General features: G+C 72.6%; 49 protein-coding genes and 1 pseudogene (2 of these 50 only partly in view). 33 read left to right on the top strand and 17 right to left on the bottom strand.

Features of this window, described 5'->3' with window-relative positions:
• The 7 genes from ABTY62_RS20760 to ABTY62_RS20730 form a co-directional block, all read left to right on the top strand.
• On the top strand, positions 1–1084 hold the 3' portion of the coding sequence (locus tag ABTY62_RS20760) for a serine/threonine-protein kinase (RefSeq protein ID WP_352130891.1). Its footprint begins 821 nt before the window's first position; only the last 1084 of its 1905 coding nucleotides appear in the window; its start codon lies off the left edge, out of view; it ends in the stop codon at positions 1082–1084.
• 79 nt (positions 1085–1163) lie between these two features.
• A complete protein-coding gene (locus ABTY62_RS20755) occupies positions 1164–1946 on the top strand; it encodes an FHA domain-containing protein (protein ID WP_352130890.1) in 783 nt (260 codons plus the stop codon).
• A 143-nt stretch (positions 1947–2089) separates the two neighbouring features.
• Positions 2090–3502 (top strand): family 2B encapsulin nanocompartment shell protein, encoded by a 1413-nt coding sequence (locus tag ABTY62_RS20750; protein WP_352130889.1) that lies wholly within the window; start codon positions 2090–2092, stop codon positions 3500–3502.
• A gap of 36 nt (positions 3503–3538) precedes the next feature.
• Positions 3539–5770 carry a terpene synthase family protein gene (locus ABTY62_RS20745; protein WP_352130888.1) on the top strand — a complete coding sequence of 744 codons (2232 nt, stop codon included), beginning with the start codon at positions 3539–3541 and terminating at the stop codon, positions 5768–5770.
• 149 nt (positions 5771–5919) lie between these two features.
• On the top strand, positions 5920–8241 hold the full coding sequence (locus ABTY62_RS20740; RefSeq protein ID WP_352130887.1) for a glycosyl hydrolase family 95 catalytic domain-containing protein: 2322 nt from the start codon (positions 5920–5922) through the stop codon (positions 8239–8241).
• 90 nt (positions 8242–8331) lie between these two features.
• On the top strand, positions 8332–9900 hold the full coding sequence (locus tag ABTY62_RS20735) for a bifunctional phosphatase PAP2/diacylglycerol kinase family protein (protein ID WP_352130886.1): 1569 nt from the start codon (positions 8332–8334) through the stop codon (positions 9898–9900).
• A 95-nt stretch (positions 9901–9995) separates the two neighbouring features.
• A complete protein-coding gene (locus ABTY62_RS20730; protein WP_352130885.1) occupies positions 9996–11150 on the top strand; it encodes a DMT family transporter in 1155 nt (384 codons plus the stop codon).
• 299 nt (positions 11151–11449) lie between these two features.
• Here the strand turns inward: ABTY62_RS20730 and ABTY62_RS20725 are convergent, their stop codons facing one another.
• Positions 11450–12322 (bottom strand): NAD(P)-dependent oxidoreductase, encoded by an 873-nt coding sequence (locus ABTY62_RS20725; protein WP_352130884.1) that lies wholly within the window; start codon positions 12320–12322, stop codon positions 11450–11452.
• Between the two features lie 137 nt (positions 12323–12459).
• Here ABTY62_RS20725 and ABTY62_RS20720 point away from each other — a divergent pair, with 137 nt between their 5' ends.
• The gene (locus ABTY62_RS20720) at positions 12460–12819 is read left to right on the top strand and encodes a winged helix-turn-helix transcriptional regulator (protein ID WP_352130883.1); all 360 of its coding nucleotides are present in this window, start codon (positions 12460–12462) and stop codon (positions 12817–12819) included.
• A 56-nt stretch (positions 12820–12875) separates the two neighbouring features.
• On the opposite strand, the gene ABTY62_RS20715 is transcribed toward ABTY62_RS20720, so the two are convergent.
• Positions 12876–13715, bottom strand: a complete 840-nt coding sequence (locus tag ABTY62_RS20715; protein WP_352130882.1) for a family 16 glycosylhydrolase — start codon at positions 13713–13715, stop codon at positions 12876–12878.
• 222 nt (positions 13716–13937) lie between these two features.
• Here ABTY62_RS20715 and ABTY62_RS20710 point away from each other — a divergent pair, with 222 nt between their 5' ends.
• Genes ABTY62_RS20710 through ABTY62_RS20700 form a run of 3 tightly spaced genes read left to right on the top strand, consistent with a single transcriptional unit; the run spans position 13938 to position 17308 of the window.
• The gene (locus tag ABTY62_RS20710) at positions 13938–15278 is read left to right on the top strand and encodes an MFS transporter (RefSeq protein WP_311726855.1); all 1341 of its coding nucleotides are present in this window, start codon (positions 13938–13940) and stop codon (positions 15276–15278) included.
• A gap of 30 nt (positions 15279–15308) precedes the next feature.
• Positions 15309–15980, top strand: coding sequence for a response regulator transcription factor (locus tag ABTY62_RS20705; protein WP_352130881.1), 672 nt, complete (start codon positions 15309–15311; stop codon positions 15978–15980).
• On the top strand, positions 15971–17308 hold the full coding sequence (locus tag ABTY62_RS20700; protein WP_352130880.1) for a sensor histidine kinase: 1338 nt from the start codon (positions 15971–15973) through the stop codon (positions 17306–17308). The genes ABTY62_RS20705 and ABTY62_RS20700 overlap by 10 nt, the downstream gene beginning before the upstream one ends.
• Positions 17309–17312: 4 nt before the next feature.
• Here ABTY62_RS20700 and yczR read toward each other — a convergent pair whose 3' ends face one another.
• A complete protein-coding gene (gene yczR / locus ABTY62_RS20695) occupies positions 17313–18704 on the bottom strand; it encodes a MocR-like transcription factor YczR (RefSeq protein WP_352130879.1) in 1392 nt (463 codons plus the stop codon).
• 130 nt (positions 18705–18834) lie between these two features.
• Between yczR and yczE the strand changes: the two genes are divergently transcribed.
• Positions 18835–19500: a membrane protein YczE gene (gene yczE, locus ABTY62_RS20690; protein ID WP_352130878.1), complete on the top strand. Its 666-nt coding sequence runs from the start codon at positions 18835–18837 to the stop codon at positions 19498–19500.
• Here the strand turns inward: yczE and ABTY62_RS20685 are convergent.
• Both ABTY62_RS20685 and ABTY62_RS20680 read right to left on the bottom strand, forming a co-directional pair.
• Positions 19491–20441, bottom strand: a complete 951-nt coding sequence (locus tag ABTY62_RS20685; protein WP_352130877.1) for a TAXI family TRAP transporter solute-binding subunit — start codon at positions 20439–20441, stop codon at positions 19491–19493. The two genes, yczE and ABTY62_RS20685, sit on opposite strands and share 10 nt — an antisense overlap.
• 50 nt (positions 20442–20491) lie before the next feature.
• Positions 20492–20950, bottom strand: coding sequence for an ATP-binding protein (locus tag ABTY62_RS20680; RefSeq protein WP_352130876.1), 459 nt, complete (start codon positions 20948–20950; stop codon positions 20492–20494).
• A gap of 213 nt (positions 20951–21163) precedes the next feature.
• On the opposite strand from ABTY62_RS20680, the gene ABTY62_RS20675 reads away from it, so the two are divergent.
• From ABTY62_RS20675 to ABTY62_RS20655, 5 genes are read left to right on the top strand one after another with little or no spacing between them, the layout of a single operon-like run.
• Entirely contained in the window at positions 21164–22021 is an 858-nt protein-coding gene (locus ABTY62_RS20675; protein ID WP_352130875.1) for a Sco1979 family transcriptional regulator, read from the top strand.
• A gap of 32 nt (positions 22022–22053) precedes the next feature.
• On the top strand, positions 22054–22329 hold the full coding sequence (locus tag ABTY62_RS20670; RefSeq protein ID WP_385351410.1) for a DUF397 domain-containing protein: 276 nt from the start codon (positions 22054–22056) through the stop codon (positions 22327–22329).
• A complete protein-coding gene (locus tag ABTY62_RS20665) occupies positions 22326–23144 on the top strand; it encodes an SAM-dependent methyltransferase (RefSeq protein ID WP_352130874.1) in 819 nt (272 codons plus the stop codon). Before ABTY62_RS20670 ends, ABTY62_RS20665 begins: the two co-directional genes overlap by 4 nt.
• Entirely contained in the window at positions 23141–23953 is an 813-nt protein-coding gene (locus ABTY62_RS20660; protein WP_352130873.1) for an SAM-dependent methyltransferase, read from the top strand. Before ABTY62_RS20665 ends, ABTY62_RS20660 begins: the two co-directional genes overlap by 4 nt.
• Positions 23950–24744: an SAM-dependent methyltransferase gene (locus ABTY62_RS20655; protein WP_311726867.1), complete on the top strand. Its 795-nt coding sequence runs from the start codon at positions 23950–23952 to the stop codon at positions 24742–24744. Before ABTY62_RS20660 ends, ABTY62_RS20655 begins: the two co-directional genes overlap by 4 nt.
• 32 nt (positions 24745–24776) lie before the next feature.
• On the opposite strand, the gene ABTY62_RS20650 is transcribed toward ABTY62_RS20655, so the two are convergent.
• Both ABTY62_RS20650 and ABTY62_RS20645 read right to left on the bottom strand, forming a co-directional pair.
• Positions 24777–26216: a HAMP domain-containing sensor histidine kinase gene (locus ABTY62_RS20650; RefSeq protein WP_352130971.1), complete on the bottom strand. Its 1440-nt coding sequence runs from the start codon at positions 26214–26216 to the stop codon at positions 24777–24779.
• A 2-nt stretch (positions 26217–26218) separates the two neighbouring features.
• Positions 26219–26935 (bottom strand): response regulator transcription factor, encoded by a 717-nt coding sequence (locus ABTY62_RS20645; RefSeq protein WP_352130871.1) that lies wholly within the window; start codon positions 26933–26935, stop codon positions 26219–26221.
• 174 nt (positions 26936–27109) lie between these two features.
• Between ABTY62_RS20645 and ABTY62_RS20640 the strand changes: the two genes are divergently transcribed.
• From ABTY62_RS20640 to ABTY62_RS20630, 3 genes are all read left to right on the top strand, one after another.
• Positions 27110–28396 (top strand): glycosyltransferase family 4 protein, encoded by a 1287-nt coding sequence (locus ABTY62_RS20640; protein ID WP_352130870.1) that lies wholly within the window; start codon positions 27110–27112, stop codon positions 28394–28396.
• Positions 28397–28718: 322 nt separating this feature from the next.
• Positions 28719–30227, top strand: a complete 1509-nt coding sequence (locus ABTY62_RS20635; RefSeq protein WP_352130869.1) for a hypothetical protein — start codon at positions 28719–28721, stop codon at positions 30225–30227.
• Positions 30228–30333: 106 nt separating this feature from the next.
• Complete coding sequence (locus tag ABTY62_RS20630; RefSeq protein ID WP_311726871.1) at positions 30334–30627, top strand: DUF1330 domain-containing protein; 294 nt, start codon at positions 30334–30336, stop codon at positions 30625–30627.
• Between the two features lie 4 nt (positions 30628–30631).
• Here the strand turns inward: ABTY62_RS20630 and ABTY62_RS20625 are convergent, their stop codons facing one another.
• From ABTY62_RS20625 to ABTY62_RS20595, 7 genes are all read right to left on the bottom strand, one after another.
• Entirely contained in the window at positions 30632–32095 is a 1464-nt protein-coding gene (locus ABTY62_RS20625) for an SDR family NAD(P)-dependent oxidoreductase (protein WP_352130868.1), read from the bottom strand.
• A 116-nt stretch (positions 32096–32211) separates the two neighbouring features.
• Complete coding sequence (gene pqqE / locus ABTY62_RS20620; RefSeq protein WP_352130867.1) at positions 32212–33297, bottom strand: pyrroloquinoline quinone biosynthesis protein PqqE; 1086 nt, start codon at positions 33295–33297, stop codon at positions 32212–32214.
• The gene (gene pqqD / locus ABTY62_RS20615; RefSeq protein ID WP_352130970.1) at positions 33294–33596 is read right to left on the bottom strand and encodes a pyrroloquinoline quinone biosynthesis peptide chaperone PqqD; all 303 of its coding nucleotides are present in this window, start codon (positions 33594–33596) and stop codon (positions 33294–33296) included. The genes pqqE and pqqD overlap by 4 nt, the downstream gene beginning before the upstream one ends.
• Positions 33597–33628: 32 nt before the next feature.
• Positions 33629–34321, bottom strand: coding sequence for a pyrroloquinoline-quinone synthase PqqC (gene pqqC / locus ABTY62_RS20610; RefSeq protein ID WP_352130866.1), 693 nt, complete (start codon positions 34319–34321; stop codon positions 33629–33631).
• Positions 34318–35226, bottom strand: coding sequence for a pyrroloquinoline quinone biosynthesis protein PqqB (gene pqqB, locus ABTY62_RS20605; RefSeq protein WP_352130865.1), 909 nt, complete (start codon positions 35224–35226; stop codon positions 34318–34320). Before pqqB ends, pqqC begins: the two co-directional genes overlap by 4 nt.
• Positions 35227–35236: 10 nt before the next feature.
• The gene (gene pqqA, locus ABTY62_RS20600) at positions 35237–35389 is read right to left on the bottom strand and encodes a pyrroloquinoline quinone precursor peptide PqqA (protein WP_352130864.1); all 153 of its coding nucleotides are present in this window, start codon (positions 35387–35389) and stop codon (positions 35237–35239) included.
• Between the two features lie 94 nt (positions 35390–35483).
• On the bottom strand, positions 35484–37277 hold the full coding sequence (locus ABTY62_RS20595) for a discoidin domain-containing protein (protein ID WP_352130863.1): 1794 nt from the start codon (positions 37275–37277) through the stop codon (positions 35484–35486).
• Between the two features lie 440 nt (positions 37278–37717).
• Between ABTY62_RS20595 and ABTY62_RS20590 the strand changes: the two genes are divergently transcribed.
• Together ABTY62_RS20590 and ABTY62_RS20585 are read left to right on the top strand one after the other, a co-directional pair.
• Entirely contained in the window at positions 37718–38524 is an 807-nt protein-coding gene (locus ABTY62_RS20590) for a hypothetical protein (RefSeq protein WP_352130862.1), read from the top strand.
• Positions 38525–38536: 12 nt separating this feature from the next.
• Positions 38537–39616: a PQQ-dependent sugar dehydrogenase gene (locus ABTY62_RS20585; protein ID WP_352130861.1), complete on the top strand. Its 1080-nt coding sequence runs from the start codon at positions 38537–38539 to the stop codon at positions 39614–39616.
• Positions 39617–39675: 59 nt separating this feature from the next.
• Here the strand turns inward: ABTY62_RS20585 and ABTY62_RS20580 are convergent, their stop codons facing one another.
• A complete protein-coding gene (locus ABTY62_RS20580) occupies positions 39676–40818 on the bottom strand; it encodes a glycoside hydrolase family 88/105 protein (RefSeq protein ID WP_352130860.1) in 1143 nt (380 codons plus the stop codon).
• A gap of 261 nt (positions 40819–41079) precedes the next feature.
• On the opposite strand from ABTY62_RS20580, the gene ABTY62_RS20575 reads away from it, so the two are divergent.
• From ABTY62_RS20575 to ABTY62_RS20550, 6 genes are all read left to right on the top strand, one after another.
• Complete coding sequence (locus ABTY62_RS20575; RefSeq protein WP_352130859.1) at positions 41080–42462, top strand: type I glutamate--ammonia ligase; 1383 nt, start codon at positions 41080–41082, stop codon at positions 42460–42462.
• A 3-nt stretch (positions 42463–42465) separates the two neighbouring features.
• A complete protein-coding gene (locus tag ABTY62_RS20570) occupies positions 42466–43623 on the top strand; it encodes an amidohydrolase family protein (RefSeq protein ID WP_352130858.1) in 1158 nt (385 codons plus the stop codon).
• Positions 43624–43685: 62 nt separating this feature from the next.
• A complete protein-coding gene (locus ABTY62_RS20565) occupies positions 43686–44039 on the top strand; it encodes a hypothetical protein (protein ID WP_352130857.1) in 354 nt (117 codons plus the stop codon).
• A gap of 94 nt (positions 44040–44133) precedes the next feature.
• On the top strand, positions 44134–44925 hold the full coding sequence (locus ABTY62_RS20560) for an SDR family NAD(P)-dependent oxidoreductase (RefSeq protein ID WP_352130969.1): 792 nt from the start codon (positions 44134–44136) through the stop codon (positions 44923–44925).
• 184 nt (positions 44926–45109) lie between these two features.
• Positions 45110–47524 (top strand): GH92 family glycosyl hydrolase, encoded by a 2415-nt coding sequence (locus ABTY62_RS20555; RefSeq protein ID WP_502997488.1) that lies wholly within the window; start codon positions 45110–45112, stop codon positions 47522–47524.
• Between the two features lie 46 nt (positions 47525–47570).
• Positions 47571–48638 (top strand): zinc-dependent alcohol dehydrogenase family protein, encoded by a 1068-nt coding sequence (locus ABTY62_RS20550; protein WP_352130856.1) that lies wholly within the window; start codon positions 47571–47573, stop codon positions 48636–48638.
• A gap of 12 nt (positions 48639–48650) precedes the next feature.
• On the opposite strand, the gene ABTY62_RS20545 is transcribed toward ABTY62_RS20550, so the two are convergent.
• Positions 48651–50765 (bottom strand): 3-hydroxybutyrate oligomer hydrolase family protein, encoded by a 2115-nt coding sequence (locus ABTY62_RS20545; RefSeq protein ID WP_352130855.1) that lies wholly within the window; start codon positions 50763–50765, stop codon positions 48651–48653.
• A gap of 83 nt (positions 50766–50848) precedes the next feature.
• Positions 50849–52153 carry a CitMHS family transporter gene (locus ABTY62_RS20540; protein ID WP_352130854.1) on the bottom strand — a complete coding sequence of 435 codons (1305 nt, stop codon included), beginning with the start codon at positions 52151–52153 and terminating at the stop codon, positions 50849–50851.
• A gap of 144 nt (positions 52154–52297) precedes the next feature.
• Here ABTY62_RS20540 and ABTY62_RS20535 point away from each other — a divergent pair, with 144 nt between their 5' ends.
• From ABTY62_RS20535 to ABTY62_RS20515, 5 genes and pseudogenes are all read left to right on the top strand, one after another.
• Positions 52298–53233 carry a LysR family transcriptional regulator gene (locus ABTY62_RS20535; protein ID WP_352130967.1) on the top strand — a complete coding sequence of 312 codons (936 nt, stop codon included), beginning with the start codon at positions 52298–52300 and terminating at the stop codon, positions 53231–53233.
• An 86-nt stretch (positions 53234–53319) separates the two neighbouring features.
• Positions 53320–54558 carry a CaiB/BaiF CoA transferase family protein gene (locus ABTY62_RS20530; RefSeq protein ID WP_352130853.1) on the top strand — a complete coding sequence of 413 codons (1239 nt, stop codon included), beginning with the start codon at positions 53320–53322 and terminating at the stop codon, positions 54556–54558.
• Positions 54548–55468 (top strand): HpcH/HpaI aldolase/citrate lyase family protein, encoded by a 921-nt coding sequence (locus tag ABTY62_RS20525; protein WP_352130852.1) that lies wholly within the window; start codon positions 54548–54550, stop codon positions 55466–55468. The genes ABTY62_RS20530 and ABTY62_RS20525 overlap by 11 nt, the downstream gene beginning before the upstream one ends.
• 240 nt (positions 55469–55708) lie before the next feature.
• Positions 55709–56452, top strand: a pseudogene (locus ABTY62_RS20520) (SGNH/GDSL hydrolase family protein); the annotation flags it as partial.
• Positions 56453–56460: 8 nt separating this feature from the next.
• On the top strand, positions 56461–56978 hold the 5' portion of the coding sequence (locus tag ABTY62_RS20515) for a cellulase family glycosylhydrolase (RefSeq protein ID WP_352130851.1). It continues 478 nt past the right edge of the window; the window shows 518 of its 996 coding nt (coding positions 1–518); the start codon lies at positions 56461–56463; the stop codon falls past the right edge of the window.

Raw genomic sequence — 56978 nt, 5'->3', positions numbered from 1 at the left:
CCCGCCTCCCGAAGAGTCCCCTGAGGCGCATGGGCCCACCGGGTCCGATGAGGCCGGCATGGCCCGGCTGCCGTCCCTGCTGCGCCGCCGCCCCCTGCTCGCCGGGGGCACGGCCGCCGCGGTGGTGGCGCTCGCCGCGGTGGCCATGGTGCTGTGGCCGAACGACGGGGACGGCGGCGGCCGCTCGGCCCACGCCGAGGGATCGCCGACCGCCACACCGACCGCCAGGGCGACCGGCGACGACTTCGGCATCGGGGACCCCCGTACGGTGGATCCGTGCGCGCTGCTGAGCACCAGCCCGTTCGAGCGATTCGGGGACAACGCCCAACTTGACCCGCGATACGGCAATTACGACCGCTGCGACATCGTGCTGAGCTCGGACGAGAGGGAGATCGTCGATGTGACGGTGGACCTCGACACCGAGGAGCCGCCGAGCGCCGCGACGGCGAGGATGTCGGGGAGGGTCGGCGTCATCACGGATCCCGCCGAGAGCAGGGAATGCGGTCGCAGGCTCGTGCTGTCGGGTGTGCGCGACATCGTCATCAGGGTCGAGGCGAAGCTGACCGACGACGCCAAGGCGCCGCTGTGCGACATCGCCGACGCCGCCGTCGGGCACGCGGTCACCGTACTCAACCGGGGCGAGGTCCCCCGCCGCTCGCCGAAGCTCCCGGCCGACTCGCTGGCCCGTCAGGACGCCTGCGGGCTGCTCGACGCCCGGGCGCTTGAGGTCGTCCCGGGCATCGACGCCCGCGACCTGGACGTCGGTTTCGGCCGCTGGACCTGCGGCTGGCACAGCACCACCAACCGCATGGCGGTGCGGCTGGCGTTCGACCAGGGCTTCCTCTCGCCCCCGGACAACGCCCGGTTCACCGAGCTCGCCGGACGCGACGCCGTCGTGATGCCGGAGTACGAGGGCGACTCCACCTGCACCGTCGATGTGTTCTACCACCCCCACCAGCGCCACGACGACGGGCCGACCGAGCGGCTGCGCCTGGTGGTCAGCGGGGCACGGGCCCAGGACCGGCCCTGCGAGACGGCGACCGATCTCGCCCGGTCGGCCGCCGCCGCCCTCCCGGCCGTCTGACCCGTGTCCGAGCGGGAGGGGTCCCGCCGCCGGTGGGGCACAGTGGGTCCCGGCACGGCACGACCCGAGGAGGCCAGCGATGGACAGCCACCGCCCCGAGACCCTGGCGCGCGGCGCCGAACCCGCCCGGCCCGGCACGCTCCACGCGCGCTCGATCATCGGCGGCATCAGCGTTCCGCCGACGCCCGGCCGCGTCGTCCGGTTCGGGCGCGCCGGCCGGCCCGAGGTGGATCTGCCCGTCACCGAGGGCGATCTGCGGGTGAGCCGCCGGCACGGCGAGCTGACGTACCGCGAGGGCCGGTGGTGGCTGCGGAACACCGGGCAGCAGCTGGTCCGGCTGCCGCGCGGCCGGATGATGCACTCCAGCATGGACCCGATCCCCCTGGGCACCGGCTACACACCGCTGTTCGTCAGGGGCTCGGGCTACCGCGAGCACCTGGTCGAGCTGTTTGTGACGGACCACGGCGAGCGGGGCATCGGGGCGCGGCGGGAGGACGACACCCTGGCGCCCAAGCGGTGGCCGCTGGACGACGACGAGCGGCTGCTGCTGGTCGTGCTCGGCCGGCACTACCTGCTCTACGAGGAGTGCCCGCGCCCCCTGTCGTACCGGCAGGCGGCCATGGAGCTGACCTATCTGTGCGGCGAGGGCGTCTGGGGCGAGCGCCGGATCGAGCGCAAGGTGGGGGCGGTACGCCGCCGGATCGAGCGCGGCGGGGACTTCCCGTACCCGGTGCTGCGCGAGGACGACGGCGCGGGGCCGAGCGACCACAATCTGCTGCACAACCTGCTGCGCGGGCTCGTCGAGTCGACGACCCTGGTGCCGCCGGACCTCGAACTGCTGGACGGCGATCTCGACGACTGATCTCGTCGATCCTTAAACCCCGGCGTTCCCACCATCATCCGATCTGATGAGTCGGCTACGCCGTCCCCGCCTCCGTCGTTCAACGCCCCCTAGCGTGCTGGTTGTTCGCCGCCAGACCCCCCGCACGCAAAGGAGAACGGCTGATGTCGGTAGACGCGGCCAGCGAAGCGCAGCCGGATCGGCAGGAGCAGCTCAGCCTCGGCACCGCCGCCGCACGCAACCTCGCCACCACCACCAAGTCCGTTCCGCAGATGCAGGGGATCACCTCCCGCTGGCTGCTCAAGGTACTGCCCTGGGTGCAGACCGAGGGCGGGGTGTACCGGGTCAACCGGCGCCTCACCTACACGGTCGGGGACGGCCGCATCGAGTTTGTGAAGACCGGTGCGCGGGTCCAGGTCATTCCGCGTGAGCTCGGCGAGCTCGCGGTGTTGCGCGGCTTCGAGGACGTCGGCGTGCTGACGGCGCTCGCCAACCGCTTCGTGCAGCGCGACTTCGAGGCCGGCGAGGTGCTCGCGGAGGAGGGCACCGCCGCCGACCACATCTATCTGATCGCCCACGGCAAGGTCCACAAGACCGGCAGCGGTCCGTACGGCGAACCCACCCGCCTCGGGGTGCTGGGCGACGGCGACCGGTTCGGCGAGCAGTGTCTGCTCAGCGCCGACTCGACCTGGGAGTACACGGCCAAGGCCGTCACCGGGGGCACCCTGCTCGGGCTGCCGCGGCGGGAGTTCACCTCGATCCTGGAGGGCTCGCCCGCCCTTCAGGCGCATGTCACGGAGTTCGCCGCGCTCCCCCAGCAGCGGCAGAACGCGCGCGGCGAGGCCGAGATCACGGTGGCCTCCGGCCATGCGGGCGAGATCGAACTGCCCGGCACCTTCGTCGACTACGAGCTCCATCCGCGCGAGTACGAGCTCAGCGTCGCGCAGACCGTGCTGCGGGTGCACACCCGGGTGGCGGACCTCTACAACAAGCCGATGAACCAGACCGAGCAGCAGTTGCGGCTGACCATCGAGGCCCTGCGCGAGCGGCAGGAACACGAGATGATCAACAACCGCGAGTTCGGGCTGCTGCACAACGCCGACTACTCCCAGCGGATCCAGACCCACTCCGGCCCGCCGACCCCGGACGACCTCGACGAGCTGCTCACCCGCCGCCGCGGCGCCAAGTTCTTCTTCGCCCATCCGCGGACCATCGCCGCCATCGGCCGCGAGCTGAACTCCCGGGGCCTCTACCCCGACCACGTCGATCTGAACGGAAACAAGGTGCCCGCCTGGCGCGGCGTGCCCATCCTGCCCTGCAACAAGATCCCCATCACCAAGGAGCGCACCAGCTCCATCATCGTCATGCGTACCGGCGAGGACGACCAGGGCGTCATCGGGCTGCACCAGTTGGGGCTGCCCGACGAGTACGAGCCGGGGCTGTCCGTGCGGTTCATGGGCATCGACGAGAAGGCGCTGATCTCCTACCTCGTCACGGCGTACTACTCCGCGGCCGTCCTGGTGCCGGACGCGCTCGGCGTCCTGGAGAACGTCGAGATCTCCCACGGCCGGGACTAGCTCCGTCCCGTACACGACGAGAGGTGAGAGGCGCGGATGCCACAGCCCTTCGAGCTGCCGGAGTTCTACGAGCCGTATCCGGCCCGGCTGAATCCCCATCTGGCGGCGGCCCGGGAGCACTCCAAGCGGTGGGCCCGTGCGATGGAGATGATCGAAGGGTCGGGGGTCTGGGACGAGGCCGACTTCGACTCCCATGACTACGCCCTGCTCTGCGCCTACACCCACCCGGACGCGTCGGCCGAGGTGCTGTCGACGGTGACCGACTGGTACGTCTGGGTGTTCTTCTTCGACGACCACTTCCTGGAGAGCTTCAAGCGCAGCCGGGACATGGCGGGCGCCAAGGCCTATCTCGACCGGCTGCGGGCCTTCATGCCGGTGCGCCCCGACGGCGAGCCCGCCGCGACGCCTCAGAACGCGGTGGAGCGGGGGCTGGCCGATCTGTGGGCCCGTACGACACCCGTCATGTCCCGGGGCTGGCGCCGGCGGTTCGCCGAGGCCACCCGGCATCTGCTCGAAGAGAGCATGTGGGAGCTGTCCAACATCAGCGAGGGGCGGGTCGCCAACCCGCTGGAGTACATCGAGATGCGCCGCAAGGTCGGCGGCGCCCCCTGGTCGGCCGGGATCGTGGAGTACGCGGCGGGCGCCGAAGTGCCCGAGGCCGTGGCGGCGAGCCGGCCGCTGCTGGTGCTCAGGGACGCCTTCGCCGACGCCGTGCACCTGCGCAACGATCTCTTCTCCTATCAGCGCGAGGTCGAGGACGAGGGGGAGCTCTCCAACGGCGTGCTGGTCTTCGAGCGGTTCCTCGGCTGTGACACCCAGGCGGCCGCCGAGGCCGTCAACGACCTGATCACCTCGCGCCTCCAGCAGTTCGAGCACACCGTGTTCACCGAGCTGCCGCAGCTGTTCGTGGAGTCCGGCCTGGCCCCGCGGTCCTGCGCGGACGTCCTCACCTACGCCAAGGGGCTTCAGGACTGGCAGTCGGGCGGGCACGAGTGGCACCTGCGCTCCAGCCGCTATATGAACCGCGGCGGGGCGGCGCTCCCGGGCGGCCCCACGGGCCTGGGCAGCGCGGCGGCCCGGATCGTCACCTCGCTGGCCGTCACTCTGCCGGCCCGGCTCAGGAGCCATGCGCACCCGCCGCGCCGGGCGGTCGGGCCGGTGCGGCTGCCGGGGCTCCATATGCCCTACCCCGCCCTGCTCAGCCCCCATCTGGACCGCGCCCGGGAGCACATCGTGGAGTGGGGCCGGCGGATGGGCATCCTGGATGTGCCGCCCGGTCTGCCCGGCGCCGGGGTCTGGGACGAGCGCAAGCTGAGGGCCTGCGACTTCGCCCTGGCCGCGGCCGGGATCCACCCGGACGCCACCCTCGAGCAGCTGGATCTGACCACGGGCTGGCTGACCTGGGGCACCTACGCGGACGACTACTACCCCGTGGTGTTCGGGCGCGGCCACGACCTGGCCGGGGCCAGGGCGTGCAACGCGCGGCTGTCGGCCTTCATGCCGGTGGAGTCCACCGCCACCCCCGCCCCGGTGACCGCGCTGGAGCGGGGCCTGGCCGATCTCTGGGCGCGTACGGCGGGGCCGATGGAGGTGTGCGCGCGCCGTGCCTTCCGCACCGCCGTCGAGGACATGACCGGCAGCTGGCTGTGGGAGCTGGCCAACGAGACGGAGCACCGGGTCCCCGACCCGGTCGACTACATCGAGATGCGCCGCAAGACCTTCGGGGCGGACCTGGCGATGAGCCTGTCCCGGCTGTCGCGCTGGCCGGCGATACCTCCCGAGGTGCGCCGGGCCCGTCCGCTCCAGGCCCTGGAGCACGCGGCCGGGGACTACGCGGCGCTGGTCAACGACCTCCACTCGTTCCGGAAGGAGATCGAGTTCGAGGGCGAGATCCACAACGGTGTGCTGGTCGTCCAGAACTTCTTCGGCTGCGGGGTTCCGGAGGCCCTGCACATCGTCGGCGATCTGGCCAACTCCCGGATGCGCGAGTTCCAGCGCATCGTCGCCACCGAACTGCCCGCGATGTACGGGGACCTGGCGCTGGACGCGACGGTCCGCACCACGCTCGACCGCTATGCCCGCGAGCTGAAGCACTGGATGTCCGGGATCCTGCGCTGGCACCGGCAGACCCTCCGCTACGCGGAGTCCGAGCTGCGCCGCCCGGTGGGCCTGCCGTCGCGCACCTCGTACGGGCCCACGGGGCTTGGCACCGCGGCCGCCTATCTCGCCGACACACTGCGCCGGAGGTCCGAGGTCTCGCCCATCTGACGGCCTTTCGTGCGGGTATCGCACCGTCATCGCCCGCGTGCCATCCGATGTTTATCGTGCGCGAGGGGTTCCGGTTCCCTTCCGGGGACTGCATCATGCCGAGGGGTTCAGAGTGACGAACTGGAGGCATGTACGTGTCCACGGCTGCGATGTCACCCATACCGTCCAGAAGAACGGTCCTCGGCGGCGCCCTCGCCGCATCCGCCGGGGCCGCCGGGCTCGTCACGGCGCCCGCCGCACACGCCGCGGAGCATGCGGAGCCCGCGGCAACGGCCGCGAGCGACCCCTGGGCCGCGGTCCTCGACGACGCCGACATGGTGTGGCAGAAGCTGCCGACGACCTGGTACGAGGGCCCCTTCCTGGGCAACGCCCTCCTCGGCTCCGGCATCTACGCGGAGCCGGGCGGCGTCAACGCCGTCCGGTTCAACGTCCAGCACAGCGAGGTCCAGGACCACCGCCCCGAGTTCGGCTCGCTGTTCGGCCTGGCCCGGCTGCCGATCGGCTGGTTCACCCTGGAGCCGGTCGGCACCATCACCGCCGTCGACTGGCGGCTGCGGCTCCGCGACGCCGAGCTGACCGGCACCGTCACCACCGACCAGGGCACCCTCACGCTGCGCGCCCTGGTCCACAACTCCCGCTCCGTGATGGCCGTCGAGGTCACCCCGAGCGCCGGCGAGGCCGCCTTCCGCTGGGTCTTCCACCCGGCCGAGGCGATCAGCCCGCGGGTCGCGTTCAAGCCGGTCCCGGACGGTTACACCGGCAACCCCCCGGCCGCGGTGGCGGAGCGCGACGGCGTGCACACCGCCGTCCAGTCCCTGCTGGCGGGCGGACAGCATGTGACGGCCTGGCGGGAGCGGACGGCCGCGGGGCGGCGGACCCTGTATCTGACGGTGGCGCACTCCTTCCCGCGGACCACCGCCCTGGGCGCCGCGCTGAAGTCCGCACGGTCGGCCTCCGCGCACCCCTACGACACGCTCGCGGCCACCCACCGCCGCTGGTGGCACGCCTACTACCGCAAGAGCTTCCTGTCCCTCCCCGACGCCCGGCTTCAGCGCTTCTACTGGATCCAGCTCTACAAGGTCGCCGCGGCCGCGCGCGCCGACGCGCCCGTGATGGCCACCTGCGGGCCGTGGCTGGAGTCCACGCCCTGGCCCAACACCTGGTGGAACCTCAATGTGCAGCTGGAGTACTGGCTGATCCACGGCTCCAACCACCTGGAGCTCGACGCGGTGACCCGGGCGCTGAGCGAGTTCCGCGACAACCTCTCCAACCAGCTCGACGCCCCGTACCGCAAGGACTCGGCGGGCATCCCGCGCACCACCGACCCCCAGCTGGTCAACGGCGGCTCGGTCGCGGGCGGCGGCTTCGCCGTCGGCATCCCCGGCCAGGACCCGCCCACCCCCGAGGTCGGCAACCTCACCTGGGCGCTGCACAACGTCTGGCTCAGCTACCGCCACACCATGGACACCGCGATCCTGCGCGACGTCCTCTTCCCCCTGCTGCGCAAGGCCGTCAACTACTACCTCCACTTCCTCACCCCCGGCAGCGACGGCAAGCTCCATCTGCCCGCCACCTTCTCGCCCGAGTACGGCGTGAACGCCCCGGACTGCAACTACGACCTGATGCTGCTGCGCTGGGGCTGCGCCACCCTGCTGGAGTCGGCGAGGACCCTGGGCGTGGACGACGATCTCGCGCCGCGCTGGCGGGAGGTGCTGACCAGGCTCACCCCGTACCCGGTCGACGAGAACGGCTACATGATCGGCGCCGGGGTCCCCTTCGCCAAGTCCCACCGCCACTACTCGCATCTGCTCGCCGTCTATCCGCTGTACGAGGTGACCTGGGAGGACCCGGCGAACCGCGAGCTGATCGAGACCTCGCTGAACCACTGGGTGGGCTTCGAGGGCGCGCTTCAGGGCTACACCTTCACCGGCGCCGCCTCCATCTCCGCCCAGATGGGGCGGGGTGAGGACGCGCTGAAGTATCTGGGCGAGCTGATGCGCCGTTTCATCCAGGCCAACACCATGTACAAGGAGTCGGGGCCGGTCATCGAGACCCCGCTGTCCGCCGTGCAGTCGCTGCACGACATGGTGTGCCAGAGCTGGGGCGGGGTGATCCGGGTCTTCCCCGCGCTGCCCGCCGCCTGGCGCGAGCTGGTCGTGCACGACTTCCGTACGCAGGGCGCGTTCCTGCTGAGCGCGGCGCGCGAGGACGGTGCCACCCGCTGGGTGCGGCTGCGCAGCGAGGCGGGCGCGCCCTGCGCCGTACGCCACTCCCTCGGCGGGGACATCGAGGTGCGCGACGGGCACGGGCGGCCGCTGCGGTACGAGCCGGCGGGCGAGGGCACCATCCGGATCCGGCTCGCCCGCGGCCAGGAGGCGATCATCACCGCGCGCGGCGACCGGCCCGACATGAGCGTGCGGCCGGTCCGGCCGAACGAGGCGGCGCCGCGCTGGGGGCTGCCCGCCTCCTGACGCGGCGTACGAGGGGAGAGGGAGCCCGGACCGGCCGTCGGCGAGCAACGGAATTGGGCGCCGACGGCCGATCCGGGATACCCATGTGGCATGAGATTCATCAGCGATCTTGACCGACGGCTGTTCGCACGGGTCGCGGACAGCCGGCTGCGCGGCGCCCATCCCGTGCTGCCCAAGCTCACCCACGCCGCCAACCACGGCCGGCTGTGGTTCGGCACGGCCGGGGTGCTGGCCACGGTCGGCGGGCGGACCGCGCGGCGGGCCGCGCTGCGCGGGGTCGGGGCGCTGGCCGCCGCCTCGCTCGCGTCCAACACCGTGGTCAAGTGGACCGTGAACCGGCGGCGTCCGGTCCTCGACGGCGTGCCGCTGATCCGCCGGCTGGCCCGGCAGCCGTGGACCAGCTCCTTCCCCTCCGGGCACTCCGCCTCCGCGGCCGCCTTCGCCACCGGGGTCGCCCTGGAGTCCACCCGATACGGCATCCTCGTCGCCCCGCTCGCCGCCGCGGTGGCCTTCTCCCGGGTGTACGTCGGCGTGCACTACCCCAGCGACGTCCTCGCGGGGCTCGCCCTGGGCGTCGGCGCCGCCGCGCTGACCTGCCGCTGGTGGCCGCCGCGGCCGCAGACCCCCGCCCAGGCCCGGCCGCGCGTCTCGGCCCCGGCGCTGCCCGGGGGTGACGGTCTTGTGGTGGTCGTCAACCGGCAGTCGGGCGTGGGCGTACCAGGGGGCGTACCGGGGGCCGCGCCGACGGCCGCCGAGCGGCTGCGCGCGCTGCTGCCCGCCGCCGTAGTCCTGGAGCGCGGCCCCGGGACGGACCTCGGGGAGCTGCTGGACCGGGCCGCCCGGCGTGCCGCCGAGCGGGGCGGGGCGCTGGGGATCTGCGGCGGGGACGGCAGCGTCAACGCGGCGGCCGCGCTGGCCGCCGAGCGCGGGCTGCCGCTGGCCGTGTTCCCCGGCGGCACCTTCGACCACTTCGCCCTGGACGTGGGGGTGCCCGCCGTCGAGGACACGGTGCACGCCGTGACCCAGGGCGACGCCGTCGCCGTGGACCTGGCCCGGGTGAGCCCGCTCCCGGGCGACGGACCGGGCGGCCACTTCATCAACACCTTCAGCCTGGGGATGTACCCCGAGCTGGTGAAGATCCGCGAGAGCCTGGAGGGCCGGCTCGGCAAATGGCCCGCCGCCGCGGTCGCCCTCGCCCGCGTGCTGCGCACCACGACGCCCATGGAGATCGAGGTGAACGGCCACCGGCGGCGGCTGTGGGTGCTGTTCGTCGGCAACTGCCGCTACGCGCCCGAGGGGTTCGCCCCGGCGTACCGCGAACGGCTCGACGACGGGCTGCTCGACGTCCGGGCCGTCGACGGGGACCAGCCGCTGGCCCGCACCCGGCTGCTGGCCGCCGCCCTGACCGGCACGCTGGGCCGGTCCCGGGTGGTGGCGACGCGGCGGCTGCGGCGGCTGAGCCTGACGGGCCTGCACGAGGTGGACGTACGCGCCTACGACGGCGAGGTCGCCCCGACCCCCGCCGAGGCACTGGTGATCGAGAAGCGGCCCGGCGCCCTGACCGTCTACCGCCCGGCCGAGCCGGGGAACGAGCTGGCGCAGCGCGCCCGTACAGCAGCCGCCACGGCGTACTTCCGGCGGGCCGTACTGCGCCGGTAGTACGCGCAATGGGGGCTCAGGGACGACGACGTGGCGGGCGAAACACGTCATCGTGAAGGCATGGACGACGACCGACCGGCCCCGGGGGCCCTGACGTGACCTCCCTGGCTCTCTCCGTGCTGCTGGCCCTGGCCTCTGCGGTGTGCTACGCCGCCGGTGCCATCCTCCAGGAGCATGTCGCGGCGACGACGCCGCCCCGCCCGTACGCAGCGCTGCGCCGTGGCCGCTGGTGGACCGCGGTGACGCTCAACGGGGCCGGTGCGGTCCTCCATGTGCTGGCGCTGGCGTACGGACCGCTCAGCGTGGTGCAGCCGCTCGGCGCGCTGACCATCGTCTTCGCCCTGCCGATGGCCGCGGTGTTCGTGCGCCGCCCGGTGGGCTCGGCCGGGTGGCGGGGCGCGGTGCTGGCCACCGCCGGGCTCGCCGGGCTGCTCTCCCTGAGCGGTTCGTCGGGCGCCAGAGCGCTCACGAGAGACGGCCGGATCACGGTGGCCGTGGCCACGGCGGCCGCGATCGCCGTGCTGGCCGTGGCCGCGCGCTGGGCGCGGCGCCCCGGTGTGCGCAGCGTGCTGCTGGCCATGGCCGCGGGGACCGCCTTCGGTGTCTCGTCGGTGTTCACCAAGAACGTCACCGTGGAACTGGAGTGGGACGCCTGGGCCTCGGGGCTGCCCAGCCTGGTGATGATCGGGCTGCTGGCCGGCTCCGGGGTGCTGCTGTCCCAGGCGTCCTACCGGGGCGCCGGGCTGGCCGCCCCGCTGGCGACGGCGACCGTGGTCAACCCCGTCGTCGCCACGGCCATCGGCGTCGCCGCACTGGGCGAGCACTTCCGCCACGGCGCCCCCGGCACCCTGCTCGCCCTGGTGGCGGCGCTGGTCGCCGGCACCGGTCTGGTCATGCTGACCGTGCACGGCGTGGAGACGTCGGCCCAGGCGGCGGAGCCAGCGGGCATTCCGCGGCCGCGCGAGGCGGACGCGACGGAGGGGGCGGACGCGACGGACTCGACGAACGGAACGGATGGAACGGACGAGGCGGACGGGACGGGCGAGGGGCGCGGGACGCGGGGGCCGGACGACGGGAGCCGCGGCCCCGGGGCGGGCGGCGCGGGCCCGCGCCGGCTCCCCCGGATCCCCCGCCCGGCGCGCGGCGCGGACGACCGGCTGCCGCCCGGCCGCCGCGGCTTGTCCACCCGCCGCCCGCCCGACCAGCGCCGCGCCCCCCGCGGCGAGGCCGTCCTGCAAGACCAGCGCTAGGCCCTGTCTCCCCGATCTGCGGGCCCGCGACGCCTGGCACGCGCCCCCAGCTACCGCTGGGCGGTGCCCCCGCGCTGCGTTGTCGGGCCCGCCCGAGTAGGCCCGCCCCCAGCCTTCGGCCGGGAGGTGCCCCCAGAGGGCGACCCTCCGCCTTGCGATCGCACGCGCCCCCAGCTACCGCTGGCGGGGGCACCTCCCAGCGGTAGCTGGGGGCGCCCCCTGACGCCGCGGGCTGATCCACAGAGATCGGGGAGACAGGGCCTAGGCCGCGGCCCCACCGCGTCGCCGCCGGGGACGCGTCACGCCCGCGTGCGGAGCAGCTCGACCAGCCCTGAGAGATCCTCGTGGCCATGGCCGTCGGCGACCCGACGGGTCATCAGCGGCTCCAGCGGGGCGAGGAGTTCGGGGCTGACGCCCTGTTCCTCGGCGGTCTCCAGGAGATGGTGGAAGCCGGCTGCCTGCATGGCGAGGTTGGAGACCACGCCCTGGGCGTAGTCGCCCTGGTCGATCTGCGTGGCGAAGCCGGTCGCGGCGCCCGACATGGCGTTCAGCCAGCCGTGGAGCATCGGGGCGAAGTCGGTCGTCTTGATGCCCTCGCTGCGGATCAGCGCGTGGGCGTGCAGGATCCCGGCGAACATGCCGTACATCCCGCTGAGCAGGGCGATGTCGTACAGCGACGCCAGCGCGGCGTCCTCGCCGAGGTATTCGCTCCGGGCCATGGCGTCCAGCGCCGCCCGGTGGGTCTCGAACACGTCCCGGGCTCCGCTGTAGAGGATGAACGCGGCGGGGGTCGCGATCATCGGGGGCACGGCCATGATGCCGCCGTCGAGATAGTCCACTCCCTGGTCCGCCGCCCACGCGGCCAACTCGCGGGCCTGCTGAGGCTTGCCGCTGGTGAGGTTGGTGACGGCCTTGCCGGACAGCGCCCCGGCGACCGGGGCGAGGGTGTCGTGCACCGAGTCGTGGTCGAGCAGGCACACCACCACCAGCGGGCTCGCCTCGACGGCCTCGGCGACCGTCGCCGCGTGCCGCGCGCCTTCGCCGACGAGGGCCTCGGCCTTCGCGGCCGTACGGTTCCACACGGTGGTCCGGAATCCCGCCTTCAGGAGGGCGCGGGCCAGTGCCGTGCCCATGGCGCCCAGACCGAGGACGGTCACGGGGGTGTCGCTCATGTCAGTTGCTCCCGTTGCTCATTACCGCTGCTGGTATCGGTCTCGGCGCGCCTGTCCCAGCCTTGCCGCCCGCTGTAGTGTGGGCAAGTACCGACAAAAAAGTGCGTGGTTACCTTGAGGTCAGTGGGGATGGGTTCATGAAGAAGCGGCCATATGTCTGCGGCCTGGACGCGGCCGTGGACGTCATTGGCGGCAAGTGGAAAGTTCTGATCATTTGGGCGCTCAATTCCCAGCGGTGCCGGTTCGGTGAATTGAAGCGGCTGGTCCCGGGGGTGAGCGAAAAGGTGCTGACCCAGCAGCTGAGGGAGTTGGAGGCGGACGGAATCGTCCACCGGGAGATCTACGACCAGGTGCCGCCGAAGGTGGAGTACTCGCTCACCGAGCTGGGCGAGGATCTCAATACGGCGCTGAAGCCCCTGGGCATCTGGGGGAGGCAGCGGCTGGCGGCTCTGGGCGAGCTCTCCGAGCACGACCGTCAGCAACTCACGGGCAGGTGAGACGGCGGCTTCCGGGATCGCCTCCCCGGAAGCCGCCGCCTTGTGCCCGGGGCTTTTCAGGACGTGCGGTTGCGGCCCACATACACGTTCCGGGCCCGGTAATACGTGTCCCCGCCGGGGCCCGAGGAGCCCGAGGATCCCTCCATCTGGAGGTTGATGATGAGCCACAGGGGTTTTCCGACGAAACCCGCGCCACGGTGGACCGCTTTCCAGGTCTCGTCGAGATAGTAGTGAATGTCGACGTCGGTGTTGTTCACCTTGGTGATCCAGGCACGATAGGTGTGCCAATTTCCCGGTGACGACACCCCGACAATCGTGCTCGACACATCCGAGGAGGTGCGGAAGGTATTGAACCAGTTGCTGGAGTTCCCCTTGAATTCCAGGATGTCGCTCTCCGGCGGCCAGCTGTTGACGCCGGTGAGCCAGAAGGCGGGCCAGGTCCCCGCGCCGTTCGGGGCCTGGAATTCGCCCTTCACCTCGTAGTCGGGGAACTGGTCGGTCACCACGATCTGGTTCTTGGCGTGCACCGCGCCCGAGTGGTAGCGGATCGGCAGATGCGGGGTGGAGGAGCTGGTGCCCTCGTCCCAGGTGATCCGGCTCGCTTGCAGGGTCAGCACGCCGGAGCCGAGATAGATGTGGTTGTGGTCGCTCGAGCTGCCGTACATCCGGGCGCTGCCGTTGTGGTCGGAGCCCCAGGGGTAGAGATAGTTCCACTCCGCCTCGAAGGCGCCGTAGCTCGCGAAGGAGCCGTTGATGACGTCCTCCCAGGTCGCGGCCGGGGCTGCGGCAGCGGGGCGGGGCCACCCGGTCAGGGCCGCCGCCCCGCCGAGGGCCGCGGCCGTGGTGAGGAATCGTCTGCGCCCGTACAACTCGCTCTGTGCCGACATGCCGTTCATGGCTGCCTCCCGAAGTCCGAAACTTCGAACACAAGCAAACAGAAGTCAATCGGAATCACCACAGTCCCAAGGGCCCCACACCTCGTCAAGGTCTCTTGTTAAGCGGAGGTTAGCTCTGCCCCCGGGGGGCTGTACGCCGGCACCGTTCCGCATCGAAGCTGCGACCCGCGGCGGCGTCCCTCGGGCGGGCCGCCATCCACCCGCATGCACGAGGAGGCCCCTGTGTCCGTCAAATCCCCCGCACCACCGGCTCGCACGCCGTGGCGCGCCGTGCTCGGCGGCTCGATCGGAAACCTGGTCGAGTGGTTCGACTGGTTCGTCTACGCCAGCTTCGCCACCTACTTCGCCTCGGCCTTCTTCCCCAAGGGCAACGACACGGCACAGCTGCTCAACACGGCCGGCATCTTCGCCGTCGGCTTCTTCATGCGCCCCGTCGGCGGCTGGCTGCTGGGCCGCTACGCCGACCGGCGCGGCCGCAAGGCCGCGCTCACCCTCACCGTGACCCTGATGTCGGCCAGCGCGCTGCTCATCGCCATCGCACCCACCTACGACCAGGTCGGCTACTTCGGCGCCGGGGTGCTGCTGGTGGCCCGGCTGCTCCAGGGCCTGTCGGTGGGCGGCGAGTACGCGGCCAGCGCCACGTATCTGACCGAGGCCTCCCAGCCCGGCCGCCGCGGCTTCGTCTCCAGCTTCCAGTACGTGTCCATGACCGCCGGCCAGCTGATCGGCCTGGGCCTGCTGATCGTGCTCCAGCGCACCATGTCCGATGACTCGCTGCACTCCTACGGCTGGCGCATCCCGTTCATCGTCGGGGCCGTGGCCGCGGCCGTGGTCTTCTGGCTGCGGCGCAATCTGCTGGAGACCGAGGTGTACGAAGAGGCCGGCTCCCACCGGCCGAGCGAGCGCGGGACCATCGCCGAGCTGCTGCGCCACCGCAAGGAGGCCGCGCTCGTCATCGCCCTGACCATGGGCGGCACGGTGGCCTATTACACCTACACGACCTATCTCACCAAGTACCTGTCCAACACGGCGGGGCTGAGCAAGTCCGACGCCTCGCTGGTCAGCTTCTGCGCCCTGTTCATCTTCATGCTGCTCCAGCCGCTGGCCGGGGCGCTGTCCGACCGGATCGGCCGCCGCCCGCTGCTGATCACCTTCGGGTTCGGCTCGATGCTGGCCACCGTGCCCATCATGACCGCGCTGTCGCACACCGACACCTTCGGCGGGGCGCTGCTGCTCTCGCTCGCCGCGCTGGTCGTCGTCACCGGCTACACCTCCATCAACGCGGTGGTGAAGGCCGAGCTGTTCCCCACGCACGTCCGGGCGCTCGGCGTCGCCCTGCCCTACGCGCTGGCGAACGCCCTGTTCGGCGGCACCGCGGAATATGTGGCGCTGTGGTTCAAGAACGCGGGCGCGGAGTCCGGGTTCTACTGGTACGTCTCGGGGTGCGCGGCCGTGTCGCTGGTCGTCTATCTGACCATGCGGGAGACCCGGAACGCCTCCCTCACCAAAGCCCGCGCCGATGAGCCGGCCGCGTCGGAGCAAGCGGCACGCACCCCTGTCTGACCAGGACAGAGGCTGTTTACCCTTACGCCCATGCAGATTCTCCTGGTCGAAGACGACGACCGGCTGGCGGCCGCGCTGACCGCCGCCCTCGACCGGCTGGGGCATCAGGTCGTCCGTGCCGCGCGCGGGGACGACGCCCTGCGGCTCAAGGACGGCGCCGACTTCGTCCTGCTCGACCTGGGGCTGCCCGACATGGACGGCCTGGAGGCGCTGCGCCGGCTGCGCCGCGCCTCCGCCGTCCCGGTCATCGTGCTCACCGCCCGGTCCGAGGAGCGGGATGTGGTGCGCGGGCTGCGCGGCGGCGCCGACGACTACCTCGTCAAGCCGTTCCGTACGGCCGAGCTGGTCGCCCGGATGGAGGCCGTCGTACGGCGGGGCACCCGCCCCCTCAGCGCGCCCGGCCCGGTGGTGGCCGTGGGCGGGGTCCGCATCGACCTGGCCGCCCGGCAGCTGGAGGTGGACGGCAGGCCGGTCGCCCTCACCCGCCGGGAGTTCGACGTACTGGCCCTGCTCGCCCGCGAGCCCGGGGTCGTCCGCAGCCGGGAGGAGATCCTGGACGCGGTCTGGGGTGACCTGCTGCTGTCGGCGTCCCGCTCGCTGGATGTGCACATCGCCGGGATCCGGTCCAAGACCGGCTGCCCATGGCTGGTGGAGACGCTGCGCCGCACCGGGTACCGCCTGGGAACCGGCGGATGCAGCTGAGGATCCTGGCCGTCTACACGGTGCTCATCGCCTGCCTGGTGGCCGCGCTCGCCGTGCCCTTCTCGCTGGCCTACTCCTCGCACCGCACCGGCAAGCTGCTGCTGGAGCGGCGCGCGGACGCCACCCGCTTCGCCGAACTGGCCGACCAGGCGATGCGCGAGGGCGACACCTCCGGGCTCGTCCAGGAGGTGTCCCGCTACCACGAGCTGTACGGCACCGAGGTGGAGATCCGCGACCGGGACGGCAAGCGGGTCGCGGGCGGCGGGGCCTGGTCGGCTGACCCCGCCGAGCGCGCGCTGTCCGGCCGCACCACCGCGAGCCTGCCCCTGGTCACCCCCTTCGGCCCCGCGTCGGCCGTGGTCGCGGAGCCGGTGGGGCGGGACACGCAGGTGTTCGGCGTGGTGGTGATGAAGGTGCCCACGGCGGCGGCCAGGCGCGATGTGGCGCTCGTCTGGGCAGCCGTGGCGGCCGGCTCGGTGGTCGCCGTGCTCTGCGCCCTGATCGCCGCCCGCAGGCTGGCGCGGTGGATCCTGCGCCCGGTGACCGAACTGGACCTGACCACCCGCGCCATCTCCGAGGGCAGGATGGACGCGAGGGTGCGCGCCGGCGGGCGCGGCCCGGCCGAGCTGCGGCTGCTGGAGCGCCGCTTCAACGCGATGGCCGACGCCGTCTCGGCCGCCCTGGAGCGGCAGCGGGCCTTCGTCGCGGACGCCTCCCACGAGCTGCGCACCCCGCTGACCGTGCTGTCGCTGCGGCTGGAGAACCTGGAGCCGCACCTGACGCCGGACGGCACCGAGGAGTTCGCCGAGGCGCTGGCCGAAGTCGACCGGCTGGGCCGGCTCATGGAGGACCTGCTGGAGCTCGCCCGGGTCGAGGCCGGCACCGCGGCCCCCGAGCCGATCGCCCGCACGGCGCTGCGGGAGCGGCTGACCATCTGGCACGACGTCTACGCGGCCCGGAAGCTGACCCTGGCCGTGGAGCTCGAGGACATCGGCCCGTCCGCCGCGCCGCTGCCCGCCGCGGCCGCCCGGATCGCCGACATCGCCCTGGACAACGCGGCCAAGTTCGTACCGCCCGGCGGCACGGTCACGGTCCTGCTGGAGGCGCGCGTGCTGCGGATCGCCGACGACGGCCCGGGGCTCGAGGCCGAGCAGTTCGAGGCGGCCCTGGGCCGCTTCTGGCGCTCCCCCGGCCATGGCAACGTCCCCGGCAGCGGCCTCGGCCTGGCCATCGCCTCGGAGCTGGCCCGCGCCGCCGGCTGCGAGCTGTCCCTGCGGCCCGCCGCGCCCCACGGCCTGGTGGTCGAACTGCGCCTTCCCGAGACGTAGGCGATCACGCGACGGGGGCGGGCGTGTGGGTTCCGGTGGCGCCTCGGGCGAGCGCCCGTCGTGCCCGCGCGAGCCTGCGGATCGCCTCGGTGAGCTGACCCGACGGGAGCGTGTACGGCAGTCGGACGTGACGCTCGAATGCCCCGCCGACCCCGAATCGTGGTCCGGCCGCGATGGTCACTCCGTAGTCCGGCGCGATCGCCGCCAGCCGTGAGCTGATGGGCTCGGGGAACGACGCCCAGAGCGACACCCCTCCGGCCGGCCGCGGTGCGTGAACGTCGGGCAGGTGCTCGGTGAGTGCCTGACTCAGCGCGTCGCGCTGCGATCGCAGGTGCCGGAGGGTGTCGGGCCCCGCGGTGCGGCGCTCGTTCAGGAGGACGGCCGTCGCCAGCTGTTCGACGACGGGGGTGCCGAGGTCCGTGGCGGGCCTGGCCTGTTCGAGGCGGTCCAGGAGCGCGGGCGCGGCACGGATCCAGCCGATGCGCAGGCCGCCCCAGACGCTCTTGGAAACCGAGCCGACGCTGATGGCGGTCGGCATGTGTACGGCAAAGGGTTCCGGTGTCGCGCCGTCCAGAGCCAGCTCGGTCATGGTCTCGTCGATGACCGTGGGACACGCGGGCCTGAGCCTACGGCGCTCGCTCGCGGACATGCACATCCCGGTCGGGTTGTGGAAGTCCGGTATGAGATAGGCCAGTTGGGCGGTGCGCCCGGCCTCGTGGAGTTGCGCGACGTCCCAGCCGGACGACCCCACGGCGACGGGCAGCAGCCGGGCACGCGCCTGGGTGAAGGCCCTGATCGCATGCGGGTAGGTGGGGTGATCGATCAGGACCGTGTCGCGTGGTGACAGGAGCGTTCGCGCCAGCAGACCGAGCGCGTGCTGCGCCCCATTGGTGATCATGATGTGATCGGGCGCGGTGGACAGCCCTCTGCGCCGGTACCAGTCGGCGACCGCTTCGCGCAGCTCCGACGTACCGCATCGGTCGTATCCGTGCCGCTCGAAGTGGCGCGGCAGCTGTTCGAGCGCGGCCGCGAAGGCGGCGTGGAGGATCTCGACGGGTGCCGGTGGCGCGGCGAACGACAGGTCGATGGTCGACGGGTCCGTACCGGCCGGACGCTCGGACGGCGTGTCATGGGGGAGCCGTACGGTCCCCCTGGCCCGCGCCCTCGTGGCCAGGTACCCGTGCTCGACGAGGGTGCGGTACGCGGCACCGGCGGTGGTTCTGCTGATGCCCAGCGCGGTGGCCAGGTCACGTTCGCTCGGCAGCGCCGCGCCGAGGGAGAGACGTCCGTCCAGGATCAGCAGCCGCAGCCTGTCGGAGAGGCGCTGGTGCGCCGGCCCGGGCCCCTCCTGCCAGGTCCCGACCATGCGCGCCACCGCGTGCGAACTGATTTTCACCGGGCCAGCGTATCCAATCTGGCTATGGAATCGGAGTCCAGATGGAGCGGAGGCTTACGCCATGGCTCCTCCTGCTTCCCCCGCACACCCGCCCGTCCCGGCCCGTCACGACCGCCCTGTGATGGTGCGCATGAACGCCTTCGCCCAGGTCCGGGCGGGCCGGACGGCTCGTCGCCTCCCCCAGCTCCTGGTCGGCCTGGCGGGGTACGGCGCCGCCGTCATGGTGCTCGTCCGGTCCGGTCTCGGCACGGCCAGCTGGAGCGTGCTCACGGACGGCACGGCCAAGACGCTCGGCATCTCCTTCGGCTGGGCCACCAACCTGATCGCGCTCGTGGTGCTTCTCGCCTGGATACCTCTGCGCGAACCGCCAGGTCTTGGCACGCTGCTGAACGTCGCGATCGTCGGCTTCGCCGCGGACGCCACCGCGGCCGTGCTGCCCACCCCTCAGGGGGCACTCGCCGAGATCGGTTACCTCGTTGTCGGCCTCCTCGCGCTGGCCTTCTTCGACGCGCTCTACCTCGGCGCACAGTTCGGCCCTGGTCCGCGCGACGGCATCATGACCGGTCTGGTCCGGCTCACCCGCCTGCCCATCGCGGTGGTGCGCACCGGCCTCGACGTCGCCGTCGTCGGCATCGGCTGGCTTCTCGGCGGAACCCTCGGGGCCGGGACCGTACTCGTCGCGCTGTGCATGGGGCCGCTCGTCGGCTGCTTCCTGCCGCTCCTGACCGTTCGCCTCCCCGCCGCACCGGGCCGTGAAGAGATACACCCGGCACGGAGCGAGCCCGCTCAGCCGTAGACCGCGCGGTAGTACGCCGCCGCGCCCCGGTGCAGGGGCACCGTGCCCGTGCCGATCGCGTACCGCTCGTCGAGCCGGCTGCCGGGGGCGTCCGGGACGGGGAGGCGGGCGCGGGCCTCGAACAGGACGCCGGTGACGGCGCGGGCGGTGTCGGCCGCGAGGGCGGTGCGGCAGACCAGATAGCTGGGGGTGCCGACGGTCGAGGCCGGGGCTCGCAGGCCGTAGACCCCGGCGGGGATGGACACGCTCTCGTAGACGGGGCCGTGTTCGCGGCGCAGCGCGGGTGCGAGGCCGCCGAGGGGGACGAGGCGCACGGGGTACCGCCGGGCGAGTTGCGCGATCGCCCGGGTCGGCGCGCCGCCCGACCAGAAGAACGCGGCCACCTCCCGCGCTTTCAGCGCGGTGATGGACTCGTCGAGCCACAGCTGTACGGTGCGGACGCGGCGTACGCCCGCCACGGCGAGCACCCGCCCGGCGGTCACCGAGGTGCCGGACTCGGCGGCGCTGAGGGACACGGTGCGCCCGGCCAGGTGTCCGGGCTCCCTGATCGGCGAGTCGGCGGGCACCACGAGATGGAGATAGTTGAGGTAGAGCCGGGCGAGCGCCGCGACCGGCGCCGGGCGGGAGAAGCTGCCGCGGCCCGCGGTGGCGTCGGCCGCGCTGTCGGCGAGGGCCATGCCGAGATCGGCGCGTCCGTCGGCCAGCAGCCGCAGGTTCTCCACGCTCGCCGCGGTGGTGAGCACACGCACCGTGAGCCGGTCATGGGCCCGGTGCACCTCGTCGGCCAGCCGGCTGCCGAAGGTCGCGTACGGGCCGCCGCGCGGGCCCGTGGCCAGCCGGACCCGGTCGGGCGGGCCGTCGCCGGAACATCCCTGGAGGGGTCCTGTCGCGAGGGCACCGGCCGTGAGCGTCAGGAGACGGCGGCGTGGTACGGCGGACACCCCGCCATGCTAGGCCCCTTCCGGTCAGGCTCCCCGGTCAGGCTGCGCGGTCAGACGACCCCGCTCAGCTGGGCCCACACCACCCGGCCGCCGTTGAGTCCGGGCCGGTCCCCCCACGCCGCGGCCATGGCCCGCACCAGGGCGAGGCCCCGGCCGCCCTCGTCCTCCGCGCCCGCCTGGCGCGGGGCGGGGCCGGCGGACCCGCCGCCCTGATCGGCCACCTCGACGTACAGCGTGCGCCGGGCCTCCGCCCGCAGCACGCACAGGATCTGCTCGCTGCCGGTGTGCACGAGGGCGTTGGTGAACAGCTCGGACATCACCAGCTCGGCGGCGTCGCAGACGTCCTCGCAGAAACCCCATCCCGGCACCCGGGTGCGGACCCGGCGGCGGGCCGCGGCCACGGAGGCTCCCTGCGCGGGCAGTTGGAACCTCTCCTGGCGGAACCCGGCGTCAAGGCCGCCGAGGAGCATGGTGGGGCGGGCCATCGTCGTGCGTTGAGGCAGTGCCACGGCCGTTCGCCTTCCGTCTACCGGTGGGGGGTTCGAATGCCGCAAGTCGGCTACGCGCCAGCCACATTGAGACCCGGCACCCCATCACTATCGTGCTGTAGGCGCCAGTTGGCAAGCGGCGTTCTGCAAAATGCAGAATAGCCAGAGCACTCTGTTCGGGTTCATCCCGAGCATGGCACACTGAGCCCACGAGACCGTCCGAGGAGGTAAGGCGTGGGTGAAGCGCGGTCTGCCCCGACTGTCGGGCAGATGGTTCTCGGCATGCGCCTGCGCGACCTTCGCGAGAAGGCCGGCGTCAGCTATGACCAGGCCGCGAAGGCGCTGCACGTCAACCAGACGACGGTGCGCAGGATGGAGAAGGCCGAGGTCGGCCTGAAGCTTCCGTACGTCGAGAAGCTGCTTCAGACCTACGGGGCCCAGCAGGAGGAGATCGAGGCCTTCCTCTCCCTGGCCGAGGACGCCAACAGACCCGGCTGGTGGCATCGCTTCCGCGACGTCCTGCCGGACTGGTTCAGCCTCTATGTGAGCCTGGAGGGGGCTGCGAGCCGCATCCGCGCGTACGAACCCCACTTCATTCCCGGGCTGCTACAGACCGAAGACTACGCACGAGCGCTGCTGAGCATCGGATTTCCGCAGGCCGACCCCAAGGAGCTCGACCGACGGGTCGCCCTGCGGATGGAGCGTCAGGAACTGCTGAACCGACCCGACGGACCCCATCTGTGGGTCGTCATGGACGAGCCGGTGTTCCGCCTGCCCATCGGCGGCCCGGACGTCATGCGCGCGCAGGTCGACCGCCTCATCGAGGCCATCCAGATGCCGAACGTCACCTTGCAGGTGGTGCCGTTCGCCGCCGGACCCCACCCGGCCATGGGCGGACCGTTCCAGCTCTTCCGGTTCCATATCCCGGAACTGCCGGACATCGTCTACACCGAGGGACTGACCGGCGCAGCTTATCTCGACGAACGCGCGGACGTGGCCGCCTACTTGGAGGCCCTCGACCGAATGGGCACCCAGGCCACACCGGCGCGACGCACGGAGGCCTTTCTCCGTGAGATTCGCAAGGAGCTCTGACCGTGGATCAGGTGGATCACATATACAACGGCATGCCGGCCAAGCATCTCGGTGCGGAAGGCTGGCGCAAGCCCTGGAGCGGCCCCAACGGCGGCGCCTGCGTCGAGGTCATGAAGCTGAGCGACGGCCGCGTGGCGCTGCGCCAGTCGACCGACCCCGACGGCCCCGCGCTGATCTACACGCCTCTTGAGATCGAGAAGTTCATCCAGGGCGCCAAGGCGGGCGCCGCGGACTTCCTTCTCACCCGTACAGAACCGAACCTGACCACCTCGGCGGGTACCGCAGCAGAACGGAGGGCCGCCGCATGAGCGAGCAAGACCTCGGCCAGGGCCGGATCGACACCACCAAGCCGCATTCGGCCCGGATGTACGACTACTACCTCAACGGCAAGGACCACTACGAGGTGGACGCGGAGGCGGCCGCCAAGGTGCTGGCCGTCCATCCGACGGTCAAGCTCAACGCCAAGGTCAACCGGGGGTTCATCCACCGGGCGACCCGCTGGCTGGCGGGCGAGGCGGGGATCCGGCAGTTCCTCGACATCGGCACCGGCATCCCCACCGCGCCCAACCTCCACCAGGTCGCCCAGTCCGTGGCCCCGGACGCCCGGGTCGTGTACACCGACAACGACCCGATCGTGCTGGTGTACGCCCAGGCCCTGCTGACCGGCACGCCGGAAGGGCGTACCGCCTATGTCGAGGCCGACGTCCGCGAGCCCCAGAAGATCATCACGGCTCCGGAGCTGCTGGAGACGCTGGACCTGGACAAGCCGGTGGCCATGTCCGTGAACGCGCTCTTCCACTTCATCCCGGAGGAGGCGAAGCCGTACGAGATCGTGCGCGAGCTGATGGACGCGCTCCCCTCGGGCAGCTACCTGATGATGTCGCACTCCACGCACGACTTCTCGGCGGACACCTGGCGGAAGGTCATCGAGGTCTACAAGGAGAACGGGATTCCCTTCATCACGCGCTCCAAGACCGAGGTCGCGCGCTTCTTCGAGGGCATGGAGCTCGTCGACCCCGGCGTCTCGGAGCCGCACTTCTGGAAGCCCGAGGCCGGTGACCGCCCGGAGGACATCCGCAGCGCCGACATATCCATGTGGGCGGGAGTGGCCCGCAAGCCATGACCCCCACGAACCCCATGAACCCCCTCAACATCGACACCACGAAGCCGCACTCGGCGCGGATGTACGACTACTACCTCGGCGGCAAGGACCACTACCAGGTCGACGAGGAGGCCGCGGCCCATGTCATGGCGGTCTTCCCGGGCGTCAAGACATGTGCGCGGGAGAACCGTTCGTTCATGCACCGGGCGACCCGCTGGCTGGCGGGCGAGGCCGGAATCCGGCAGTTCCTCGACATCGGCACCGGCATCCCCACCGCGCCCAACCTCCACCAGGTCGCCCAGTCCGTGGCCCCGGACGCCCGGGTCGTCTACGCCGACAACGACCCCATCGTCCTCGCCTACGCGCAGGCCCTGCTGAACGGCACCCCCGAGGGCCGCACCACCTACATCCAGGCGGACGTGCGCGAACCCGAGCGCATCCTCGGCGCCGCCGAGCTGCACGAGACGCTCGACCTGAGCAAGCCGGTGGCGCTGTCCATGAACGCCCTGTTCCACTTCATCCCGGACGACGACAAGCCGTACGACATCGTCCGGCAGCTGATGGACCCCCTGCCCTCGGGCAGCTATCTGATCCTGACCCACTGCACCCCGGACTTCGCCCCGGAGACCTGGGCAAGGGTCGTCGACGTCTACCGCCAGGGCGGCATCCCCGCCCAGGTGCGCAGCAGAAACGAGGTCGAGGTGTTTTTCGAGGGCCTGGAGCTCATCGAGCCGGGTGTGGCGGAGCCGCATCTGTGGCGGCCGGACGGTGAGCGCGCGCTCGACAGCGCCGATGTCTCGTTCTGGGTGGGAGTGGCGCGCAAACCATGAACCGGATGCACATCGACACCACGAAGCCGCACTCGGCGCGGATGTACGACTACTACCTCGGCGGCAAGGACCACTACCAGGTCGACGAGGAGGCCGCCCGCAAGGTCATGGAGGTCTATCCGGGCATCATCCCGTGTGCCCGGAGCAACCGCGCCTTCATGCACCGGGCGACCCGCTGGCTGGTGAGCGAGGCGGGGATCCGGCAGTTCCTGGACATCGGGACCGCCATCCCGACCGCGCCCAACCTCCACCAGGTCGCCCAGAGCATCGCCCCGGACGCCCGGGTCGTCTACGCCGACAACGACCCCATCGTGCTGGCGTACGCCCAGGCCCTGCTGCACGGCACGCCCGAGGGGCGCACCGCCTACATCGAGGCCGACGTCCGCGAGCCCGAGACCATCCTGGGCTCGCCGGAGCTGCTGGAGACGCTCGATCTGAGCGAGCCCGTGGCGCTGTCGATCAACGCGACGCTGCACTTCATCCCGGACCAGTACGGGACGTACGAGATCGTGGAGCGGCTGATGGACGCCCTGCCCTCGGGCAGCTTTCTCGAGATCAGCCACAGCTCGCCGGACTTCGACAAGGCGAGCGTGGACGCGGCGGTCGCGATCTACCGCAAGGGCGGCATCGAGGCCCAGCTGCGTACCAAGGGCGAGATCGAGAAGTTCTTCCACGGTCTGGAGCTGATCGAGCCGGGGATCGTGCCGCCGCACCGGTGGTGGCCCGACGGCCCGGTCACGGTCACCGACGAGGAGGTCTCCTTCTGGGCCGGCGTGGCCCGCAAGCCCTGAGGCTCCCCGCCCCCCGCTCGACGAATCGCGGCTCATCCCGGGCCGTCCCGCCTCGTCGTGGGGGGCCTCCCGGTGGTGGCCGGGGGCGGCTCCCCGACCGTGAAGCCCATGACCGCGCCGCCGCCCGCCCGCCGCTCGGCGAAGACCGTGCCGCCATGGGCGGCGGCCACCTCCCGGACGATGGCCAGGCCGAGCCCGGAGCCGGGCAGGCTGCGGGCGCCGGGGGCGCGGTAGAAGCGGTCGAAGACCCGGTGGCGGTCCTCCTCGGCCACGCCGGGCCCCCGGTCCAGCACCGCCACCCGGCCGCCGTCGATCACCACCTCGATGGGCGTGGTGCCCTCCTGGTCGAACTTGGCCGCGTTCTCCACCAGGTTGGTGATGGCGCGCTGGAGGGACGCCGAGCGCCCGTCCACCACCGTGTCGTCCGCGGTCACCACGATCTCCCGGCCGGTGCGGCGGCGGGCCAGCCCGGCGGCCCGGTGTGCCACCTCGCCGAGCGAGGTGGCCGCCCGCGGCTCGTCGTCGCGCTGCCCGGCCGCCAGGCTGACCAGCTCGTTGACCAGGTCGGTCAGCTCCCGGGTCTCCCCCGTGAGATCGGCCAGCAGCTCCTCGCGGGTCGACGGCGGCAGCTCCTCGAAGCGGCGCAGCAGCGAGATGTTGGTCCGCAGCGAGGTGAGCGGGGTGCGCAGCTCGTGCCCGGCGTCCTGGACCAGCCGCCGCTGGTCGTCCTTGGACCGCGCGAGCTGGCCGAGCATGCCGTCGAAGGCCCGCCCCAGCCGGCCCACCTCGTCCTCCCCGGCGACCGGCACCGCCACATCCATCCGCCCCGTGGCCGTCACGCTCTCGGCGACCCCGGTCAGCCGCACCAGACGCCGGGTGATGCGCCCCGCCAGCCACCATCCGGCCACCCCGGCCGCCACGATGGCCGCGCCCACGAACAGCGCCGTGCGCTTCTGGAGCTCCCGCAGCAGGTCCTCGCTGTCGCTGAACTGCTGCGCCACCTGCACCGCGCCCCGGCCGGCGCCGAGCGAGACGGTGGCCATCCGGAACCGCTCATCGCCGATCTCGACGTCCCGCCGCTCCACCAGGCCCGCCGTGCGGGACGCCGCCATCCGGCGCTCGGCGGCGCCCACCGGCAGGGCGGGGCTCCCCCGGTCGGCGACGGTGCCCGTGGGGCGGATGATCTGGACGTCGGTACGGGTGGGGCGGCGGAGGTCGTCGCGCGGGCCGTCGTGGTCGGGGTCGGTCTGGACGAAGTCCCCGTAGCCGAGCGGCTGCTGCCGGACCTGGCTCCGCAGATCGTGGATGACCTCGCCGAAGACGCTCTGCTGGTCGACCCGCACCAGCCCGGCCGCCGCGTCGTAGCTGAGGAAGCCGACCAGGAGGGTGACGGCGGCGGCCACCGCGGCGAAGGAGATCGCGAAGGTGATGCGCAGGCTGGATCTGGGGCGGCGCGGGCGCGGGAGCGGCACGGTCACGCCTCCCGGAGGGTGTAGCCGACGCCCCGTACGGTGTGGATGAGCGGGACCAGCCCGGGGTGGTCCACCTTGCGCCGCAGATAGCCGATGTAGACGGCGAGGTTCTTCGATCCGGGGCCGAAGTCATAGCCCCATATGCGGTCGTAGATCGTGGCGTGGTCCAGCACGATGCCGCTGTTGCGCACCAGCAACTCCAGCAGGTCGAACTCGGTGCGGGTGAGCTCCAGCTCCTCCCCGCCCCGCCAGACCCGCCGGGCCGAGGGGTCCAGGCGCAGATCCGCCACCTCCGCCGTGCCGTCCTCCGGCCCGCTCTCCTCCTCGGCCGGCGCCGGGGCGACCGGGGCGGCGCGGCGCAGCAGGGCGCGCAGCCGGGCGAAGACCTCGTCCACGTCGAAGGGCTTGGCCACATAGTCGTCGGCGCCCGCGTCGAGCCCCTCGATCCGGTCGGCGGTCTCCACCCGGGCGGTCAGCATGAGGATCGGGGTGCGGTCGCCTTCCGCGCGCAGCACCCGGCACACCTGGAGCCCGTCCAGGCCCGGCATCATCACATCCAGCACGATCACGTCCGGGCGCTCGCGGTGGACGGCGGCCAGCGCCTCGATGCCGTCGGGGACGGCGGTGACCTGGTAGCCCTCCAGCGCCAGGGCGCGCTCGAGCGCCTGCCGGATGGCCCGGTCGTCCTCCGCGAGCAGCACGGTGTTGTACGTCGTCACACCCCGAGTCTGCCAAGCCCGGCGGGGTGCGGGCGTCGCCGGGCACCCCGGTGGCCTGGCTTCTTACCCTGCTCTCACCTCGTTCTGGCGGCCGGCTTACCGTGCAAGGCCATGGTGTCCACAACGATCCGGGGGTTTCGGTCCCCGGTGCCGTCACCGTCGGAGAGACACCATATGAAGATCGCCTTCCTGCTCCACAACGTCTACGCGATCGGCGGGACGATCAGGACCACGCTGAACCTGGCGGCGGCCCTGGCGGAGCGGCACGATGTGGAGATCGCCTCGATGCAGCGGCACCGTGAGACGCCCCGTTTCACCGTGGACCCCCGGGTGCGGCTCGTCCCACTGGTTGACACGCGTCCGAGCGGCCTCGACGCGCAAGACCCGCGGTTCGGCGAGCCCGCCCGGGACTTTCCCGCCGCCGAGAAGCGGTACCGCCAGTACACCCGGCTGCACGACGAGCGGGTCGCGGAGTATCTGCGCACCAGCGACGCCGATGTGATCATCGGCACCCGCCCCGGCGCCAATGTCTACATAGCCCGGTTCGCCCCGCGCCACGCGCTGCGCATCGGCCAGGAGCATCTGCGGCACGACGCGCACAGCAAGGCGCTGCGGGCCGAGCTCGCCCGCCACTACCGGACCCTCGACGCCGTCGTCACCACGACGGAGGCGGACGCGGCGGTCTACCGGGCGAAGATGCCCCTGCCGGGCGTACGGACCCTCGCCGTGCCCAACAGCGTGCCGGCGCCCCCGGTCAGCCCCTCGGACGGCACCGCCCCGGTCATCGCCGCGGCCGGGCGGCTGGTCCGCGGCAAGCGCTTCGACCTGCTGATCGAGGCGTTCTCGGCGGTCGCGGACAAGCACCCCGAGTGGCGGCTGAAGATCTACGGCGGGGGCACCGAGGAGGAGCGGCTCCAGGCCCTCATCGAGCGGCTCGGCCTGACGGAGAGCGCCCGGCTGATGGGGCCGCACTCGCCGATCGAGGCGGAGTTCGCCAAGGCGTCGCTGGTGGCGGTCGCCTCGGACGCCGAGTCCTTCGGCATGACGATCGTCGAGGCGATGCGCTGCGGGGTCCCCGTGGTCAGCACGGACTGCCCGCTCGGCCCGGCGGAGATCATCCAGGACGGGGTGACCGGCCGGCTCGTCCCGACCGGCGACAAGGACGCCCTGGCCGGCGCGCTGCTGGACCTCATCGACGACGCCCCGGCCCGGCGGGCGATGGGCGCGGCGGCACTGGAGAGCGCGTGGGCCTACGACCCCGCGCCGATCGCCCTGCGCTACGAGCGCCTCTTCGAGGACCTGGCGGCGAGCCGCCTCTCCCGCGGCTGGCAGCGCGGCCGGGCCCGGGCGCGCCGGCGCGCGGGCGGCGTGGCCCGCCGCTGGCTCACCGCCGTCCGCCGCGCGACCCGCCCCGACCGCCCGCTCCCCGCGATCCCCGCGACGGGCGCGAAGCGCCCATGAGGAACGGTCCCGGCCCCCGGACCACCCCACCCACCGGCTACCCGCCGACCACCCGGCCGCGCCACCCCGGCGCACGCACCGCGCGGGGCCCCGCGCGTCCCGCCACGCGGCGCGAAGCGCCCGCCACCCCGCGAGGCCGCGCGGGCTTCGCGGGAGTCGGGGCCACCCCATGCCCGCCCAGGCCCGGGCGCGGGCGGAGCGCCGCTCGCCCGGCGGCGGACGGCGGCCGCGTCCCTTTGGTGGCCCGTGCGCGACGCGGCGCGTCGGCGGCGGCCGCTTACGCCGCCGCACCCCGGCGGGAAGCCGACGGGCGGGGCGAGCCGTGACCGCGACGGTGGTGGGGCGGCCCGTCGCCGCGCAGAGCCCGGCGCGGGCCCGGCGGGAGGTGCCGTGGCTCGCGGTCGTCGCGGGGGTGTACGCCGTGGTGCAGCTGGCCATGGTCGTACCGCACATGGGCGGTGGGCTGCTGTGGGACGAGAGCGTCTACGCCTCCCAGGTGGATCCGCACCGTCCCGCGGCCTTCTTCAGCGCCCCGCGGTCCCGTGGCATCAGCTATCTCGTCGCGCCCGTGGTCGCCGCGACCTCCTCGGTCGTGGCGCTGCGGGTGGTTCTGGCCCTGCTGTCGGCGGCCGCCCTGTACGCCGTCTTCCGCGTGTGGGGGCCGCTGGTGGGGCGGGGCACCGCCGCACTGGCCGCGCTGTTGTTCTCCGGGCTGTGGATCACCCAGATCAGCGGGTCGCAGGTGATGCCGAACCTGTGGGTGGCGCTGGGCGCGGTGGCCGCCGTGGGCTGGTTTCTGCGGGCCCCGGCCGAGCCGCGTGCCCGCTGGTGGCTGGCCGCCGCCGTGGCCGGGGTCACGCTGCTGCGGATGCCGGACGGCGGCTGGCTCGGGCTGCCGCTGCTGGCGGCCGCGGTGTGCGTACGCCGGTGGCGGCCCGCGCTGCCCGCGCTGCTGGGCGGGCTCGCGCTGGGCGCGGCGCCCTGGGTCGCCGAGGCGTACGCGCGGTTCGGGGGCGTCGGGGCGCGGCTGCGGGCCTCCAGCGCCACGGAGGGCGGGATGGTGCCGCAGCTCAACGTGGGCACCGCGCTGCGCAGCCTCAACGGCCCGCTGCTGTGCCGCCCGTGCCAGGTGCCGCTGCGCCACCCGGAGCTGACGCTGTGGTGGCTCGCCCTGCCGCTGCTGGCGGCCGTCGCGGTCGCCGTGGCCGTACGGGACCACCGCGCCGGGCGCGGCCGGGCGCTGCCCGCGACCGTGCTGCCGGTGGTGTGCGCCGCCTCGATGGCCGTGCCGTATCTGCTGCTCATCGACTACTCGGCGCCCCGCTTCCTGCTGCCCGCCTACGCGCTGCTCGCCCTGCCCCTGGCCGCCCTCGCGGCGCGCGCGGTGCGGGCCGGGCGCTCGACGGTGCCGGTCGCTGCCGCCCTCGGGGTCGTGCTGGCGCTCCAGCTGGGGAGCCAGTACGCCGTCCTCGCGGACACCACGCACCAGGCCGCCGCCACCGCCGAGCGATACCAGCGGGCGGCGGCCGGACTGCGGGCGCTGGGGCTGCGGCCGCCGTGTCTGGTGGCCGGTCCGCGCGCGCTGCCGATCGGCTACGCGGCGGGCTGCGCCTCCGCCGAGGTGCGCGGCAACAACACCTCGACCACGGCGTCCGCGCTGCTGCGCCGGGCCGCCCACGAGCCGACCGCGGTGTTCGGCCACGCCCCCGGGCACGGCCTGCCGTCGCTGCGCGCCCGCGGCTGGACGCGGCACACCCTGCCCGGCACGGGCGGCCTGAGCGTGTACGTGTCCCCGGGCTCCGGACGCGCCGAGCGGCCGGCGCAGCGGTAAATTGTGAGGGTCCGGGGCGCCCTCCAGCCCGCGTGACCACTCCCGTTCCGCTGCTCCTGTGTTGCCTCTCGGCCGACCCCTCCCGCCGAGCCGAAGGAGTCCGCTCATGTCCAAGGGCTACTGGGTCGTGGCCTACCGTTCGATCTCCGATCCCGCGAAGTCGGCCGCGTACGTGAAGCTGGCCGTCCCGGTCATCGACAAGGCCAGGGGACGCTATCTCACCCTCGGAGGACAGGTCGTCGCCCACGAGGCCGGGGTGGCGGAGCGAACGGTCGTCATCGAGTTCGACAGCTTCGAGCTGGCCGTCGCCACGCATGACAGCGAGGACTACCAGAAGGCGCTGACCGTGCTGGGCGACGGCGCGGACCGGGACTTCCGCATCGTCGAGGGCGCCGACTGACCGCCTACCACTCCGTGGGGGCGTAGTCCTTCAGGAAGCAGCCGAAGACGTCCTCGCCGCCCTCGCCCCGCACGATCGGGTCATAGACGCGGGCCGCGCCGTCGACGAGGTCGAGCGGGGCGTGGAAGCCCTCGGCCGCCAGCCGCATCTTGTCGGGGTGCGGGCGCTCGTCGGTGATCCATCCGGTGTCGACGCTGGTCATCAGGATGGCGTCGGACTCGAACATCTCGCGGGCGCTGGTGCGGGTCAGCATGTTGAGGGCGGCCTTGGCCATGTTGGTGTGCGGATGGCCCGCGCCCTTGTAGCCGCGGCTGAACTTGCCCTCCATGGCGGACACGTTGACCACGTACTTCCGCCGCGCGGGCGAGGCCGCCATCGTCGGGCGCAACCGGCTGACCAGGATGAACGGCGCCGTCTCATTGCACAGCTGCACTTCGAGCAGCTCGACCGGGTCGACCTGGTCCACCCGCTGGATCCAGGTGTTGGAGGCGTCCAGGTCGGGGACCAGCCCGCCCGCGTCGATCGCGGTGCCCGCCTCGATCCGCGCGGGCGAGGCGGAGCCGCTGGTCAGGGCGAGGGCGGTGAGGTCCTGCGCGCTCAGCGCGCCCTCGCGCGAGGCCGCCGGCCCCGGCAGGGCCGCCTGGGCGCCGCTGCCGAACGCGCCCAGGACGACGGACTCGGGCAGCTCCCCGGCGGGCAGCGCGGCCGACTCGCCCGCTATGAGCTCCGCGTACGCGGCGGGCGTGCGGCGCACGGTCTGCGCCGCGTTGTTGATCAGGATGTCCAGCGGGCCCGCCGCGCTCACCGAGTCGGTCAGCGCGATCACCTGGGCGGGGTCCCGCAGATCGATGCCGACGACCTTCAGCCGGTGCAGCCACTCCCCGCTGTCCGGCATGGCCTTGAAGCGCCGGATCGCGTCGTTCGGGAAGCGCGTGGTGATGGTGGTGTGCGCGCCGTCGCGCAGCAGCCGCAGCGCGATATACATGCCGATCTTCGCCCGGCCGCCGGTGAGCAGCGCCCGGCGCCCGCTGAGATCGGTGCGCGCGTCGCGCCGGTCCCGGTTCTTCGCGGCGCAGTCCTGGCAGAGCTGGTGGTAGAAGGCGTCGACCTCGACATAGCGGCTCTTGCAGGTGTAGCAGGACCGGGGCCGCTGGAGGATGCCCGCGATCTGGGTGGTCACCGAGCTGGTCAGGGCCAGGCCCAGCGTCTCGTCGTCGATGCGGTCGGCGGCGCCGGTGGCCGTGGCCTCGGTGACCGCCTTGTCGTGCGCCGTCTTCGCGGCCCGGCGCTCCTGGCGCCTGCGCTGCTTGACCGTCCGGTAGATACCGGAGGTGGCGCGGCGCACCGCGATGGCGTCGGGGTGGTCCACCGGCAGCTGGTCGAGCTCCTCGAGCACGCTCAGGCAGGTCGCCAGGCGCTCCGGGTCGATGCCCGTCTGCTCGGCCAGGCCGTTTTCAGTCACCGTCATTCGCCGCTGCCACTTTCTGCTTCGCCCGTTCCAGGGCGGAGCCCTAGGTGGTGGTGGGGTGGGTAACGGCGAAACTTTACGGAAGCGAGGGCGGCGTCGCCAAACCCGGAGCGGGCTCACCCCCGCTCGGGCTTGCGGTAGACGTAGCGGGCGGCACCCGCCGGGGCGGCCCCGGTGAGCGCGCGGATCAGGCCGTGGTCCGGGGAGAGTGCGCAGGCCGGGTCCGTGGCGGCCGCGTCGCCGGTCAGCGCGTACGCCTGGCAGCGGCAGCCGCCGAAGTCCTCGGCGCGGTGGGAGCAGCTGCGGCACGGCTCCTGCATCCAGCTCTCGCCGCGGTAGCGGGCGAACGCGCCGGAGTGGTTCCAGATCCAGTCCAGCGGGTGGTCGCGTACGTTCGGCGGGTCAAGCCCGGGGAGCGCGGCCGCCGCCGGGCAGGGCAGCGCGGTGCCGTCGGGCGCCACGGTGAGCGAGACCGCGCCCCAGCCGCCCATGCAGGGCTTGGCGACCCCGTCGAAGTAGTCGGGGACCACCCACACCAGGTCCGTCCCGCCGCCCAGGCGCTCCCGCCACCGCTCGACGGCCTCACGGGCCCGCCCCAGCTGCTCCCGGGTGGGCAGCAGCGCGGAGCGGTTGCGCAGCGCCCAGCCGTAGAACTGGGTGTTGGCCAGCTCGATCCGCTGGGCGCCCCAGGACACCCCGAGCTCCACCAGGTCGTCGAACGCGTCGAGGTTGTCGCGGTGCAGCACGATGTTGAGGCCCAGCGGCAGCCCCGTCTCGCGGACCAGGGCGGCGGCCCGCTCCTTGTCGGCGAAGGACCGGCGCCCGGCGATGCGGTCCGAGGCGCCCGGGTCGGCATGCTGGACGGACAGCTGGACACCGCGCAGCCCGGCGTCCACCAGCGCCGCCAGCCGCGCCGCGGTCAGCCCGACGCCGCTGGTGACCAGCTGGGTGTAGATCCCGGCGGACTCGGCGGCGGCGGTGATCGTCTCCAGGTCGGCGCGCAGCAGCGGCTCGCCGCCCGACAGATGGGTGTGCACCACGCCCAGCTCCCCGGCCTGCCGCATCACCTCCGCCCACTCCGCGCCGGTCAGCTCCCGGGAGCGGCGGACCAGCTCCAGCGGGTTGGAGCAGTACGGGCAGTGCAGCGGGCAGCCGTGGGTGAGCTCGGCCAGCAGGGCCCAGGGGGGCGGCGCGTCGGTCATCGCAGCCAGCCCTCCCGCCGGAGGCGGTCGAGGAAGGCGGGGACCTCGGTGGCCACGGGGGCGCCGGGGAAGCGCCCGGCCAGTTCCGCGACGATCGCGTCGAGGCCGCGGGCGCCGTCGCACAGCCGCAGGATCTCGCCCGCGGTGCCGTGCAGCACGACCACCCGCTCGGGCACCACCAGCAGGTCCACCCCGCGCACCCGGTCGTGGCGGAGGTGGGCCACCGGCGCGAGCGCGGGCCGCCACGGAGGCGCGGCGGCCGTCGTGGTACCGGCTTCCCCGGCCGTGTCGGCGGTCACGGGGGTGTCGGCGGTCACGGAGGTGTCGGCGGTCACGGGCCCTCCTTGGGGTCGGCGTGGTCCACCGCGTCCAGCAGCGACCACAGCACATCGCATTTGAACGACAGCGCCGCCACGGCCCGCTCCCGGTCCTCCTCGCTGCGCGCCCACGACAGCACCAGCTCCAGGGCCTCCCGGCTGTCCCGGCGCCCCTGGGTCTCGCGGGTGCGGAAGTAGGCGAGCCCGTCGCCGTCGATCCACCGGTAGTGGCGCTCGAAGGCTCCGACGCGGGTGCGCATGATGTCCGGGGCCGACAGCTCGGTGAGCGAGGCGGCGACCGCCTCCAGCGGGGGGCGCAGCCGGCAGAAGTTGACGTAGCCGTCGACGGCGAGCCGCACCCCCGGCAGCACGTCCTGGCCCGCCAGCAACCGGGAGCGGTCCAGGCCCGCGGCCTCGCCGAGCCTGAGCCACCGCTCGATCCCGCCCTCGCCCTCGGCCGTGCCGTCGTGGTCCTGGATGCGCCGCAGCCACATCCGGCGCAGCGCCGGGGTGTCCAGCTTGGCGGTGATCAGGGCGTCCTTGACGGGGATGTGGCGCTGGTAGTGGAAGCGGTTGGCGATCCAGCGGCGGAGCTCGTCGGGGGTCAACTCGCCTTGGTGCATACGGACGTTGAAGGGGTGGCGGTCGTGGTAGCGCTCGCGCGCCACGGTCCGCAGCCGCTCCTCGAACGCAGGTGTGTCGCTCACAGCTCGATCACCATCCCGTCGGCTGCCACCTCGAGGCCCATGGCGGCCAGCTCCTGGTGCTGGGGCGCCGCCGGGTCGGCGAGGGGGTTGGTGTTGTTCAGATGGGTGTAGAGGCAGCGGGCCGGGAGTTCGGCGAGCCGCTTGGCGGTGCCGCCGGGGCCGTCGATGGGCAGATGTCCCATGCCGGTGGCGGTGCGGGTGGAGAACCCGGCGCGCCGGGGCTCCTCGTCGTCCCAGAACGTGCCGTCGACGATCACGCAGTCGGCCTCGGCGGCCGCCCGCTGGAAGGTGTCGGACCAGACGGCGAGGGCCGGGGCGTAGAGGAGGGACCGGCCGGTGTCCCGGTCGGCCAGGCGCAGCGCCACCACCCATGCGCCGTCCCCCGCCGCGTCGGCCGCCATACCGGCCGCGTAGCGCGGGCGTTTGGCGGAGACCGGCACGGCGCCGACGGTCAGGGCCGAGCCCTCGGCGAGGGGCACCGGCGCCGTGTCGAGCGGGCGCCACCGCAGGGTGGTGTACGGGCCCAGGACGTCGCCGAGGTGGAGGCCGTCGAGCAGGGCCCGGCGCACGGGGGCGGTGGCGAGCACATCGACACCGTCGGCCGCCTCGCGGAGCCGGGCGATGCCGAGGGTGTGGTCGAGTTCCGCGTCGGTGAGGACCACGCCGGCCAGCGGGGTGTGGCGGGGCCGCGGCCCGGGGTGCAGGTCGGGGCAGTCCTCGATCTGGTCGCCGAGGTCGGGGGTGGCGTTGACGAGGTACCAGCGGCCCTCGGCGGCCCGTACGGCGAGGGAGGCGTGGCGGCGGCGCCGGCCGGGGTGGGCGCGTGCCCCGGAGCAACCGGGGCACGCGCAGTTCCACTGGGGCAGTCCGCCGCCCGCCGCGGTGCCGAGCACGCGCAGCAGCATGGCGGCGCCGTCAGCGGTTGGTCAGCGAGTAGGCGGTGACCTCCAACGCGGTGTCCACGACCACGTAGTCGGGGGTCTGCCAGGCCGTTTCCTCGGGGCGGGGGCGTGTCTGCTCCGCCGTCCGCCTCGACTGGGGTTCGGTCCGCTGCACGGTTTCGTTCATGTCCGTACCTGCCTTCCTGTGTGTTGGGGGGTGATCCACGGGACGGATTCCCATGGATCCGCACGGAGGGTGATGGACGAGGCGTTCACGGGTCTCAGGAGCTCTTTCCCGCATAGCCGGAGCCGACCCGCACCTCGTCGATGAGCAGCTTCTGGTAGCGCTTGGTGTCGGTGGCGGCGGCCCAGGTGCTGTTCACGGTGAGCCGGACGTACCGCTTGGTGGTGGCGGGGAGGTCGATGAACTGCACACCGCGGGCGCTGGGGAGGGTGCCGGTCTTGACGGCGCTCCCCCAGTCGGTGCCGTCGCTGGACACCTGGACCTGGTAGTCGCGGATGCGGGCGGACTGCTCGGTGTCCGAGCGGGCGTAACTCACCGACCATTCGCGCTGGTTGACGGCCAGATACCGGATGCTCTTGGCGGAGCGCAGATCGAGGGTGAGCGAGACCGGCAGCTTGGTGTTGTTGTCCCAGTAGGTCTGGGGGTTGGCGTCGAGGACGGCGGAGGCCGGGTGTCCGCTCGCCGCGGCGCTCGCGCTCGCGGTCATGGAGTCGGCGGCGATCAGCCCCTGTCTGCCGTCGGTCTCGACCTTGAGGACCGTGTCGTAGGGGTCCCAGTCGGCGATCCCGGTGATGGTGATCTTGCCGCCGCCCTGGCTGAAACTCAGCTGCTCGCCGGTGCGGAAGTCGGTGATCCGCTGGGCCCGGTAGCCGTTGTCCCGCAGAGTCAGCGTGGCGCCGGAGGGCTTGGTCAGGACGTGTACGAAGTGCTGGTCCGGGTCCGCCTTGGAGACCGTGGTCACCCCGCGGGCCCCGTCGTTCCAGGCCCCGGGGGCGAGGCCGCCGTAGCTGTAGCCGCCGCCCTCGGTGCCGTTCAGCGAGCCCCAGATGGCGTCCAGATAGGTCTTGGCGAAGTTGTTGAAGGCTTCCTGTTTGCTCGGGAACCTGCCGTTCACCTGCGCGGTCTCGGCCATCAGCGATTTGACGGAGGACCCGGAATCGGCGATCAGACGGCCGAGGGTCAGCGCGTGGTCCACCGAGGAGTCGGTGTCGCTGTACCACCAGGCGCCGCTGCTCGGGAGCTTGAAGCAGGCCTCGGTCAGCCGGGGCTGGGGGCTCCAGATCGCCTGCGGGTAGTCGTAGGCCGGGGTCATGCCGGTCTTCTGCTCGTTGCTGACCGTGTCCATGATCGGCGTGTCTTCGTTGTTGTTGCTCAGCAGCCAGCCCGGGCGGTCCGCGCGGACCTTCTCGTAGAGGCCGTGGTCGATCCAGTAGTCGTTGTCGTTGTCGATCCAGAAGCCGGACAGCTTGGGGTACTTCCGCATGACCTCGACGAAGTTGTCATAGCCGTACTCGCCGAATCCGTCGCGGGTGGTCAGGTCGACATCGCGGCCCTTGTAGGCGGAGTAGCCGGCCGAATCCAGCCATTCATGGCCGCCCTCGTCGTGCCACTGCGGGTCGTCGGTCATATAGAGCAGGACCTTCAGCCCCTGGGCGTCGGCGGCGTTGATCAGCTCGCCCAGGAAGTCCCGCTTGGTGGAGCAGCTGCCGGGGATGTCGGACGGCCAGGCGCGCGCGTATCCGAGGCGGCTGTGGAACGAGGCCAGCACCAGGTATTTGGCGTGCAGCTTCTTGGCCTCGCCGACCCAGTATCCGGCGCTCCAGCCGCCGTCGGTCACCGCCTTCTCCCAGGCGGAGCAGCTGGTGTAGCCCGGCGAGGTGCGCATGCCCCAGTGCAGGAAGAGCCCTGCCTGGGAGTCGCGCAGCCACTGCTGGCGCGCGTGTGTGACCTCGGCCCGCGCGGGCGCGGGACCGGCCATGACGAGGGTGCCGACGGCGAGCAGTAAGGCGGTCAGCCAGGCGCGAAGACGTCCGCGCGGTCTGCGGCCCATGGGGTTCCTTCCCCGAGCTGTCGGTGCCGGGCGATGAGGGGCGTGGGTGCGCGTGGTGTTCTGTTGCAGAGTTGCGAGGTGTCAGGGCCTGGTCAATGGGGCGTACGCAAAAAGTCCTCCGATCTCTACCGCTCCACCTGACGATGCATCACACATCAAGCAGCACAAACCCGCAGGCAGTTGCGGCAATTCGGGGTCTCGAACACCTCTCACGCCCCTTAAGTCTGCACCAATGCTTGACTCGACAGGACACACCTCCTACCTTCCGCGATACGCCAACACCCCCCGCCCCAACCATGGCAGAGCTGTTGACGGAATAGGAACCTTTCTTTACAGTCCCCCTCAACAGCGATTCACCTCATGCGCCACTCCCCCACCGCGGCCTTTCCATGTCCGACAAGTTCATGGATATGTCCAAAGGTCAGACAGGAGAATCACTGATGGAGCGCAATCCGCTCGGGGGCCGCCGCGCCGCGGTGGCCCTGGCGGCAGCAGGCGCGCTGCTCCTCCCCGCGGTCGCCGCCCACGCCGCGCAACGATCGCCGAGCGCGCCCACCGCCTGGAGCCTCAAGTGGAGCCCCGCGTCGGGGGCCAGTGTCGCCGACTCCTTCGAGGGCTCCGAGGACGACCGCGCCGACTCCCACCCCGGGGTCACCCACATCTACCCGAACAGTGGCGGATTCCGCACCGACATGCACTACCCCAAGGACGTGGACACCAGCACCGACCGCCAGCGCAACGAGGTCCGGGGCATGCGGCAGAACGGCGCCGCCGTGAAGATCCTCAAGGACGAGACCTGGCGGATCCAGTACCAGATGTATGTGCCGGACACGCTGGACGCGACCACCGGCTTCACCCACATCATGCAGATCAAGGTGGGCGACGTGGCCGCGCCGCTGTTCACCATGTCCCTCCACCAGCACGACGACGGCCCCAAGGTCGAGATGCGCACCTCGGACGACGCCGAGAACCTGACGGAGGCCGGAGCCGCCGGCATGGCGCCGATCCAGGGCGCGTGGAGCGATGTGTCGGTCGAGGTGAAGGCGTCGGACTCCGGGGCATACGTCGACTGGTCGGTCGTCACCGACGGGAAGACGGTAGCGAAGCACAAGCGCACCGGTCTTGACATGTGGCGCGGTAAGAACTATCTGCGGCCCAAGTGGGGCATCTATCGCAGCCTCAACAGCGGTGGCCTCCAGACGACTTACCTGCTCACCCGCAACTTCAAGGCGTACAAGCTCCAGTAGGAGGAGACGCTCGTGAAGAGCCATCGGAAACTCGTGGTGGCGGCCACCGCCGCCGCACTCGCCGCCGGGCTGCTGGTCGGAACGGCCGGGACGGGCAACGCCTCGACCGACAGAGCCGACTCGGTGCCGTCGAGCATCAAGACCGTCTCGTCCGGCTGGTCGATCCCCTGGGGGCTCAGCTGGCTGCCCGACGGGTCGGCGCTGATCACCGAGCGCGACTCGTTCAAGGTGTTCAAGCTCACCCAGTCGGGCACCAGGACCCAGGTCGGCTCGGTGCCCAACGTCGTGACCACCAGCGGCGAGGGCGGGTTACTGGGGATCGCGGTGTCCCCCAACTGGAACACCGACCACTACGTCTACCTCATGCACACCGCCTCCGAGGGCAACCGGATCGCCCGGATGACCTTCGACGGCTCCTCGCTGAGCGGATACACCACGCTGGTCAGCGGCATCAAGAAGAACAAGTACCACAACGGCGGACGGCTCAAGTTCGGCCCGGACGGCTATCTGTACGCCACGGCCGGGGACGCGCAGACGTCCGACCTCGCCCAGGACAAGAACTCGCTCAACGGCAAGATCCTGCGGATGACCACGGACGGCAAGCCGGCCCCCGGCAACCCGTTCGGCACCCTCGTCTACTCCTACGGCCACCGCAACCCGCAGGGCCTCACCTGGGACGCGCAGGGGCGGCTGTGGGAGGCCGAGCTCGGCAACAGCACGTACGACGAGCTCAATCTGATCGAGCCGGGCAAGAACTACGGCTGGCCCACCTGCGAGGGCACCTGCTCCACCTCCGGGATGACCAACCCCAAGCGCCAGTGGTCGGTCGGCGACGCCTCGCCCAGCGGGGTCACCTACGCCGACGGCGCGCTCTACATGGCGGCGCTGAGGGGCGAGCGGCTGTGGCGGATCCCGGTCGACGGCACGTCCGCGGGCACCCCGCAGGCGTACTACGTCAGTGAGTACGGACGGCAGCGCACGGTCGAGACGGTCCCGGGCAAGAACACCCTGTGGCTGTCCACGACCAACGCCGACAACAACGGCGGCGAGCCGGACGGCGCGGACAAGGTGTTCCAGATCGAGCTGAAGTAGCCTCCGCCACCGCCGGTCGCGCTCCGCGGTCCGCCGCGGAGCGCGGCCGTGCGGGGTGGTCAGTGTGCGAGGCGCTCGTTCATGAGGAGGAAGGCGCCCAGGCCGTGGAGGTCGTTGGTGTTGCGCTTGCGGCCGAAGTAGTAGGCCAGATCGCCCACGTTGGTGCCCTCGCTGATGTCGGCGATGTCGGTCAGCCCGTCCGCGTTGACGCTCACCTTCTCCAGGACGCCCTGGTAGCCGCGGCGCGCGGCGGACACATACGCGCCGCCGGCGATGTAGCCGCGCCGCAGGGCCGCGTGCAGCATCAGGGTGTACATGCTGGAGGCGGAGGTCTCGGTCCAGTTGCCCGCCTCGCTCCCCTTGTCCACGACCTGGAACCAGCGGCCGGTGCCCGGGTCCTGGTAGCGGACGAACCCCTTGGCCAGGTGTCTGACGTTGGCGATGAGCTGGGCCCGCCGGGGGTGGTTCGCGGGCAGCAACTCCAGCACCTCGATATGGGTCATCGCGGTCCAGCCGATGGCCCGGGCCCAGTGGTAGGCGGAGGTGCCGGTGGCGGGGTCGGGCGACCAGGGGGCGTCGCCGTCGGCGTCGTACGCGTGGTAGAGCAGCCCGTTCGACGCCTTGAGGTGGGTGAAGTACACGGCCAGGTTGCGGGTGACCTCGTCGTACGCGTAGGCCTCGTCCCCGTACGCGAGCCCGTAGCGCAGCAGGAACGGCTGGGCCATGAAGACGCCGTCCGCCCACAGCTCGTTGGTCTTGCCGGTGGCGTGCCACATGCCGCCGTCGGTGGTGCGCGGATAGGTCGTGATGCGGGTGCGGATCTGGTCGGCGGCGGTGCGGTACCGCGGATCGCCGGTCTCCTTGTGGAGGATCAGCAGCAGGTTTCCGGACTGCATGGCGTCCAGGTTGTCGAAGCTGTGGTTGATGTGGCCGTCCGCGTCCACGTAATAGTCCACCCACCGCTTGATGTACGCGAGGTAGGACGGCTCCTTGACCCGCTGGTACACCCCGTAGGTGCCGTAGAGGAACAGCCCGCGCGTGTAGCCCCAGCCGCCCAGGGACTTCGGGTCCGGGTTGCGGGCGATGGTGGAGTCCACCACGGCCCGGGACCAGTCGGCCGGGGCCGCCTCCGCGGTCGCCCCGAGGAGGAGGCCGCCGGTGATGCCCAGGGTGCTCGCGAGTACGGTCCTGCGTCTGATCACTGGTCTTCTCCCGAGTGTCCGGTGTTCGGTGTCCGGTATCCGTGTTCGCGCCAGGTGATTGTTCTGAGCACGCCAAGAATAGATCTGATATTTGGATGCAGCAATGGGTCAATTGCCAGGAAATGAGCCAGATCTGAGGGCGCGATTTTCATCGAGAGGTCGGACCTCACCCACCCCAGTAACGCTCGCGGACCCACCCGCGTTAGGCATCGGAGACCCGCACGCACACCGGATGAGCGCACCCTGCGACAGGAGCCGCCCATGGACACCGAACACCGCGCACAGGCCCGGACGCGGGCGCGCGAGGAGGCCGGGCGGCTGGCCGCCCAGGGAATCGTCGGCGCGGCCCTGACCTGGGTGGACAACGCGGGCCTCACCCGCGTCAAGGCCGTGCCCACCGCACGGCTCGAACACGCCGCCGAGTGGGGCGTCGGCATGTCCCCCGTGTTCGACGTCTACCTCGTCGACGACTCCATGACCACCAGCCGCCACGTCGGCGGACCCGACGGCGATCTGCGGCTCTTCCCCGACCTCGACCGGCTCACCCCGCTGGCCGCCCAGCCCCGCTGGGCCTGGGCCCCCGTGGACCGCTACGACGTGAGCGGGCGGGAACACCCCGTGTGCCAGCGCCGGTTCGCCCACCGCATGGCCGAGCGGGCCCGGCAGCGCGGCTTCGATGTGCTGATGGGCTTCGAGACCGAGTGGGTCGTCACCACGGCGGGCGGCTCGGCGCCGGAGTCGGGGTCGGAGTCGGAGTCGGCGTTGCGCTACCCCACCGCGGGCCCCGCCTACGGGATGACCCGCCTGGTGGACCTCTCCGACTATCTCGCCGACCTGCTCGACGCGCTCCAGGCCCAGGGGCTCGAGGTGCGGCAGCTGCACCCCGAGTACGCGGCGGGGCAGTTCGAGGTGTCCGTGGCGCCCGCCGACCCGGTCGGCGCGGCCGACCTGGCCGTGCTGGTGCGCCAGACCATCCGGGGGGTCAGCGCACAGCACGGCCTGGAGCCGTCCTTCGCCCCCGCGGTCACCCCCGGCGCCGTGGGCAACGGCGGCCATCTGCATCTGAGCCTGTGGCAGGGAGACCGCGATCTGTGCCGGGGCGGGGACGGGCCGTGCGGCATGACGGCGACGAGCGAGGCCTTCCTGGCCGGGGTGTTGCGCGCGCTGCCCGCGCTGCTGGCCGTCGGCGCCCCGTCACCGGCGAGCTATCTGCGGCTGGAGCCCTCCCGCTGGGCCGGGGCGTACCAGTGCTGGGGGCCGGAGAACCGCGAGGCCGCGCTGCGCTTCGTCACCGGCGCGCCGGGGGACCCCGGCGGGGCCAACGCCGAGGTCAAGTGTTTCGACCAGGCAGCCAATCCGTATCTGGTGACGGGCGCGGTCATCGCCGCCGGGCTCGCCGGGCTCGACGCCGGGCTGAGCCTGCCCCCGCCGGTGGCCGGCGACCCGGCGCGCCAGGGCCACGAACGGCGGCTGCCGACCTCGCTGTCCGCCGCCCTGGAACACTTCGACGCCTCGGACACGCTCCGGGAGGCGCTGGGCGACCCGCTCTTCGAGTCCGTCGCCGCCGTGCGCCGCGCCGAGAGCGAGCTGTTCCAGGGGGCGAGCGCGCAGGACATCGCCGCGGCCACCCGCCGGAGGTACTGAGCCATGGCCGCCGACCGCGCGGCGCGGCCCCGGCCGCCGCTGGTGGACCACCACTGCCACGGCGTGGTGCGCGGCGAACTGGACAGCGCGGCGTTCGAGGCGTATCTCACCGAGTCGGACGCGCCCGCCGCGCCCGGCACCAGCTACTTCGACACCCAGCTGGGGTTCGCGGTGCGCCGCTGGTGCCCGCCCCTCCTGGGCCTCGCGCCCCACTGCCCGCCCGAGCGCTATCTCGCCCGGCGGCGGGAGCTCGGCGCGGCGGAGGCCACCCGGCGGCTGCTGCGCGCCGCGGGCGTCACCGAGTTCCTGGTGGACACCGGGCTGCCCGGTGATCTGACGAGCCCTCAGGAGCTGGCCGAGGCCGCCGGGGGCGCGGCCCGCGAGATCGTACGGCTGGAACACCTGGCCGAGCGGGTCGCGGACACCTCACGGACCGCCGACTCCTTCCTCGCCGCGCTCGGCGACGCGGTGCGCGCGGCCGCGCGCACCGCCGCCGGGTTCAAGTCGGTGGCCGGCTACCGCTACGGGCTGGACCTCGACCCCACGCCACCCGCCCCCGCCCCGCTGCGCGCGGCGGCGGACCGCTGGCTGGCCGCCCGCGCCTCGGGCGGCCCGGCCGCCGCACGGGTCGCGGACCCGGTGCTGTTGCGGCATCTGCTGTGGTCGGCGGCGCACACCGCGCTGCCGCTACAGCTGCACACCGGGTTCGGCGACCCCGATCTGCGGCTGGACCGCTGCGACCCGCTGCTGCTCACCGACTTCATCCGCGCCGTGCGCCCCACCGGATGTGCGCTGATCCTGCTGCACGGCTATCCGTACCACCGCGGCGCCGCCTATCTGGCCGCGGTCTTCCCGCATGTCTACGCCGATGTGGGGCTCGCCCTGACGCACACCGGGGCGCGGGCCGGGGCCGTGCTGGCCGAGGTGCTCGAGGTGGCGCCCTTCGGCAAGGTGCTCTTCTCCACCGACGCCTATGGGCTGCCCGAGCTGTACGTGGTCGGGGCGCGGCTCTTTCAGGAAGCCCTGGACGGACTGCTCGCCCGCTGGGTCCGCGACGGCGCCTGGTGCGCGGCGGACGCGGAGCGGGTGGCGGCCCTGGTGGCCGCGGACAACGCCCGGAGAGTCTACGGCCTGAACAGCACGATCACCGGCGATATCTAGAGTCGGCCGGAAAATCATCTGTCACCAGCGCGCCCGACGCCGCTTTTCGCCACGATGGAGCCATGGACGAAGAGCACTTCCTGGAGCGCGCCAAGCAGTTCGCCTACCGGCTGGCCGAGCTCCAGAACCGTCTGGACCCCGACTCGTACGACCTCCTGCTGCGCATCCTCCGGGGCATCAACGACGCCATCATGCACCGCAGCGACGGCGTCAGCGACAGCGTCGACGTGGAGTTCTCTCCGCAGGACCAGGACCGGTTCACCCCCGCGTTCGGAGAGGAGCTCGCCGAGCTGACCAGCCTGCTCGGGCCGCACGGCCTGCGGCTGGTCGTGGACTTCGGGGCCGAGCGTGAGCGCGACCGGCTGGAGGTGGAGGCCATCGCGCGGGTGAGCGGCATGGACCCCGGGCGATCATGACATGAGCCGCGCGCGGCTGGGCAGTACCGTTCGTCCGGTACGGACCGGCCGTACGGTCACCACCTGGACCAGCCACTACGCGGAGGAGAAACGCATGCGGATCGCCGGCGCGACCGTCCTGCTCACCGGAGCGACCGGAGGCCTCGGGCAGTCACTGGCCCGCGCCTTCGCGGCCAGGGGCGCAAAGCTGCTGCTCACCGGCCGCCGCGAGGACGTGCTGCGGCCACTGGCCGACCGGCTGGGCGCCCGTGCCGTCGTCGCCGACCTGGCCGAACGGGACCAGCTGGAGCGGCTCATCGACGAGGCCGCGGAGACCGACATCCTCATCGCCAACGCGGCGCTCCAGTCCAGCGGCAAGGTCCTCGACTACGCCCCCGAGCAGCTCGACCGCGCCCTGGAGGTCAATCTGCGCGCCCCGCTCCAGCTGGCCAGGGCGCTGGCCCCGCGGATGGTGGCGGCGGGTTCCGGTCATATCGTGATGATCGGCTCGCTGTCGGGCCGTACCGCCTCCCCCGGGGCGGCGCTCTACAACGCCACCAAGTTCGGGCTGCGCGGCTTCGCGCTCGGGCTGCGCCAGGATCTGCACGGCACCGGGGTGGGGGTCTCCGTGGTGCAGCCGGGATTCGTGCGCGACACCGGGATGTTCGCGGACTCGGGCGCGACCACGCCGCCCGGCGTCCGTACGGTCTCGGCCCGCCAGGTGGCGGTGGCCACCCTGCGCGCCGTCGAGCGGGACCGCGCCGAGGTGAACATCGCCCCGCTCGAACTGCGCCTGGGCAGCGCCCTCGGCGGGCTCTTCCCGAGCCTGGCGGCGGTGGCGCAGCGCGGGGCGGGGGCCGAACGGACGTCGCGTCAGCTGTCCGAGGGCCAACGGCACAACCGCTGAACGGCGGACCCGGGTGGTGTCCGGCCGATCTTTCCCCTGCTCGCAGGCGTCAAGGCCCGCCGGACACCACTTTCACAGCAACGCGCTTTCCTGGCACGGGACTTCACAGCACTCCCCCGGGCGCGGCGCCCGTGCTAGGGTCCTGGCGACCCTGGCCGGACAACGTTGTCAACGGAGGTCCCCCTTGAGACCACTGGTCGGTCGGATGCGTACCCGCGCGGCAAGAGCGGTCACCTCGGTGGCGGCGGCCGTGCTGCTCCTCGGCGGGCTGCTCGGCCCGCCGGGCGCCGCCGCGGCCCCGGCGGCCGAGCCCGCCTCGCTCGTGAACCCGTTCGTGGGCACGCAGAACTTCGGCAACACCTTCCCCGGCGCCAGCACGCCCTTCGGCATGGTCCAGGTCAGCCCGGACACCGGCGGTCAGGGCGGCTACGACTACGCGCAGAACACCATCTACGGCTTCAGCCAGACCCATCTGTCCGGCGTCGGCTGCGGCGTGGCGGGCGAGCTGCCCCTGATGCCCACCACCGGTCCGGTCACCGACGTGAACCCCGAGCACTACCGCTCCGGCTACTCCCATGACGACGAGGAGGCCACGCCGGGCTACTACCGGGTGGGGCTCACCAGCTACGACGTCGACGCCGAGCTGACCGCCACCGAGCGCACCGGCTGGCAGCGCTACACCTTCCCCGCCACCGGCGCGGCCAACGTCCTGTTCAACACCGGCAAGGCCAATCAGAAGGTGTTCGACTCCGAGGTGCGCGTGGTCGGCGACCGCACCGTCGAGGGCCGGGTGCGCGCGGGGAACTTCTGCGCGGGCAAGGACGAGCACACCGTCTACTTCACCGCCACCTTCGACCGGCCCTTCGCCTCGTACGGCACCTGGCGCGGCACCACCGCCACCCCCGGCTCCCGGGAGGCGGCCGGGGAGGGCGGCAACGGCGCCTGGGCCACCTTCGACGCGACCGCCGACCGGGACGTCGTGGTCAAGGTCGGCCTGTCGTACACCGGCCTGGACGGCGCCCGCAAGAACCTGGCGGCGGAGACCGGCGACAGCTACGACTTCGACGCCACGCGGGCGAAGCTGCGCGACACCTGGGAGCGGCAGCTGGACTCGGTGCGGATCGGCGGTGACACCCAGGAGCGGCAGAGCGCCTTCTACACCGCGCTCTACCACGCCCAGCTCCACCCGAACCTGGCCGGTGACGTGGACGGCCGCTACACCGGCTTCGACGGCCGGACGCACACCGCCACCGGCTACACGCCGTACCAGAACTTCTCACTGTGGGACACCTACCGGCCGCAGAACCAACTGCTGGAGCTGCTCCAGCCGCGGGTCGCGCGCGATGTGGCGCTGTCGGTCGTCGGGATCGGCCGGGACGGCGGCTGGCTGCCGAGGTGGGCGCTCGCCGAGAGCGAGACCAACATCATGACCGGGGACCCGGTGACCCCCTTCCTGGTCGAGGCGTGGTCCAAGGGCCTGCTGGCCGGGCACGAGGAGGAGGCGTACGCGCTGCTGAAGCGCAACGCGACCACCACCCCGCCCGCCGACTCCCCCTACAACGGGCGCTCGGGCGTGGACTACTACCGCAGGCTCGGCTATGTCCCGTCGGGGCTGAAGCTCGGCGAGGACTGCGCCCACAAGGGCGGCGACAACGACTGTGTCCACCCCGCCTCGGCGACCCTGGAGTACTCCGCGGCCGACGCGGCGCTCGCGCTGATGGCGCGCGGGCTCGGACACCGCGCCGACGCCCGGATGTTCGCCGAGCGCGGCCAGTGGTACCGGAAGCTGTGGGACCCCTCGATCGCGCAGTTCCGGCCGCGCACGGCGGACGGCGCCTGGGTCACGCCGTACGACCCGGTGGAGGCGGGCCGCCAGTTCCACGAGGGCGGCGCCTATCAGTACCAGTGGCTGGTGCCTCAGGACCCGGCCGGGCTGGTCGGGCTGATGGGCGGGCGGCGCGCCACCGAGCGGCGCCTGGACTCCTTCTTCGCCTACGACAAGCTGCTCACCGACCCGGCGGGCACCGCGCGCCGGGACTGGATCTCGGCCCCGTACGACTACTACGGCAAGCCGACCTACAACCCGAACAACGAGCCGGATCTGCACGCCCCGTACATGTATCTGTGGGCGGGCGCGCCCGCGAAGACCGCGACCGTGGTGCGGGCGGCGATGACCCTGTTCACCACCGGGCCGGACGGCATGACGGGCAATGACGACCTGGGCACCATGTCGGCCTGGTACGTCTTCTCCTCGCTCGGCCTCTACCCGACCATGAGCGGCGGCGACTTCCTGGCCGTCTCCAGCCCGCAGTTCGAATCGGCGATCATCCGTATTGGCAGCATCGGCCGCTACGGCTCCCGGCAGGGCGGCACGCTGACCGTCAACGCGCCCGGCGCGAGCGACGAGCGGCGCTATGTGCGCGGCGTGTCGCTCGACGGACGGGACCTGGCGCGCACCTGGCTGCCGTGGTCCGCGGTCGCCCACGGCGGCTCGCTCGTCCACCGGCTGGGCACCGAGCCGGGCTCCTGGGGCACCGGGCCGGGCGCCGAACCGCCCTCGGTGGGTGGGGCCGGTCGGCGGGGGCCGGACGTGGTGTAGGTTCTACCGCCCCCCACCATGTGCGTCTGAGCGAGGGAGCGGGTCCATGCGTGCTGTGGTGTTCGATGCCTTCGGGCAACGGCCCGAGGTCCGAGAGGTCGAGGACCCGGCTCCCTCGCGGCGCGGCGCGGTCATCCGGGTCGAGGCGACCGGGCTGTGCCGCAGCGACTGGCACGGCTGGATGGGGCACGACCCCGGCATCCGGCTGCCGCACGTACCCGGCCATGAGCTGGCGGGCGTGGTCGAGGAGGTGGGGTCCGAGGTGCTGAACTGGCGCCCCGGGCAGCGCATCACCGTGCCCTTCGTCTGCGCCTGCGGGCGCTGCGCCGCCTGCGCGGACGGTGCGCAGCAGGTGTGCGAGCGGCAGACGCAGCCGGGCTTCACCCACTGGGGCTCCTTCGCGGAGTACGTGGCGATCGAGAACGCGGATGTGAACCTGGTGGGCATCCGCGGCGAGCTGGCCTTCACCACGGCGGCCGGTCTCGGCTGTCGCTTCGCGACGGCCTTCCGCGCCGTGGTGGCGCAGGGCCGGGTGGCCCCGGGCGAGTGGGTCGCGGTGCACGGGTGCGGCGGGGTGGGGCTGTCCGCCGTCATGATCGCGTCCGCGGCGGGGGCGCGGGTGGTCGCGGTGGACATCTCGCCGCGGGCCCTGGCCCTGGCCCGGCGGTTCGGCGCGGAGGTGTGCGTGGACGCGGCCTCGACGCTGGGGTCCGTGGCGGACGCGGTCGCGGACGCGACCGGCGGGGGCGCCCATGTGTCGCTGGACGCGCTGGGCTCCCCGCGGACCTGCGCGGCGTCCGTGAACAGCCTGCGGCGGCACGGGCGCCATGTCCAGGTCGGCCTGCTGCCGCCGGCCGCCGGGAGCCCGATGCTGCCGATGGACCGGGTCATCGCGCTCGAACTGCGGCTGCTGGGCAGCCATGGCATGGCCGCCCACGCGTACGGGCCGATGATGGAGATGGTGGAGGCCGGGACGCTGCGGCCGGACCTGCTGGTCACCGACACCATCGGCCTGGACGAGGTGCCCGAGGCCCTGATGGCGATGGGGGCGGCGGGCGGCGCCGGGGTCACGGTCATCGAGCCCCGGCGCCCCCCGACGGCCGCCCGGCGGTGAGGGCGGGGCGGCTCAGCCCGGGATCCGTACCGTGTTCCCGGTGATGCGGACGCGGTCCCCGGCGGCCGGGCGGTCCGTGATGTCCGGGATGTTGGCGGGTGTCAGGTCCGGGGCGTGGCCCGGCTCGCCGCCCCGGGGAACGGTGCGCACGACCTGGCTGGGCGGCAGCTTCCCGCGCCCGTCCAGCCGCTGCCACATCAGGTCCAGGGCCTGCTGGTAGTAGTAGCCCAGCGCCACATAGCGGTTGTCGAAGCCGGGTGCCGTGGAGTCGAAGTGGTGAGCGTTGGTGACCTCGACATACGAGACGGTGCCTTGGCCGTCCTCCGCACGGGAGTTGAGCCCCAGATAGGGCCTGGAGCTGTGGTTGACCGGGACCCGGGCGTCGTCGCGGCCGTGCACGATCAGCGTGGGCTTGCCGTGCAGATCGCCGGTGCGCCGGGTGACGTCCAGCCCGTCGGCCAGCCGCTCCGCCCACCGACGCTCCGCCCCCGCGCGGGCAAAGGCCAGTTGGTAGACGCAGGTCTCGCCGCGCAGGTTGTAGTCGTGACGGCCGTCGGGGCCCTGCGACTTGGCGTCGGCGACGGGCCCGCCCGGCGCGTTCTCGTCGATCAGCACCCCGGGCGCCGGGGCCCGGCCGGAGCTGGTGCCGAAGGCGGCGGCCAGTTCGGCGGCGCGGTACGGCACCGGGGTGCCCGAGGCGTCGGTGCGGGCCCAGCCGTAGCCGCACAGGGAGTCGGCGACCGAGGCCCGGGCGTAGCTCATGGCGTACGAGGCGGGCGTCTGCGGGTCGTAGTGCGCGAGTTGGAGATAGCCGGACTGCGGCTGGTATCCGGCGCGTACCAGAGCCTCCTGGGCGAGCCGGGGCAGCCCGTCAGGACCCGCCCGCTCCGCGTCGCGCCGGGAGATCAGCCGGGGGTCGTCGCCGACGAGGGCCGCGCAGCGGCGGCGGGCGGCCGCGATGTCCAGCGAGGCGTAGCCGGGCGCGGTGGGCTCGGCGAGCGCGGCGCACGGCTGGAGCAGCGAGGCGAGGGAGTTGTAGCGGATCAGCGGCATTCCGGCGGCGGGCACCGCGCGCCCGCCCTGGCTGACCCGGACCCCGTCGAGCGGCGCAAGGTTCATCTGCGGCTCGGAGGCGACGACCGCGTCGATCAGCCCCCGTCGGTCGTCCTCTCCGGCGGCGACGGCCGCTCCGCCGCCGTTGGAGACGCCGGTGGCGATGACGGTGGTGGTGGCGGGCGTGTAGCCGCCGCGGGGCGCGCCCTCGCGCCGGTCGCGGCCGAGCAGGGCGAGGGCCAGCGCCACCGAGCGCAGCACATCGCGCCCCCAGGTGGCCTGCGGGTTGGTCCTGGCGTGCGCCATCTTGTACGCGACGCGGTACGGGCGCCCGGCGTCGAACCGGGCCCGCTCGGCGTCGCTCAGCCCGGCGTCGAACGCGGCGCGGTCCCCCGTCGCGGCGCGGGGGCCGGTCGTGCCGTCGTGCGCCATGACGGTGCCCGAGTGCAGATCGTCGAAGGCCGGGCCCATGCCCTTGTCGGTGTAGGCGACGGCGCAGCGGCGGTGCAGCCCCCAGGCCCCGGCGGTGCCGGCCATGTTGTAGACGCCGCCCAGGCCGGAGGCGGGCGCGGCGACGACGCAGGGGCGGGCCCGGTCGAAGTCGTCGGGGACCTGGACGACGAAGCCGACGCTGTGCGAGCCGCTGCCCGCGACCGCGCGGTACTCGACGCCCGCGATCTTGCCGTCGCCGGGGACCGGCCGGCCGCGGTCCACATTGGGCCCGTACAGCCGCCCCAGGCCGCCGCCGGTCCCGGCGGACAGCCCGGCGGAGGCCCAGATGGCCTGGCGGCGCAGCTCGGCGGCGGTGGGCCGGTCGGGGTCGGCCGGGGCGGGCGGGGCGGGGGCGCGCAGCCCGGAGAAGCCGAGCCCGGCGGTGAGCAGGTCGTCGCTCGCGCCGTCGTACCGTACGGAGCTCAGCGCGGTGATGTAGGCGGGGATGGGGGTGCCGGGGGCGGGGGCGGCCGTGGCCGTGGCCGTGGCCGCCGGGACGAGGGCGGCGGTGAGCGCCGCGGCCAGCAGGGGCGGGAGCGCGGCCGAGCGGCGCGGGGCCGGCCAGCGTGCGGACTTGGGCACGTCGTCTCCTGGGAGTCGTCTCCTGAGAGTTTTTTCCTGGGGTGGTGTCACAGCCTGGGCTGGTGTCACAACCTGGGGTGGTGTCACAGCGGCAGGGCGCCGGTCAGCAGGGCGGCGGCGGTCATCACGAGCGTGGTGCCGAAGGCCCAGCGGAAGATGAACCGCTGGTGCTCCCCGAGCTGTACGCCGCTCATGCCGACCAGGATGAAGGTGGAGGCGGTGAGCGGGCTGAGCGGGAAGCCGGTGGTCATCTGGCCGAGGACGGCGGCGCGGGCGACCTCGGACGGGTCGGTGCCGAAGGAGTCGGCGGTGCCGGCCAGCACCGGCAGGATGCCGAAGTAGTAGGCGTCGGGGGTGAAGACGAGGCTCAGCGGCATGCTGGTCACCGCGACCAGCACGGGCAGATGGCCGCCGAGGGAGTCGGGGATCACCTCGACCATGGCGTGGGCCATCTTCTCGATCATTCCGGTGCCGGTGAGGATGCCGGTGAACACCCCCGCGGCGAAGATCATGGTGGTGACCAGCACCACGCTGTTGCCGTGCTTCTCCAGCAGGGCCTGCTGCTCCTCCCAGCCGGGGTGGTTGACCAGCAGCGCGATCACGAAGGCGAGCACGAACAGCACCGGCAGCGGCATGACTTCGAGTACCAGGCAGACCAGCAGGGTGACGGTGAGCAGCAGATTGAAGACCGTCAGCGCGGTGCCGGCCCGCGCGGCCACCCGGGGCGTGCCGGGGCCGTCGCCCACCGCCACCTCCTCGCTCGGCTCGGCGATCGTGCCGAGCCGGCGGCGCTCGCGGCGGCCGATGAAGTACGCGGCCAGCAGCACCCAGGCGATGCCCGCGGCGAGGGCGGGCAGCAGCGGGGTGATCACATCGGAGGTGTCCAGCTTCAGCGCGGCGGCCGCCCGCGCGGTGGGGCCGCCCCACGGCATCAGGTTCATCACGCCCGCGCCGAGGGCGACCACCCCGGCGAGCACCAGCCGGCTCATGCCCAGCCGCCGGTAGACGGGCAGCAGCGCGGAGACGGTGATGAGGAAGGTGGACGCGCCGTCCCCGTCGAGCGCCACACAGATCGTCAGCACCGCGGTGCCCACGGTGACGCGGAGGGGGTCTCTGCGGGCGATGCGCAGAATGCCGCGGATCAGCGGCTCGAACAGGCCGGCGTCGATCATCAGGCTGAAGTAGAGCACCGCGAAGGCGATCATGATGCCGGTGGGGGCGACCTTGGACAGCCCGTCCAGCGCCATCGGGCCCAGGTCGTCCCCGTATCCGCCGATGACCGCGGTGACCACCGGGGTGAGGACCAGGGCGACCAGCACCGAGACCCGTTTGGTCATGGTGAGCAGCAGGAAGCCGCCGATCGTGCAGAAGCCCAGTGCTGCCAGCATGGCCGCTCGCTTTCTTTCCTCGGATGTTGCCGATGAGTTTCCGAGCGGCGAAAGATCCGCGTCCAGCATCGAACACAGATCTGTCCATGCGTTTAGCGCAACAGTTCCCCGGCGCGGCGCGCGCGCCTATCCTCCCGCTTCATGATGGACGTCACTTTGCGCCAGCTCGCGGCGTACGCCGCGGTGGCCCGGGCCGAGAGCTTCACCGCCGCCGCGGCCGAACTGCATGTGTCCCAGTCCTCGCTGAGCCGCGCCGTCGCGGACCTCGAACGCACCCTCAATATGCGGCTGCTGGAGCGCGACACCCGCAATGTGCGGCTGACCCCGGCCGGGTCGGAGGCGCTGCGGATAGCGGACCAGATCCTGTCCGCGCACCGGGCGGGCCTGGCGCAGCTGGGGCGCTATGTCTCCGGTGAGCGCGGCACGGTGGCGCTGTCCACCCTCCCCTCGGTGGCGGCCGTGCTGCTGCCGCCGGTGATCTCCGCCTTCCGCGCCCGCCGCCCCGAGGTGACCGTACGGCTGCTGGACGGTCTGGAACGGCCGGTGCTGGAGCGGGTGGTGGACGGGGACGCCGACTTCGCGGTGTCCACCGTGGCCCGGCGCACGGCCGGGATACGGCTGCGCCCGCTGGTCCGCGACCGTTTCGACGCGGTGCTTCCCGAGGGCCACCCGCTCGCCGAGCGGTCCGAGGTGAGCTGGGAGGAGCTGGGCCGCGAGCCGTTCCTGGCGGTGGGCGCGGACTCCAGCGTGCGCCGGATGACGGACGCCGCCTTCGCCCAGGCGGGACTGTCGGCGGACCCGGCGGCGGAGGCGTCCAACGTGGCCACAGTGGGCGGGCTGGTGGCGGCGGGGCTCGGGGTGTCCGCCATGCCCGCCCTGGTGCATCCGCTGGTGGCCCCCGGGAAGCTGGTGCGCCGCCCGCTGGTGGACCCGGTGGTGGAGCGGCGGCTGCATGTGGTGGTTCCGGCGCGGCGGGCGCTGCCGCCAGGAGCGCGCCGCTTTCTGGAGCAGCTGGAGGAGTTCCGCGACGCGGGCCATGAGCTGCCCGACGGGGTCTTCTGGGAGCGGAGCGAAGCCTGACCACGGGCAACTATTGTGAGATCGGCATGAATTGATGCCCGTTCATTGCTGGACCCGCATATGGCCGAGCCCGCAGCCTGACACTTATGGACCGTCTGAACAGCGACAGCCGAGCGCCTCAGGGGCAGCAGGGACAGCGGGGACAGCTGACCGGCCTGAAGGTGGTGGAGTTCGCCCATGTCGTCGCGGGCCCCCTCGCCGGGGCGATGCTCGCCGACCAAGGGGCCGACGTGGTGCATGTGGAGCCCCCGGGCTCGGGCGACGCGGCCCGGGCCATGGGGCCCCGGCGCGACGGCGTGCCGCTGTGGTTCAAGGTCGCGGGCCGCAACAAGCGCTCCGTCACCCTCGATCTGCACCACGAGGAGGGGCGGCGGATCGCCCATGACCTCATCGCCTGGGCCGATGTGGTCATCGTGACCCTGCGCGCGGGACGGCTGCGGACCTGGGGGCTCGACTGGGAGGCCGTGCACACGGTCAACCCCAAGGCGATCCTGCTCCAGATCTCCGGCTTCGGCGCGACCTCCTCCCGGGCCGACGCCCCGGGGTTCGGCAAGATGGGCGAGGCCCGCAGCGGGGTGGTGCATCTGACCGGCTTCCCGGACGGACCGCCCGTGCACACCGGCTTCTCGCACGGCGACGCGGTCACCGGCCTGATGGGCGCCTTCGCGATCCTGGCCGCGCTGCACCGCCGCGACACCGACCCGGACTTCGACGGCGAATGGATCGACCTGGCCCTCTTCGAGCCGCTGTTCCGGCTGGTGGAGTGGCAGGTCATCGCGTACGACCAGCTCGGCGCGGCCCCGGAGCGGGCCGGCAACCAGCTGGCCGTCGCCCCCGCCGCCGTCATCAACACCTACCGCAGCGGCGACGGCGACTGGCTGACCGTCACCTCGGCCACCACCCGCTCGGTGCTCAATGTGGTGCGGCTGCTGGGCCTGGACGAGGCGGAGTACGCGACCGTGGAGGCGCAGCACGCCGGGCGGGAGCGGCTGGATCACGCGCTGCGTGCCTGGGTGGCCGCGCGCCCGGCCGAGGAGTGCCTGGCGGCGTTCGAGCGCGCCGAGGTGGTGGCCTCCCGGGTGTTCAGCGCGGCGGACATCGTCGCCGACCCGGTCTACGCCGAGCGCGAGGACATCGTCACCGTCGACGACCCGGACCTCGGCCCCGTCCGGATGCAGGCCGCGCTGCCGCACTTCCGCCGCAACCCCGGCGCGGTGTGGCGCACCGGTCCCGCGCTGGGCGCGGACAACGGCCTGGTCTACGGGCAGTGGCTGGGCATCGACGAGGAGCGGCTGGCGAAGCTGGAGGGCCAGGGTGTCATCTGACCACGACGGCTCGGACGACCGCCGCGCGCCGCTGCGCTCGCTGCTGTTCGTCCCCGGCAGCAGGACCGGCTGGCTGGCCAAGGCCGAGGCGGCGGGCGCCGACGCGGCCATCCTCGACCTGGAGGACGCGGTGCCCCAGGGCGCGAAGGAGGCGGCGCGGGAGGCGGTGGCCGAGGCCGTCGAACAGGCAGCGGGGCCGATGCGGCTGCTCGTACGGATCAACCCGCTGGACCCCGGGGCGGGCTGGGCGGGCGCGGACGATCTGCGCGCGGTGGCGCGGGCGGGGCTGTACGGCGTGGTGCTGCCGAAGGTGGACCGCACCGACGACGTACGGGTGGCCGACCGGCTGCTGACGTGGTGCGAGCGCGAGGCGGGCCTGCCCGAGGGGCGGATCGCGCTGGTGCCGCTGCTGGAGACGGCCCGCGGGCTGCGCGAGGCGTACGACATCGGGCGGGCCGCCGGCCGGGTGGCGCACCTGGGCGCGCTGACCGCCCCGGGCGGGGACGTGGAGCGCGCGGTCGGCTACCGCTGGAGCCCGGGCGGCGAGGAGACGCACGCGCTGCGCGCCCGGGTGCTGCTGGACGCGCGCGCCGCGGGCAGCCCGCACCCGGTGGCCGGGCTGTGGGCGGATGTCGCCGACCTGGCGGGGCTGCGGCGGTTCGCGGAGCGGAACCGGGCGCTGGGGTACGAGGGGATGGCGGTGATCCACCCGTCTCATGTGGCGGTGGTCAACGAGGTGTTCTCGCCGGACGCCGAGGAGCTGGCGCGGTGCGAGCGGCTGGTGGCGGCGGTGGCGGCGGCGCAGGCGCGGGGCGAGGGCGCGGTGCTGTTCGAGGGGCGGATGGTGGACGAGGCGATGGCGGAGACCGCGCGCCGCACCCTCGCCCGGCACAACTCGCCCCCTGCCTGAACTTGTGGTGAGTTGGAGACGGTGACACGCCGAAGCCACGGCGTGTCGCCGTCTCGTATGCACCACGAAGCCGCCGACCCAGATCACCCGTCCAGCCCCTTGACGCACTCCAGCAACGTGGTTACACACGATTGGGAGCGCTCCCATCCCCCACCGAGCCGAGGAGGAACGGCCGTGCGGAGAACGAGGCTTCTGAGGACACTCCTGGCGATCCCGGCACTGACCCTCGCCCTGACCGCGATGGGGCCGTTGGGCCCCGCGCCGGACACCGCGACCGCCACCGACACCGTGACCGCCACGCCGGACACCACCGCCGCCGCCGCGGACACCGCCGCCGCGCCGGTGCGCATCATGCCGCTGGGCGACTCGATCACCGGCTCGCCCGGATGCTGGCGGGCAGTGCTGTGGAACAAGCTCCAGAGCACCGGCTACACCTCCGTCGACTTCGTCGGCACGCTCGGCCCGCAGGGCTGTGGGGTGCCGTACGACGGCGACAACGAGGGCCACGGCGGCTTCCTGGCGACGGCAGTGGCGCAGCAGAACCAGCTCCCCGGCTGGCTCGCCGCCACCCGTCCGGACATCGTTGTCATGCACTTCGGCACCAACGACGTCTGGAGCAATATCGCCCCGGACCGGATCCTGGCCGCCTACAGCACCCTCGTGGACCAGATGCGCCAGAGCAACCCCGACATGAAGGTGCTCGTGGCGCAGATCCTCCCCATGAACCCCGGATCGTGTCCGGAGTGCGCCGCCCGGGTGACGGCACTCAACGCCCAGATCCCCGGGTGGGCTGCGGCCAAGAGCACCTCGCGCTCCCCGGTGGTCGCGGTCGACCAATGGAGTGGTTTCTCCACCGCCACCGACACCTACGACGGGGTGCACCCCAACGCCTCGGGCGACAACAAGATCGCCGCCCGCTGGTACCCCGCGCTCACCAAGCTGCTGACACCCGGTTGGACGAACCGGGCCCCGAGCGCTCCCGGGAGCCGATAATGCGCGCCACGACCCGTATCGGCACCGCGCTCGGCGCCGTCGCCGCCGTCCTGATGTCCGCCCTCGCCCTCGCCCCGACCGCCCACGCGGCGACCGGCCTGCATGTGAGCAACGGCCGGCTGGTCGAGGGCAACGGCTCCGACTTCGTGATGCGCGGGGTCAACCACGCCCACACCTGGTTTCCGACCAGGACCGCCAAGGCCCTGTCCGACATCAAGGCCCTGAAGGCCAACACGGTGCGCGTGGTGCTGAGCACCGGGGACCGCTGGACGAAGAACGACACCGCCGACGTGGCCAACGTCGTCGCGCAGTGCAAGCAGAACCGGCTCATCTGTGTGCTGGAGGCCCATGACACCACCGGCTACGGCGAACAGGGCGGGGCGGTCACCCTCGCCCGCGCCGCCGACTACTGGATCGGCGTCCGCTCGGCCCTGGCCGGCCAGGAGAACTACGCCGTCGTCAACCTCGGCAACGAGCCGTACGGCAACAACAACGCCGCCGCCTGGACGGCGGACAC

This window comes from Streptomyces sp. NPDC097640, from assembly GCF_040302705.1.
Classification (GTDB): Bacteria; Actinomycetota; Actinomycetes; order Streptomycetales; family Streptomycetaceae; genus Streptomyces.
Note: the sequence above shows the minus strand (reverse complement) of the source record. Positions and strands in the feature narration are given on the sequence as shown.

What these genes read in the sequence shown, in the direction of transcription:
- ABTY62_RS20755 (WP_352130890.1), top strand. Translation starts at nt 1,164, where the DNA reads ATGGACAGCCACCGCCCCGAGACCCTGGCGCGCGGCGCCGAACCCGCC.
- ABTY62_RS20750 (WP_352130889.1), top strand. Translation starts at nt 2,090, where the DNA reads ATGTCGGTAGACGCGGCCAGCGAAGCGCAGCCGGATCGGCAGGAGCAG.
- ABTY62_RS20745 (WP_352130888.1), top strand. Translation starts at nt 3,539, where the DNA reads ATGCCACAGCCCTTCGAGCTGCCGGAGTTCTACGAGCCGTATCCGGCC.
- ABTY62_RS20740 (WP_352130887.1), top strand. Translation starts at nt 5,920, where the DNA reads ATGTCACCCATACCGTCCAGAAGAACGGTCCTCGGCGGCGCCCTCGCC.
- ABTY62_RS20735 (WP_352130886.1), top strand. Translation starts at nt 8,332, where the DNA reads ATGAGATTCATCAGCGATCTTGACCGACGGCTGTTCGCACGGGTCGCG.
- ABTY62_RS20725 (WP_352130884.1), bottom strand. Translation starts at nt 12,322, where the DNA reads ATGAGCGACACCCCCGTGACCGTCCTCGGTCTGGGCGCCATGGGCACG.
- ABTY62_RS20720 (WP_352130883.1), top strand. Translation starts at nt 12,460, where the DNA reads ATGAAGAAGCGGCCATATGTCTGCGGCCTGGACGCGGCCGTGGACGTC.
- ABTY62_RS20715 (WP_352130882.1), bottom strand. Translation starts at nt 13,715, where the DNA reads ATGAACGGCATGTCGGCACAGAGCGAGTTGTACGGGCGCAGACGATTC.
- ABTY62_RS20705 (WP_352130881.1), top strand. Translation starts at nt 15,309, where the DNA reads ATGCAGATTCTCCTGGTCGAAGACGACGACCGGCTGGCGGCCGCGCTG.
- ABTY62_RS20700 (WP_352130880.1), top strand. Translation starts at nt 15,971, where the DNA reads ATGCAGCTGAGGATCCTGGCCGTCTACACGGTGCTCATCGCCTGCCTG.
- yczE (WP_352130878.1), top strand. Translation starts at nt 18,835, where the DNA reads ATGAACGCCTTCGCCCAGGTCCGGGCGGGCCGGACGGCTCGTCGCCTC.
- ABTY62_RS20670 (WP_385351410.1), top strand. Translation starts at nt 22,054, where the DNA reads ATGCCGGCCAAGCATCTCGGTGCGGAAGGCTGGCGCAAGCCCTGGAGC.
- ABTY62_RS20665 (WP_352130874.1), top strand. Translation starts at nt 22,326, where the DNA reads ATGAGCGAGCAAGACCTCGGCCAGGGCCGGATCGACACCACCAAGCCG.
- ABTY62_RS20660 (WP_352130873.1), top strand. Translation starts at nt 23,141, where the DNA reads ATGACCCCCACGAACCCCATGAACCCCCTCAACATCGACACCACGAAG.
- ABTY62_RS20655 (WP_311726867.1), top strand. Translation starts at nt 23,950, where the DNA reads ATGAACCGGATGCACATCGACACCACGAAGCCGCACTCGGCGCGGATG.
- ABTY62_RS20640 (WP_352130870.1), top strand. Translation starts at nt 27,110, where the DNA reads ATGAAGATCGCCTTCCTGCTCCACAACGTCTACGCGATCGGCGGGACG.
- ABTY62_RS20630 (WP_311726871.1), top strand. Translation starts at nt 30,334, where the DNA reads ATGTCCAAGGGCTACTGGGTCGTGGCCTACCGTTCGATCTCCGATCCC.
- ABTY62_RS20625 (WP_352130868.1), bottom strand. Translation starts at nt 32,095, where the DNA reads ATGACGGTGACTGAAAACGGCCTGGCCGAGCAGACGGGCATCGACCCG.
- pqqE (WP_352130867.1), bottom strand. Translation starts at nt 33,297, where the DNA reads ATGACCGACGCGCCGCCCCCCTGGGCCCTGCTGGCCGAGCTCACCCAC.
- pqqB (WP_352130865.1), bottom strand. Translation starts at nt 35,226, where the DNA reads ATGCTGCTGCGCGTGCTCGGCACCGCGGCGGGCGGCGGACTGCCCCAG.
- pqqA (WP_352130864.1), bottom strand. Translation starts at nt 35,389, where the DNA reads ATGAACGAAACCGTGCAGCGGACCGAACCCCAGTCGAGGCGGACGGCG.
- ABTY62_RS20595 (WP_352130863.1), bottom strand. Translation starts at nt 37,277, where the DNA reads ATGGGCCGCAGACCGCGCGGACGTCTTCGCGCCTGGCTGACCGCCTTA.
- ABTY62_RS20590 (WP_352130862.1), top strand. Translation starts at nt 37,718, where the DNA reads ATGGAGCGCAATCCGCTCGGGGGCCGCCGCGCCGCGGTGGCCCTGGCG.
- ABTY62_RS20575 (WP_352130859.1), top strand. Translation starts at nt 41,080, where the DNA reads ATGGACACCGAACACCGCGCACAGGCCCGGACGCGGGCGCGCGAGGAG.
- ABTY62_RS20570 (WP_352130858.1), top strand. Translation starts at nt 42,466, where the DNA reads ATGGCCGCCGACCGCGCGGCGCGGCCCCGGCCGCCGCTGGTGGACCAC.
- ABTY62_RS20565 (WP_352130857.1), top strand. Translation starts at nt 43,686, where the DNA reads ATGGACGAAGAGCACTTCCTGGAGCGCGCCAAGCAGTTCGCCTACCGG.
- ABTY62_RS20560 (WP_352130969.1), top strand. Translation starts at nt 44,134, where the DNA reads ATGCGGATCGCCGGCGCGACCGTCCTGCTCACCGGAGCGACCGGAGGC.
- ABTY62_RS20550 (WP_352130856.1), top strand. Translation starts at nt 47,571, where the DNA reads ATGCGTGCTGTGGTGTTCGATGCCTTCGGGCAACGGCCCGAGGTCCGA.
- ABTY62_RS20540 (WP_352130854.1), bottom strand. Translation starts at nt 52,153, where the DNA reads ATGCTGGCAGCACTGGGCTTCTGCACGATCGGCGGCTTCCTGCTGCTC.
- ABTY62_RS20535 (WP_352130967.1), top strand. Translation starts at nt 52,298, where the DNA reads ATGGACGTCACTTTGCGCCAGCTCGCGGCGTACGCCGCGGTGGCCCGG.
- ABTY62_RS20530 (WP_352130853.1), top strand. Translation starts at nt 53,320, where the DNA reads ATGGACCGTCTGAACAGCGACAGCCGAGCGCCTCAGGGGCAGCAGGGA.